This is a genomic window from Paenarthrobacter sp. CC6 (assembly GCF_040560085.1).
Classification (GTDB): Bacteria; Actinomycetota; Actinomycetes; order Actinomycetales; family Micrococcaceae; genus Arthrobacter; species Arthrobacter nicotinovorans.
The window spans coordinates 346030-403700 of record NZ_JARDAN010000005.1; the positions used below are offsets into that span (position 1 = coordinate 346030).

General features: G+C 61.1%; 52 protein-coding genes (2 of these 52 only partly in view). 34 read left to right on the plus strand and 18 right to left on the minus strand.

Going from position 1 to position 57671, the window contains the following annotated elements:
- The 5 genes from PV760_RS04040 to PV760_RS04060 form a co-directional block, all read left to right on the plus strand.
- Positions 1-115, plus strand: partial view of a TIGR03364 family FAD-dependent oxidoreductase gene (locus PV760_RS04040; protein WP_354627191.1) — the end only. It extends 1091 nt beyond the left edge of the window; 115 of the gene's 1206 nt are visible here — the last part of the coding sequence; its start codon lies off the left edge, out of view; the stop codon is at positions 113-115.
- A 41-nt stretch (positions 116-156) separates the two neighbouring features.
- Complete coding sequence (locus PV760_RS04045; RefSeq protein WP_354627192.1) at positions 157-1086, plus strand: phosphate/phosphite/phosphonate ABC transporter substrate-binding protein; 930 nt, start codon at positions 157-159, stop codon at positions 1084-1086.
- On the plus strand, positions 1086-1841 hold the full coding sequence (locus tag PV760_RS04050) for a phosphonate ABC transporter ATP-binding protein (RefSeq protein ID WP_354627193.1): 756 nt from the start codon (positions 1086-1088) through the stop codon (positions 1839-1841). The genes PV760_RS04045 and PV760_RS04050 overlap by 1 nt, the downstream gene beginning before the upstream one ends.
- Positions 1838-2692, plus strand: coding sequence for a phosphonate ABC transporter, permease protein PhnE (phnE, locus tag PV760_RS04055; protein WP_354627194.1), 855 nt, complete (start codon positions 1838-1840; stop codon positions 2690-2692). The genes PV760_RS04050 and phnE overlap by 4 nt, the downstream gene beginning before the upstream one ends.
- Positions 2693-2798: 106 nt before the next feature.
- A complete protein-coding gene (locus PV760_RS04060; protein WP_018777214.1) occupies positions 2799-3908 on the plus strand; it encodes an FAD-dependent oxidoreductase in 1110 nt (369 codons plus the stop codon).
- A gap of 122 nt (positions 3909-4030) precedes the next feature.
- On the opposite strand, the gene PV760_RS04065 is transcribed toward PV760_RS04060, so the two are convergent.
- The gene (locus PV760_RS04065; protein ID WP_354627195.1) at positions 4031-6250 is read right to left on the minus strand and encodes an NADP-dependent isocitrate dehydrogenase; all 2220 of its coding nucleotides are present in this window, start codon (positions 6248-6250) and stop codon (positions 4031-4033) included.
- 321 nt (positions 6251-6571) lie between these two features.
- Here PV760_RS04065 and PV760_RS04070 point away from each other — a divergent pair, with 321 nt between their 5' ends.
- Positions 6572-7573 (plus strand): trypsin-like serine peptidase, encoded by a 1002-nt coding sequence (locus PV760_RS04070; protein WP_018777212.1) that lies wholly within the window; start codon positions 6572-6574, stop codon positions 7571-7573.
- A 131-nt stretch (positions 7574-7704) separates the two neighbouring features.
- On the opposite strand, the gene purH is transcribed toward PV760_RS04070, so the two are convergent.
- Both purH and PV760_RS04080 read right to left on the minus strand, forming a co-directional pair.
- Positions 7705-9375 (minus strand): bifunctional phosphoribosylaminoimidazolecarboxamide formyltransferase/IMP cyclohydrolase, encoded by a 1671-nt coding sequence (gene purH, locus PV760_RS04075; RefSeq protein ID WP_354627196.1) that lies wholly within the window; start codon positions 9373-9375, stop codon positions 7705-7707.
- A gap of 247 nt (positions 9376-9622) precedes the next feature.
- The gene (locus tag PV760_RS04080) at positions 9623-10552 is read right to left on the minus strand and encodes an endonuclease domain-containing protein (protein ID WP_354627197.1); all 930 of its coding nucleotides are present in this window, start codon (positions 10550-10552) and stop codon (positions 9623-9625) included.
- Between the two features lie 172 nt (positions 10553-10724).
- Between PV760_RS04080 and PV760_RS04085 the strand changes: the two genes are divergently transcribed.
- From PV760_RS04085 to PV760_RS04095, 3 genes are read left to right on the plus strand one after another with little or no spacing between them, the layout of a single operon-like run.
- Positions 10725-11672 carry an N-acetylglucosamine kinase gene (locus PV760_RS04085; RefSeq protein ID WP_354627198.1) on the plus strand — a complete coding sequence of 316 codons (948 nt, stop codon included), beginning with the start codon at positions 10725-10727 and terminating at the stop codon, positions 11670-11672.
- The gene (gene murQ, locus PV760_RS04090; protein ID WP_018777208.1) at positions 11647-12597 is read left to right on the plus strand and encodes an N-acetylmuramic acid 6-phosphate etherase; all 951 of its coding nucleotides are present in this window, start codon (positions 11647-11649) and stop codon (positions 12595-12597) included. Before PV760_RS04085 ends, murQ begins: the two co-directional genes overlap by 26 nt.
- 40 nt (positions 12598-12637) lie before the next feature.
- Positions 12638-13990, plus strand: coding sequence for an MFS transporter (locus PV760_RS04095; RefSeq protein ID WP_354627199.1), 1353 nt, complete (start codon positions 12638-12640; stop codon positions 13988-13990).
- 70 nt (positions 13991-14060) lie between these two features.
- Here PV760_RS04095 and purN read toward each other — a convergent pair whose 3' ends face one another.
- Positions 14061-14630, minus strand: a complete 570-nt coding sequence (gene purN, locus PV760_RS04100) for a phosphoribosylglycinamide formyltransferase (RefSeq protein WP_018777206.1) — start codon at positions 14628-14630, stop codon at positions 14061-14063.
- Positions 14631-14641: 11 nt separating this feature from the next.
- Here purN and PV760_RS04105 point away from each other — a divergent pair, with 11 nt between their 5' ends.
- On the plus strand, positions 14642-15091 hold the full coding sequence (locus PV760_RS04105) for a hypothetical protein (protein ID WP_026267087.1): 450 nt from the start codon (positions 14642-14644) through the stop codon (positions 15089-15091).
- A 24-nt stretch (positions 15092-15115) separates the two neighbouring features.
- Here the strand turns inward: PV760_RS04105 and PV760_RS04110 are convergent, their stop codons facing one another.
- The 4 genes from PV760_RS04110 to PV760_RS04125 all read right to left on the minus strand — a co-directional run bounded on the left by PV760_RS04110 (position 15116) and on the right by PV760_RS04125 (position 18547).
- Positions 15116-16450 carry a cell division protein PerM gene (locus PV760_RS04110; protein WP_354627274.1) on the minus strand — a complete coding sequence of 445 codons (1335 nt, stop codon included), beginning with the start codon at positions 16448-16450 and terminating at the stop codon, positions 15116-15118.
- A 674-nt stretch (positions 16451-17124) separates the two neighbouring features.
- Positions 17125-17502: a hypothetical protein gene (locus tag PV760_RS04115; protein WP_018777203.1), complete on the minus strand. Its 378-nt coding sequence runs from the start codon at positions 17500-17502 to the stop codon at positions 17125-17127.
- Entirely contained in the window at positions 17499-17897 is a 399-nt protein-coding gene (locus PV760_RS04120) for a J domain-containing protein (protein ID WP_354627200.1), read from the minus strand. The genes PV760_RS04115 and PV760_RS04120 overlap by 4 nt, the downstream gene beginning before the upstream one ends.
- A gap of 227 nt (positions 17898-18124) precedes the next feature.
- A complete protein-coding gene (locus PV760_RS04125) occupies positions 18125-18547 on the minus strand; it encodes an Hsp20/alpha crystallin family protein (RefSeq protein WP_018777201.1) in 423 nt (140 codons plus the stop codon).
- Positions 18548-18688: 141 nt separating this feature from the next.
- Between PV760_RS04125 and PV760_RS04130 the strand changes: the two genes are divergently transcribed.
- The 3 genes from PV760_RS04130 to PV760_RS04140 all read left to right on the plus strand — a co-directional run bounded on the left by PV760_RS04130 (position 18689) and on the right by PV760_RS04140 (position 21846).
- On the plus strand, positions 18689-19132 hold the full coding sequence (locus tag PV760_RS04130; protein ID WP_354627202.1) for a MerR family transcriptional regulator: 444 nt from the start codon (positions 18689-18691) through the stop codon (positions 19130-19132).
- Positions 19133-19294: 162 nt separating this feature from the next.
- Positions 19295-20464, plus strand: a complete 1170-nt coding sequence (locus PV760_RS04135) for a glycosyltransferase family 4 protein (RefSeq protein WP_354627203.1) — start codon at positions 19295-19297, stop codon at positions 20462-20464.
- The gene (locus PV760_RS04140; protein WP_354627204.1) at positions 20461-21846 is read left to right on the plus strand and encodes a UDP-glucose dehydrogenase family protein; all 1386 of its coding nucleotides are present in this window, start codon (positions 20461-20463) and stop codon (positions 21844-21846) included. The genes PV760_RS04135 and PV760_RS04140 overlap by 4 nt, the downstream gene beginning before the upstream one ends.
- Positions 21847-21854: 8 nt before the next feature.
- Here the strand turns inward: PV760_RS04140 and PV760_RS04145 are convergent, their stop codons facing one another.
- Positions 21855-22550, minus strand: a complete 696-nt coding sequence (locus tag PV760_RS04145; protein ID WP_079581124.1) for a nucleoside/nucleotide kinase family protein — start codon at positions 22548-22550, stop codon at positions 21855-21857.
- Positions 22551-22820: 270 nt separating this feature from the next.
- Between PV760_RS04145 and PV760_RS04150 the strand changes: the two genes are divergently transcribed.
- The 4 genes from PV760_RS04150 to PV760_RS04165 all read left to right on the plus strand — a co-directional run bounded on the left by PV760_RS04150 (position 22821) and on the right by PV760_RS04165 (position 24825).
- Complete coding sequence (locus PV760_RS04150; RefSeq protein ID WP_354627205.1) at positions 22821-23405, plus strand: hypothetical protein; 585 nt, start codon at positions 22821-22823, stop codon at positions 23403-23405.
- A 75-nt stretch (positions 23406-23480) separates the two neighbouring features.
- The gene (locus PV760_RS04155) at positions 23481-23897 is read left to right on the plus strand and encodes an SRPBCC family protein (protein ID WP_079581126.1); all 417 of its coding nucleotides are present in this window, start codon (positions 23481-23483) and stop codon (positions 23895-23897) included.
- The gene (locus PV760_RS04160; protein WP_055974580.1) at positions 23897-24325 is read left to right on the plus strand and encodes a MarR family winged helix-turn-helix transcriptional regulator; all 429 of its coding nucleotides are present in this window, start codon (positions 23897-23899) and stop codon (positions 24323-24325) included. Before PV760_RS04155 ends, PV760_RS04160 begins: the two co-directional genes overlap by 1 nt.
- Before the next feature lie 86 nt (positions 24326-24411).
- Complete coding sequence (locus tag PV760_RS04165) at positions 24412-24825, plus strand: hypothetical protein (protein WP_039240223.1); 414 nt, start codon at positions 24412-24414, stop codon at positions 24823-24825.
- 242 nt (positions 24826-25067) lie between these two features.
- Here the strand turns inward: PV760_RS04165 and PV760_RS04170 are convergent, their stop codons facing one another.
- Together PV760_RS04170 and PV760_RS04175 are read right to left on the minus strand one after the other, a co-directional pair.
- Complete coding sequence (locus tag PV760_RS04170; RefSeq protein WP_416429302.1) at positions 25068-26255, minus strand: APC family permease; 1188 nt, start codon at positions 26253-26255, stop codon at positions 25068-25070.
- Positions 26256-26396: 141 nt separating this feature from the next.
- Positions 26397-28943: a helix-turn-helix transcriptional regulator gene (locus PV760_RS04175; protein WP_354627206.1), complete on the minus strand. Its 2547-nt coding sequence runs from the start codon at positions 28941-28943 to the stop codon at positions 26397-26399.
- A gap of 795 nt (positions 28944-29738) precedes the next feature.
- Here PV760_RS04175 and PV760_RS04180 point away from each other — a divergent pair.
- From PV760_RS04180 to PV760_RS04190, 3 genes are all read left to right on the plus strand, one after another.
- A complete protein-coding gene (locus PV760_RS04180) occupies positions 29739-30056 on the plus strand; it encodes a hypothetical protein (protein ID WP_354627207.1) in 318 nt (105 codons plus the stop codon).
- 61 nt (positions 30057-30117) lie between these two features.
- On the plus strand, positions 30118-30756 hold the full coding sequence (locus PV760_RS04185) for an ABC transporter ATP-binding protein (protein ID WP_079581130.1): 639 nt from the start codon (positions 30118-30120) through the stop codon (positions 30754-30756).
- Positions 30749-31690, plus strand: a complete 942-nt coding sequence (locus tag PV760_RS04190) for a hypothetical protein (protein WP_354627208.1) — start codon at positions 30749-30751, stop codon at positions 31688-31690. The genes PV760_RS04185 and PV760_RS04190 overlap by 8 nt, the downstream gene beginning before the upstream one ends.
- A 71-nt stretch (positions 31691-31761) precedes the next feature.
- Here PV760_RS04190 and cspE read toward each other — a convergent pair whose 3' ends face one another.
- Both cspE and PV760_RS04200 read right to left on the minus strand, forming a co-directional pair.
- Positions 31762-31965, minus strand: coding sequence for a transcription antiterminator/RNA stability regulator CspE (gene cspE / locus PV760_RS04195; RefSeq protein ID WP_011773907.1), 204 nt, complete (start codon positions 31963-31965; stop codon positions 31762-31764).
- A gap of 232 nt (positions 31966-32197) precedes the next feature.
- Positions 32198-32752 (minus strand): hypothetical protein, encoded by a 555-nt coding sequence (locus tag PV760_RS04200; RefSeq protein WP_144401252.1) that lies wholly within the window; start codon positions 32750-32752, stop codon positions 32198-32200.
- 176 nt (positions 32753-32928) lie between these two features.
- Between PV760_RS04200 and PV760_RS04205 the strand changes: the two genes are divergently transcribed.
- From PV760_RS04205 to PV760_RS04225, 5 genes are all read left to right on the plus strand, one after another.
- On the plus strand, positions 32929-33261 hold the full coding sequence (locus PV760_RS04205; protein WP_354627209.1) for a hypothetical protein: 333 nt from the start codon (positions 32929-32931) through the stop codon (positions 33259-33261).
- A 9-nt stretch (positions 33262-33270) separates the two neighbouring features.
- Positions 33271-34515, plus strand: coding sequence for a flavin-containing monooxygenase (locus PV760_RS04210; protein ID WP_354627210.1), 1245 nt, complete (start codon positions 33271-33273; stop codon positions 34513-34515).
- A 337-nt stretch (positions 34516-34852) separates the two neighbouring features.
- Entirely contained in the window at positions 34853-35473 is a 621-nt protein-coding gene (locus PV760_RS04215) for an RNA polymerase sigma factor (protein ID WP_354627211.1), read from the plus strand.
- Positions 35470-36456 carry a CU044_5270 family protein gene (locus PV760_RS04220; protein WP_354627212.1) on the plus strand — a complete coding sequence of 329 codons (987 nt, stop codon included), beginning with the start codon at positions 35470-35472 and terminating at the stop codon, positions 36454-36456. Before PV760_RS04215 ends, PV760_RS04220 begins: the two co-directional genes overlap by 4 nt.
- Positions 36457-36891: 435 nt before the next feature.
- The gene (locus PV760_RS04225) at positions 36892-37161 is read left to right on the plus strand and encodes an HNH endonuclease (protein WP_354627275.1); all 270 of its coding nucleotides are present in this window, start codon (positions 36892-36894) and stop codon (positions 37159-37161) included.
- Between the two features lie 37 nt (positions 37162-37198).
- Here the strand turns inward: PV760_RS04225 and PV760_RS04230 are convergent, their stop codons facing one another.
- The 3 genes from PV760_RS04230 to PV760_RS04240 all read right to left on the minus strand — a co-directional run bounded on the left by PV760_RS04230 (position 37199) and on the right by PV760_RS04240 (position 39582).
- The gene (locus PV760_RS04230; protein WP_354627213.1) at positions 37199-37819 is read right to left on the minus strand and encodes a dihydrofolate reductase family protein; all 621 of its coding nucleotides are present in this window, start codon (positions 37817-37819) and stop codon (positions 37199-37201) included.
- Positions 37820-37922: 103 nt separating this feature from the next.
- Positions 37923-38123, minus strand: coding sequence for a hypothetical protein (locus PV760_RS04235; RefSeq protein ID WP_156524736.1), 201 nt, complete (start codon positions 38121-38123; stop codon positions 37923-37925).
- A gap of 67 nt (positions 38124-38190) precedes the next feature.
- Entirely contained in the window at positions 38191-39582 is a 1392-nt protein-coding gene (locus PV760_RS04240) for an APC family permease (RefSeq protein WP_354627214.1), read from the minus strand.
- Between the two features lie 441 nt (positions 39583-40023).
- Between PV760_RS04240 and PV760_RS04245 the strand changes: the two genes are divergently transcribed.
- From PV760_RS04245 to PV760_RS04265, 5 genes are all read left to right on the plus strand, one after another.
- On the plus strand, positions 40024-44736 hold the full coding sequence (locus PV760_RS04245) for a sacsin N-terminal ATP-binding-like domain-containing protein (RefSeq protein ID WP_354627215.1): 4713 nt from the start codon (positions 40024-40026) through the stop codon (positions 44734-44736).
- Positions 44733-46253, plus strand: coding sequence for an NERD domain-containing protein (locus PV760_RS04250; protein ID WP_354627216.1), 1521 nt, complete (start codon positions 44733-44735; stop codon positions 46251-46253). Before PV760_RS04245 ends, PV760_RS04250 begins: the two co-directional genes overlap by 4 nt.
- Positions 46250-49447 carry a helicase-related protein gene (locus PV760_RS04255; protein ID WP_354627217.1) on the plus strand — a complete coding sequence of 1066 codons (3198 nt, stop codon included), beginning with the start codon at positions 46250-46252 and terminating at the stop codon, positions 49445-49447. The genes PV760_RS04250 and PV760_RS04255 overlap by 4 nt, the downstream gene beginning before the upstream one ends.
- Positions 49428-51227 (plus strand): DrmB family protein, encoded by a 1800-nt coding sequence (gene drmB, locus PV760_RS04260; protein ID WP_354627218.1) that lies wholly within the window; start codon positions 49428-49430, stop codon positions 51225-51227. The genes PV760_RS04255 and drmB overlap by 20 nt, the downstream gene beginning before the upstream one ends.
- Positions 51228-51397: 170 nt before the next feature.
- Complete coding sequence (locus PV760_RS04265; RefSeq protein ID WP_354627219.1) at positions 51398-52927, plus strand: DNA cytosine methyltransferase; 1530 nt, start codon at positions 51398-51400, stop codon at positions 52925-52927.
- A 524-nt stretch (positions 52928-53451) separates the two neighbouring features.
- On the opposite strand, the gene PV760_RS04270 is transcribed toward PV760_RS04265, so the two are convergent.
- The gene (locus PV760_RS04270; RefSeq protein WP_354627220.1) at positions 53452-54657 is read right to left on the minus strand and encodes a serine hydrolase domain-containing protein; all 1206 of its coding nucleotides are present in this window, start codon (positions 54655-54657) and stop codon (positions 53452-53454) included.
- A 195-nt stretch (positions 54658-54852) separates the two neighbouring features.
- Positions 54853-55743, minus strand: coding sequence for an EamA family transporter (locus PV760_RS04275; RefSeq protein WP_354627222.1), 891 nt, complete (start codon positions 55741-55743; stop codon positions 54853-54855).
- A gap of 96 nt (positions 55744-55839) precedes the next feature.
- On the opposite strand from PV760_RS04275, the gene PV760_RS04280 reads away from it, so the two are divergent.
- From PV760_RS04280 to PV760_RS04295, 4 genes are all read left to right on the plus strand, one after another.
- Positions 55840-56343 carry a MarR family winged helix-turn-helix transcriptional regulator gene (locus PV760_RS04280; RefSeq protein WP_354627223.1) on the plus strand — a complete coding sequence of 168 codons (504 nt, stop codon included), beginning with the start codon at positions 55840-55842 and terminating at the stop codon, positions 56341-56343.
- 31 nt (positions 56344-56374) lie between these two features.
- Positions 56375-56965 (plus strand): hypothetical protein, encoded by a 591-nt coding sequence (locus PV760_RS04285; protein ID WP_079581140.1) that lies wholly within the window; start codon positions 56375-56377, stop codon positions 56963-56965.
- A gap of 343 nt (positions 56966-57308) precedes the next feature.
- Entirely contained in the window at positions 57309-57626 is a 318-nt protein-coding gene (locus PV760_RS04290) for an ArsR/SmtB family transcription factor (RefSeq protein ID WP_018777176.1), read from the plus strand.
- A protein-coding gene (locus tag PV760_RS04295; RefSeq protein ID WP_354627224.1) for an SRPBCC family protein crosses the window boundary here: on the plus strand, positions 57619-57671 show its beginning. Its footprint extends 355 nt past the window's final position; only the first 53 of its 408 coding nucleotides appear in the window; it begins with the start codon at positions 57619-57621; its stop codon lies beyond the right edge, outside the window. Before PV760_RS04290 ends, PV760_RS04295 begins: the two co-directional genes overlap by 8 nt.

Consider the following 57671-nt stretch of genomic DNA (forward strand, 5'->3'; position numbering starts at 1 on the left):
CCCGATCCTGGTCCGCAACATCCAACCGGGCGTCACCGTGGTGTCCGTGACCTCCGGCGTCGGCATGACCCTGTCCTTTGGCCTGGCACACCGCAATGTGTCGCGTCTGTCCTGAGTTCCTCCGTTCCCCGCCCCTCCCTTCGCCTAAGGATTCCCATGAAAACCACGCTCTTCACCGGCTCCGCGCTTGCCCTCGCCGCTGCTTTGGCATTGACCGCATGCGGCGGCTCAGTGCAGTCCTCTCCAGACCAGTCCTCCCCCGGGACGGTGTCGGCCACCTGCCCCAACGGCGGGATCAAGTTCGGCATCGAGCCCTACGAGGACCCGGCCAAGCTGAAGCCCGCCTACGACGTCCTGGCCGCTGCCCTTTCCAAAAAGCTCGAATGCCCGGTCACAGTCCAGGTGGTGGAGGACTACGCAGCCGAAGTCCTCGCCATGCGCAACGGCAAGCTGGACCTGGGGCAGTTCGGTCCGCTGGGCTACGTGTTCGCCGACACCAAGGCAGGCGCAGAACCACTGGTTTCATTCGGCACGGCAGAAAAGGAGCTCAGCAGCTACACGGCCGGAATCTGGGTACCCAAGGACAGCCCCATCCAGGCAATCGGCGATCTCAAGGGCAAGTCCCTGGCCCTGGGCAGCGTCGGATCCACCAGCGGCGATGTCCTGCCCCGGTTCGGTCTCCGTGAGGCAGGCATCGCTGACGCCGACCTCACCATGGACTACACCGGCGGCCACCCGGAGGCACTCCTTGCCCTGACCAACGGGAAGGTGGACGCGGCCGAGATCAACTCGCAGACGCTGGCCACGGCGATCGCCGCGGGAACCTTCGCCAAGGACGATTTCCGCCAGGTCTGGACGTCCAACCCCATCCCGAACGATCCCATCACCGTTCGCGGCGACGCCGATCCCGCCTTCAAACAAGCCGTCAAGGAGGCGTTCCTGTCACTGGAGCCCGCCGACGTTGCCAAGGTTGGAGAGTTCCTGGACGTGACCCCTCCAGGCCCGTTACTGGAGGTCACCAAGGACAACTACACGCCTCTGTTCGAGCTCGCCAAGACCATGCACCTCACGGAGAAGGATCTGTAATGCCGCTCTCCGTCCAAGGGCTGGGTAAGTCCTTCAACGGCAGGACCGTCCTTCAGGGTGTCGACTTCTCCGTCGCCCCCGGTGAACTGGTTGCCTTCCTCGGCGCCAACGGCTCGGGCAAGTCCACCACGCTGCGTTGCGTCATGGGCATCACCGCTCCCGATGCCGGAAGCATCAGCATTGACGGCACGGCACTGGACCGTCTCCAGGGCCGCGAACTCCTGCAGGCGCGGCAGCGGATGGCCATGATCTTCCAGAAGATCCACCTGATTCCGCGCCGCACGGCCCTGGATAACGTCTGCGCCGGAGCCCTGGCACGCATCCCCACAGTCCGTTCCCTCACTCCGCTGCTGTTCCCCGCCGAAGTCCAGCGGGAAGCCCTGGACTGTCTGGACCGCGTTGGCATGGCGGACCGTGCCTTCGAGCGAGTTGGCCGGCTTTCCGGCGGACAGCAGCAACGCGTGGCAGTAGCCCGGGCACTATGCCAGCGGGCCGACGTCGTACTCGCTGACGAGCCGGTCTCCGCGCTGGACCCGCACGCCGCTGAACAAGTCATGGCACTGCTGCGCGAACTCGCACACTCCGAAGGCCTTGCCGTCGCGGCTGTGCTGCACCAGCCGGACCTTGCACTGCGTTACGCGGACAGATCCATCGGGCTGCTGCACGGCTCCATGAACTTCGACCTTCCCTCCACGGAAGTCACCGCCGAACACCTCAACACGTTGTATGCCCCGGACAGGAACATCGCAGCATGACACCCCATACCTTGACCCCCGCCGTCGCGCACCGGGACTCGACAAGCAAAAGCCGCGTGGCCCTGGTCCGCCCGAAGAAGCCCCTGCGGTGGATCACGACGGCGGCAGTGGCGGCCGTCGTCGTCGGACTTCACGCCGTGGCCATCCAAGGGACGGGCTTCAAACCCGAACTGCTGGTGGACGGCTGGAAAGGCATGGCGGCGTTCATCGGCGATGCCTTCCCGCCGGACCTGAGCTGGGAACAGACTGTGAAGCCCGGACTGGAAGCGACGCTCGTGACCCTGTGGATCGGCTTGCTCGGCACCACGTTCTCCGTGCCGTTCGCCCTGCTCCTGGCCGCGCTTGCGGCAAGGAACACCAGTCCGCATCCTGCGGTGTACCAAGCTGCCCGGGCTGTGTTGTCCTTCTTCAGGGCGGTTCCGGACATCGTGTTTGCCCTGATCTTTGTCACCGCCGTGGGCCTGGGCCCGTTCGCGGGCGTCCTCGCGCTGATCTGCCACAACACCGGTGTCATGGGAAAGCTGTGGGCCGAGTCCATGGAGGAGATCGACGCCGGGCCGCAGGAGGCACTGCGGACCGCCGGCGCCAACCGGATCCAGCAGTTAGCCAATGCCACGCTGCCCATGGTGATCCCGCAATTCGTGGGCCTGCTGCTGTACCGCTTCGACGTGAACGTGCGGTCCTCGCTGGTCCTTGGCCTGGTGGGCGCCGGTGGCATCGGGTTGCTGATCAACCAGTCCATCAAGTCCTTCCAGTTCGATTCCATGCTCACGCACATCCTGATCGTGCTGGTGCTGATCGTCGTGGTGGACCAGTTCTCCGCGTGGATCCGCCGGCGGTTGGCTGCGTAACCCGCATTCCGGCCCAATCCACGTTCCAACCCAACTGGGGGCAGAATGGGAGGTGGCTCTTCTTGGAGCCACGGTTGGTCTCGCGGACGTTGTGGATGGAGCAGGCATGCAGGTTGATGTTGTAGTTGTTGGCGGAGGAGCCATGGGATCGGCCGCTGCATGGCAGTTGTCCCGCTCCGGACGTTCGGTGGTCCTGCTGGAACAGTTCGAGGCCGGCCACCACATCGGTGCCTCCCACGGAGCAACCCGCAACTTCAACACCGCCTACGCCGAGGCCGACTACCTGGACCTGCTCGCAGAGTCCAAGACCCTCTGGGACGAGCTCGCGGCAGAAAACGGGGCGCCGCTGCTGGACCTCGTGGGCTTGGCCAACCATGGCAACATCCCCAAGCTGGAACTGGTACGGGAAGCACACCAGGAACGCGGCATCGAGAGCTACTTCATGTCCGCCGACGAGGCCGCGGACCGTTGGCGGGGCATGAACTTCTCCACCGATGTCCTCTTTGTGCCAGGATCCGGCCGGATCCGCTCGGCTGACGCCTTGGTGGCGCTGCGGAAATCGGCGGAGTCGCACGGCGCGGTCTTCAAGTATTCGACGCCGGTCCGGGACATCCGGGTGGACGGCGCCGATTCCGTGGTGGTGGTGACGGAGGAAACCGAGTACACCGCCAACCGCGTGGTGGTGACGGCCGGAGCATGGACCCCCAAAGTCCTGAAGGACCTCGTCAAGCTGCCCGCACTGGTGGTCACCCAGGAGCAGCCCGCCCACTTCACCCCGACCGATAACACCTTGGTGTGGCCGAGCTTCAACCACAATCCGGACCCCGACCCGAACAACGAACTCTACGAATACTGGTTCAGCCCGGTCTACGGCATGCTCACCCCTGGAGAGGGCGTCAAGGCCGGCTGGCACGGGGTCGGGCCCGTCATGGACCCTGATGAGCGCACGTTTGAGCCCATCCCCCAGCAGCTCGAAGCCCTGGTGCGGTACGCGGAAGAGTGGCTCCCCGGCGTCGATCCTTCCACTGCGGTTCCCATCAGCTGCACCTACACCACCACCCCCACGGAGGACTTCGTCCTGGACGGTTTCGGCCCGTTGGTGGTGGGCGCCGGATTCTCGGGGCACGGTTTCAAGTTCACGCCGGCCATTGGCCGGGTGCTGAAGGACATCGTCGACGGCGGCGTGGCACCTGACCGGTTCCTGGCCGACCGCTAGGAGTTTTTGTACACCTAATGCCCTTTAGAGGGGCTTTTAAGGACGCTATGTGTACAAAAACTCCAATGGGGGGACGAAAAAGACCCCGCAAGCGTGATGCTCGCGGGGTCTTTTCGCGGTGACTACTTCAGGGTCGCAACGACCTTGTTGAACGTAGCCGACGGGCGCATGATCTCGGCAGCCTTGGCGGCGTCCGGGCGGTAGTAACCGCCAAGGTCGACGGCGGGACCCTGCACGGCTGCCAGCTCACCGACGATGGTCTCCTCGTTGGAGGTCAGGGCTTCGGCGATAGCGGCGAAGTCCTTGGCCAACTCGGCGTCCTCGGTCTGCTTGGCCAGTTCCTGTGCCCAGTACATGGCCAGGTAGAAGTGGCTTCCACGGTTGTCGAGCTCGCCGACGCTGCGGCGCGGGGACTTGTTCTCCAGCAGGAACGTGCCCGTGGCGCGGTCCAGCGTGTCAGCAAGAACCTGTGCCCGCGCGTTGCCGGTGGTGGTGGCCAGGTGCTCGAAGCTCACGGCCAGGGCCAGGAACTCGCCAAGGCTGTCCCAGCGGAGGTGGTTTTCCTTGACCAGCTGCTGGACGTGCTTGGGAGCGGAGCCGCCGGCGCCGGTCTCGAACAGGCCGCCACCGTTGATGAGCGGAACGATGGAGAGCATCTTGGCGCTGGTGCCGAGCTCGAGGATCGGGAACAGGTCCGTGAGGTAGTCGCGGAGGACGTTGCCCGTGACGGAGATGGTGTCTTCGCCCTTGCGGATGCGCTCCAGGGTGAAGGCCGTGGCCTCAACCGGGGAGAGAATCTTGATTTCAAGGCCCTCGGTGTCGTGGTCCTTGAGGTACTCGTTGACCTTGGCGATGAGGTTGGCGTCGTGTGCGCGGCCCTCGTCCAGCCAGAACACTGCCGGGGTCTGGGAAGCGCGTGCACGGGTGACAGCCAGCTTGACCCAGTCGCGGACGGGGATGTCCTTGGTCTGGCAAGCGCGCCAGATGTCACCGGGGAAGACCTGGTGTTCGGTCAGGACGTTGCCCTTGCTGTCCACGAGCTGGACGGTGCCCGCTGCCTGGATCTCGAAGGTCTTGTCGTGGCTGCCATATTCCTCGGCTGCCTGCGCCATGAGGCCCACGTTGGGGACGGTGCCCATGGTGGTGGGGTCGAACGCCCCGTTGGCACGGCAGTCGTCCAGCACAACCTGGTACACGCCGGCGTAGGAGCTGTCCGGGATGACGGCCAGGGTGTCGGCTTCCTTGCCGTCCGGGCCCCACATGTGGCCGGAGGAGCGGATCATGGCCGGCATGGAGGCGTCAACGATGATGTCCGAGGGAACGTGGAGGCTGGTGATGCCCTTGTCGGAATCAACCATTGCCAGCGCGGGACCCTCTTCGAGGCCCTTGGTGATGGCTGCCTTGACGCCTTCGCGGACGTCCTCCGGCAGGTCTTCCAGGCCGCTCAGGATGGCTGCGAGGCCGTTGTTCGGGCTGATGCCGGCGGCTGCGAGCTGCTTGCCGTAGGTGTCGAACAGCTCGGAGAAGTAAGCCTTGACCACGTGGCCGAAGATGATGGGGTCGGAGACCTTCATCATGGTGGCCTTCAGGTGTGCGGAGAAGAGGATGCCCTCTTCCTTGGCGCGGGCAACCTGTGCTTTGAGGAACTCGTCCAGGGCGTCGGCGCGCAGGACGGTGGCGTCAACAACTTCGCCGGCCAGGACCGGGAAGTCCTTCTTGAGGACCTTGGTGGTGCCGTCTTCACGGACCAGCTGGACGCTGAGGGAGTCGGCGGCGTCGAGGACGACGGACTTCTCGTTGGAGCGGAAGTCGTTCTGGCCCATGGTGGCGACGTTGGTCTTGGAGTCAGCGGACCAGGCACCCATGGAGTGCGGATTCTGGCGGGCGTAGTTCTTGACCGACAAGGGTGCGCGGCGGTCGGAGTTGCCTTCGCGCAGCACCGGGTTCACGGCGGAACCCTTGATCTTGTCGTAGCGCGAGCGGATGTCCGTCTCGGTGTCCGAGGAGGGGTTGTCCGGGTAGTCCGGGAGGGCGAAGCCCTGGGCCTGGAGCTCGGCGATGGCAGCCTTGAGCTGCGGCACGGAGGCGCTGATGTTGGGCAGCTTGATGATGTTGGCTTCCGGCTGCTTTGCCAGTTCACCAAGTTCGGCAAGGGCGTTGCCCGTGCGCTGCTCTTCGGTCAGGAAATCGCCGAAGACGGCGATGATGCGGCCGGCCAGCGAAATATCGCGGGTCTCCACCTCTACACCTGCGGTCGAGGCATACGCTTCCACAATCGGCAGGAATGAGTAGGTTGCCAGCATCGGCGCTTCGTCTGTGTGGGTATAGATAATCTTGGCCATTGGCGGGGTTCTCCCTGAAAGTCTGCAGATTTCAACACTCCTAACTTACCCGAGTAGACCGTTTTGGCGGCCCTTCGTGTCCGGGATCACTCTCTGGGTTACCGCCCGGGAAAGCGATTTACCCCCGACGGCGACCTGACCGCCGCAGCTGCCTGCCGCCGTCGTGCACTCCTCCCCACAGCGCGACAAGGAAATGACAGCAAATTATCACAAACTCTGAAACATCTCTTTACAAACTTGTCATACGTTGGGTAGCTTCGATTCCGTCAGTCGGCGGTCGCCATCACTGGCCGCCTCACTCCCTCGATAGGTAGGAACAACGTGACAAAAACCAAGACCCTGGCCACAAGCCTGCTGAGTCTGTCCGCTGCCGCAATCCTGGCGCTGGTAGGAACAACCAGCGCCAACGCAGCACCGTCAAAGGACGCGGACACCAGCGGCGCAGCGGTCAGCAGCCATGCAGTCTCCGACGCCGGCGCTGCAGATTACTGGACACCGGAACGCATGAAGAACGCCAAGTCCGGCGACATCCTGGCCGCAAAGGCACTGGAACGCGGCCGGCTCCTCAACCTGGGCAAAGCGCCCGCCACCGAAGCCCCGGGCGCCATCAGCAGCATCGCCGGCCAGCCTGCGGCCACCGACTCCACCACGATCGACCGGAAGGTCAACCAAAGCGAAACGCCGGTCAAGCACATCGGCAAGATCTTCTTCACCCTCGGCGGCTCCAACTACGTCTGCTCCGGCAACTCCGTGACAGCGGCCAACAAGAGCACAGTGTCCACCGCCGGCCACTGCCTCAACGAAGGTCCGGGCGCCTACGCAACCAACTTCGTCTTCGTGCCCGCCTACCTGAACGGTGCAGCACCCTACGGGAAGTGGACGGCAAAGGCGCTGTACGCCCCCACCCAGTGGGCATCCAACGGCAACATGCAGTACGACACCGCCTTCGCCGTCATGAACACCCTCAACGGCCAGAAGCTCGCCGACGTCGTGGGCTCCTCCGGTGTCCAGTTCAACGCCGCCCGCGGCCTGAGCTACAAGTCCTTCGGCTACCCGGCAGCCTCACCCTTCAACGGCGAATCGCTGAAGAGCTGCTCCGGCACCGCCACCAACGATCCCTACAACCCGCAGTTCGCCACGCAGGGCATCCCCTGCAACATGACCGGTGGTTCCTCGGGCGGTCCGTGGTTCATCGGCAACAGCTCCAGTGGCTACCAGAACTCCGTCAACAGCTACGGCTACGGCAGCAACTCCAGCACCATGTACGGCCCTTACTGGGGCACAGTAATCCAGTCCACCTACAACACCGCTGCGGCTTCGTAACTGATGTAGCAAGTCCCTGTTAACAACGACGGCGGCCGTCCCCTTCCGGGGGCGGCCGCCGTTTCCGTTGTGGGCCCACGCAGCCCGGGTTCCCTGGCCGAAGCGCAGCGAGGTTAGGGCGGCGGTGGGGACTAGTGGAAGAAGTGGCGTGCGCCGGTGAAGTACATCGTGATGCCGGCAGCGTTGGCTGCGGCGATGACTTCCTCGTCGCGGACCGAGCCACCGGGCTGGACGACGGCGCGGACACCGGCGTCGATCAGGATCTGCAGGCCGTCAGCGAACGGGAAGAACGCGTCGGAGGCCGCAACCGCGCCGCGTGCGCGTTCCGGTGCGTTGGCGCCGCTGGCGTTGGACGCGCCGCCGGCACCTTCGACGTCGGACTCCACCTGGACGCCCAGCGTGTTGGCGCGCTCCACGGCAAGGCGGCAGGAGTCCAGGCGGTTGACCTGGCCCATGCCGATGCCCACGGCAGCACCGTGGTTGGCGATCAGGATGGCGTTGGACTTCGCAGCGCGGCAGGCAGTCCAGGCAAATGCGAGGTCCGCGAGGGTGGCGGCATCAGCGGCTTCGCCGGCAGCGAGGGTCCAGTTGGCGGGGTTGTCGCCCTCTGCGTCCACTTTGTCGCTCATCTGGACCAGGACACCACCGGAAACCTGGCGCATCTCGGACGGGTAGCGGCCATAGCCCTCGGGCAGGGCGAGCAGGCGGATGTTCTTCTTCTTGGAGAGGATCTGCACGGCTTCGGGCTCGAAGTCAGGTGCGATGACAACCTCGGTGAAGATGTCGGCAACGGTGCGGGCCATGCCTGCAGTCACGGTGCGGTTGGCAGCGATGACGCCACCGAAAGCGGAGACGGGGTCGCAGGCGTGTGCCTTGGCGTGGGCGTCGGCGATCGGGTCGGCCGCGTCAGCGGACCCGACGGCGACACCGCACGGGTTGGCGTGCTTGACCACTGCAACGGCGGGCTCGGCGAAGTCGAACGCTGCGCGGAGGGCGGCATCGGCGTCGACGAAGTTGTTGTAGCTCATTGCCTTGCCGTGCAGCTGGTCGGCCTGGGCGATGCCCGCCGGAGCGGCCTTGTCCACGTAGAGGGCAGCCTGCTGGTGCGGGTTTTCGCCGTAGCGGAGGACCTCGGAGCGCTCCAAGGCCAAGCCGGCGTAGGCGGGCCAGTCAATGACGCCGTCGCCGTCTTCGTCCAGGAACTGGCTGGCGGTCCAGGAGGCAACAGCGTTGTCGTAGCTGGCCGTGTGCGCGAAGGCCTTGGCAGCCAGGCGGCGACGGGTGTTCAGGTCGAAACCGCCGTGCGCAGCGGCGTCGACAACGGCACCGTAGAAGTTCGGGTCCGTGACGATGGCGACGGCGGCGTGGTTCTTCGCGGCCGAACGCACCATGGCGGGGCCGCCGATGTCGATCTGCTCCACGACGTCATCCTGCGCCGCGCCGGACTTCACGGTCTCGACGAACGGGTACAGGTTCACCACAACGAGGTCGAAGGTTTCGATCTCCATGCCGGCAAGGGTGTCCATGTGCGCCGGAACGCGACGGTCGGCCAGGATGCCGCCGTGCACGCGGGGGTGCAGGGTTTTGACCCGGCCGTCCAGCATTTCCGGGGAGCCGGTGACTTCTTCGACTTCCTTGACCGGGATGCCTGCGGCGGCAATCTTCTTGGCGGTGGAGCCGGTGGAAACAATGGCGACGCCTGCTGCGTGCAGGCCCTTCGCGAGCTCCTCCAGTCCCGTCTTGTCGTAAACCGAGATCAGTGCACGGCGGATGGGAACACGGTCAAGCTGCGTCAAGCTCACAAAAGTCTCCGTCTTAGTTCGCGTAGATGTCGCGGGTGGTGGGGATACGGAGAGTTTATCGTGTTTCGTTGGCACCCCGCTTTTGCGTCTTCGCTCCTGGATTGCGGCACCCCGTTGCGGGGCCTGCTCTGCGCGCCATTCGTCCGGCTTGGGACGCACACCAGGCCCCACAAACTCGGCCACCCCGTTGCGGGGCCTGCTCTGCGCGCCATCCTTCCCACATGGAACGCACACCAGGCCCCACAACTCACGACGGCAGTCGCAGCCACCCGCGCGAACTCAGGGCATCCCTGATCTTCCGCTCGGAATGTGCCCAGCCGGCATTCATCTGGACCTGCGAGAACCTCAGCACGATCCACCCCATGGCCCGGAGCCGGTCATCACGTTCAATGTCCTTACCCCATTGCACCGGGTCACTCCGATGATAGTCACCTTCATATTCGAGAGCAATCTTGTACTCCTCGTACTGCAGGTCGGGCGTGGAAATGTAGATTCCACGCCCGTCGAAGATCGGCCGGGTAACCGCCGGCTCCGGCAGACCGGCGTCGTCGATCATCACGCGCAAGCGGGACTCCTGCGGTGAGTCCACTCCTGGGCGCAACAGCGGCAGGACCTCTCGAGCCATCCGGATTCCCTTAACCTTGGGGCGCCGGTCAATGACTTCCTGGATGGCATCGATCGAAGAAAGCGGGTTCGTCCGCGCCAGCAAGTAGTCGCCGGAGGCTACGAGGGAAGCCCGGCCCATATGTCGCGCGAGATCCACCCACGTCCACTCCGGAGATGTCAGGTTGATGCCCTTGAAGACCCGAACATCCCTGGCCAGGAGTGGAGCCCGATGCCCAACCACTCCCCGACGTTTTACGCGGCCTATCTCCTGGCGTCGAGTGACATGGATCAGGCCGCTGCGGCCTTCCTCTTCCAGATAAAGGGGCAGCGGAATGGACCACAGAAGCGCGGCGGTCACATGGCTCACGGCGCTCCGTGGCGTCACTGCGGAGTGCAACCGGCTCAGCAACTCAAGGTCGGGCTCCCCGGTTCTTGGCACTCGTAGGCCCCTGCTGGGGGTGATGAGGTCGCCGGTCTGAAGGCGCCATCGCGGGACTCCCTCGGCGTAGGCGTCTTTCACGAGGAAGCCACCGGGATCGAGGGAGGTTGGCAAGGGTGTCGGATTTCGCATTCAACCATGCTCCCGAAAAACGATATCCAACATTCAGTTATCCACAGATTCGTCCCTTGGAGCCGGGGCGACCCCTCCTCCACAGGGCATTGTGAGGCCCGGTCTGCGCCTGATATCCGAACAATGGCACGCAAAGCCGGCCCCACAACGACATGCAACATAGGGTTGAGCCATGGAAGCGCCCAACGATGTCGTTCTTGTTGCCGATGTAGGAAAGAGCCGCTGCCGCGTGGAATTGCGCCGCGGAACTGAACTGCTGGGCGCCGCAGACCAACACGGTTTTCCCGGCCTCCACGTGGAGAATGGCCCCACACTGGCGTTCGAGCTGCTCCTTGAAACTGTCGCCCTGCTTCCGCCCGCTCTTCCCCTCGGTGCGGTCACCAGCGTCGGGGCGGCCGTAGCGGGCGTGGCAGCTTCCGAGACGAAGGCCCAGGAACTGGCCACCCTGTTGTCGCAGCGCTTCAGCGTCCCCGCAGCTGTCCTGTCCGATGCCACGGCCGCCCAGCTCGGCGCACTCCAGGGCGCCCCGGGCACTACGTTGATTGTCGGCACGGGCGCCGTTGCCTTCCGCTTTGATGAAGCCGGGGTCCTGCACCGGGCCGACGGTTGGGGACCGTATCTGGGTGACCGCGGCAGCGGCCGCTGGATCGGCCAGCGGGGTCTGCAGGCAGTCCTCGAAGCGCACGACGGCGGTCCCTCCACGTCTTTGTCGGCCGCGGCAGGGGCGCTGGTCGAGTCGCCGGAACTCCTTCCGGGATGGTTGGCCGAACAGGAGAACCCCTACCGGGCGATGGCCCGGTTCGCGCCGCTGGTTCTGCAGGCAGCGGAGGCGGGTGACGCCGTCGCGCATGGCATCGTCGGTGAGGCATGCCGCATCCTGACCCGCACCGTGGAGCTCGCCTCCGGCGGGGACGGCACGTCACGGCGCGTGGCATTGCTGGGCGGAGTGGTGGGATCGGACTTCTTTGCCGCGCTCTTGCGGAAGTCCCTCGCTTCGGCTGGGATTGAGGTGGTGGCGCCGCTCGGCGATGGCTTGGACGGTGCTGCCCTCGCTGCGACGCGCCGCGGGCTCATCCAGGAAAGGTACATCCACCGTGACGGAACAAACTGGCCCGACTGACGCGGACAAACTCGCAGGCCTGCGCTCGGAACTCGCCGGATTGCAGACCGAAGCCGCCGCCGAAGGCCTGGACAACCTGGACATCCTGGGCACCGAAGAACTCGTGGCGGCCATGCTCGCCCACAGCGCGGGAGTACACGCCGCCGTCGCAGCGGCCAGCCCGGCCATTGTGCACACCGTCGACGCCGTTGCGGAGCGGCTCCAGCGCGGAGGCCGCCTTTTGTATGTGGGAGCCGGGACGGCCGGACGTTTGGGTGTGCTCGATGCCAGTGAGTGCCCACCGACATTCGGCACCCCGCCGGGACTCGTCGTCGGGCTGATCGCAGGCGGACCCAAAGCGATCCAGCACCCTGTGGAATACGCCGAGGACAACGCAACGGCCGGCGCACGCGACCTGCACGATATCAACGTGACCGAGGCGGACGCCGTCGTCGGTATCACTGCCTCCGGGCGGACCCCGTACGTGATCGGCGCGCTGGAGGAAGCCCGGAAGCGCGGTGCGTTCACGGCGTCGCTGGCGTGCAACAAGGGCTCGGCCGTGAGCCATGTGGCGGATGCGGCGATCGAGGTGGTGGTGGGTCCGGAGTTCATCGCCGGCTCCACCCGGTTGAACTCCGGCACGGCGCAGAAACTTGTCCTCAACATGATCAGCACGCTGGTGATGGTGAAGCTGGGCAAGACCTACGGAAACCTCATGGTGGACCTGCGTGCGACGAACGAGAAGCTGCAGGCCCGTTCGCAGAGGACCGTCCAGCACGCCACCGGGGTTTCCGCCCAGGAAGCCGCCGCCGCATTGGACTCCGTGGGCGGCTCGGTGAAAGCCGCGATTCTGGTGCTCCTGACGGGCATCGATGCTGGTCAGGCCAAGGGTGCGCTGGAGGAAGCCGGCGGTTTCCTGCGCAGGGCCATCGAGAACCAGAAGTAACGTTGCCCGGCAGCGCATAAAGTTGCATGCAGGAGGCCCAATGAATACATACACAGCCGTGCCCAGCGGCGAACAAGTAGTGCAGGAACTGCCGTGGCGGTGGAAGGTTCAAGGCAGGATTTTCCTGATCGGTGGCCTCGGGTTCATGTTCGATGCCTGGGACGTCACGCTCAACGGCATCCTGATCCCCCTGCTGTCCAAGCACTGGTCGCTGCAGCCGGCCGACGCTGCGTGGATCGGTACCGCCAACTTGATCGGCATGGCAGTGGGGGCGTTCGCCTGGGGCACTATCGCCGACACCATTGGGCGGAAGAAGGCTTTCACCGCCACCCTCCTGATTTTCAGCATCTTCACCGTTCTGGGTGCGTTCTCGCCGGACATCGTGTGGTTCTGCATCTTCCGCTTCATGGCCGGCTTTGGCCTTGGCGGCTGCATCCCCGTGGACTATGCGTTGGTGGGTGAGTTCACGCCGCGCAAGCAACGTGGCCGGGTACTGACAGCCATGGACGGTTGGTGGCCGGTGGGCGCTGCCCTGTGCGGGTTCGTATCGGCCTGGCTGGTTGCGGCTTACGGCGACTGGCGGCTCACCATGCTGATCATGGTGCTCCCCGCGTTGCTGGTTTTCTGGATCCGGCGCAGTGTTCCGGAGTCTCCTCTGTTCCTGATCCGAAAGGGCCGGCGGGCCGAGGCAGCGGCCGTCATTGATGGGCTGGTGGACGCGACCGGCGCTGAGCCGCGCGCGTACAGCCTGCCCGAGCCCCAAGCCGCTCCCCGGCTCTCGGCGGGTTCCGCGTGGACCCAGTTGCTGCGGATCTGGCAGTTCAACTGGAAGATCACGACGGCTGCCTGGGCTTTGTTCTTCAGCATTCTGCTGGTCTACTACTTGTCGCTGACCTGGATGCCGCGCATTCTCATCGGCGCGGGGTTTGAGGAGTACAAGGCGTTCGTGACCACGGCGGGAATGGCCGCCGTCGGGCTTTTGGGCGTCGTGGTGGCCGCAGTCCTGGTGGAGCGTGTGGGACGCAAGTGGATCCTCGCCATCACCGGTCCGCTGTCCGCGTTGACGCTGGCGATTGTGGCGTTCGTGGTGGATGTGCCCTCCGCAGCCGTGTTCTGGCTGCTGGTGTTCGGCTTTGTGGTGCAGGTGGCCATCCCGGTCCTGTACGCCTATGTGTCCGAGCTGTACCCCACGGAGCTGCGTGGCTCCGGCTTCGGCTGGGCTTCTACGTTTTCCCGCATCGGCGCCGGATTCGGCCCGTTGGTGTTTGCTTCCTTCTTCTGGCCGGAGTTCGGGTTGGCGACGTCTTTCGCGCTGGCGGGTGGGCTGGTGCTGCTCTCGGTGCTCTGGATGGCGTTCTTCGCCCCGGAGACCAAGCAGCAGATCCTCGACTAGCCCGTTTAGCCAGCGAGGGGACGGGGGCCCTTGGGGTGGGCGCCCTTGGGGTTCCCGTGGGTGGGCCGGCTCAGTTGGGTGCGGCGGCGAGCTCGGCGAGGGTCTGGACCAGGAGGCGCCGCTCCACTACCTTGATGCGTTCGTGCAGGGTTTCTTCGGTGTCGTCCGGAAGCACTGATACAGCTTCCTGCGCGATGATGGGCCCTGTGTCCACACCGGCGTCGGCCCAGTGGACCGTGCAGCCTGTGACCTTCACGCCGTAGGCCATGGCGTCGCGGACACCGTGGGCGCCGGGGAATGCCGGCAGCAGGGCCGGGTGCGTGTTGACGTACTTACCGCCGAAAGCGTCGATGAAGTCCGCGCTGACAATCCGCATGAATCCTGAGGAGACCACAACATCCGGGCTGTAGGACAGGACCTTGTCCCGCAAGGCAGCATCCCACTCCGCGCGGGTTTCGAACGAGTTGAAGTTCACCACGAACGTCTCAATGCCGGCTTCGTCAGAGCGCTCCACACCGTAGGTATCGGGACGGTCAGCGCCCACAGCGGCGATCTCGACATCCAGTTCACCCGACTTCACGGCGTCGATGACAGCCTGAAGATTGGAACCGGTACCGGAGACAAGGACAACAATGCGCATTGCACTAGCTTATGGGCGGCTCGCGTAGGCTGGAAAACATGAATCCCGACGTCGGCCCCCGGCCGAGCCAGCAACCTCGCTCCGAGGCCGAAAAGTCCGCCCTCGGCGTGACCCAGAACCTCTTCCGCGCTTTCCTTTTGTCGGCTTTGGGCGCGTTCTTTGTGTTCTCCCTGAACGTGAATTACGTGTGGTTGAGTGCCATTCTGACGCTGGCCGCGTTGGTGTTGGGCATCGCGGTTCTGGTGCGGACCGTCAAGTACAAGCACCCGCGGTTGATTCTCTTCGGGACCATTTCAGGCCTGGTGGTGACCGGCGTTATGTGCCTGCTCATCCTGACGTCGGCCCTATTCTTCAAGCAGGTCAGCACGTACCAGGATTGCGCCCGGTCAGCACTGACGGAGTCCGCGAAGACGCAGTGCCTTACGCAACTTGAGAAGTCCATGCCGGGCTCGCTCAGGTAGCCCGGCAACACCGGACCTGCGCGCTCAGGCGTGCTCGTCGTCGTACGCTGCCTCGTCCAGGTTGGCCTCACGCAGCTTCTGGCGGCGTTCCAGCCAGGGCCCGACTGCGTAGCCAATCACGACGCCGATACCCACTTCCGCAGCCAGCCAGACTGCCGTCCACAGCGGGTGGGGCCCGATTTCCGTGAGCCGCCCTATGCCGGCAGAACCGCGCGCGACCCACGCCAGTGCGCCACCAAGCAGGCCCGCGACGGAACCAATGAAAGCGCCCAGGAACAGCGTGGACACGGTGGCCGTGAACCAGCGGGCCTTGATCTTGATGGAAAGCCACTCGTCAAAGTGGTTTTCGCCCTCTCGGAGGAACCACCAGCCGGCCAGGATGCCTGCCACTACCGGCAACGCGAGCGCCATGGCTCCGAAATCCAATTGCCCAGCCGGCAGGCTGCCCAGGATCGGGACCGCCGGAAGTGGTCCCACGGAAGTGCCCAGCGGACCCGCGGTGGAGCCGATGCCCAGTGAGAAGCCGGCTCCCGAGGACCACGACAAAGCGAAGATCACCAGGTTGGGCAGGAAGCCGAGTTGGGCGATCGTGAGCACAGCGCCGCCCAAGGCGCCGGCCTGCAGGCCTTCGTAGACTGCGATGATGTCCGTCCAGTGCCACACAATGGTCACAGCCAACAGCACGGCTGCCAGGCACACGGCGGCCATCGCGGCCACGAAACCGGCCTTCAGTGCTGAGCCGACATACGAGCCTGCCCATCGTGAATGCTGACTGGTCTTGGAGAGCCAGGCGACGGCGTCGACACCGATCAGGCGGCTCCAGGAACTGGCCTCGCGTCGGGCGCCGACGATCATGCCCAGGCCGAACGAGATCAAGGGGATGGACATGGCCAACCACAGATTGATGACTACTTCGGGTGTGCGGCACACAAATCCGGTGGCTGCGCCGAACGCCGCGTACACAACGAAAGCGCCCAGGAACGCCTGCCACAGCTGATCGGTGTAGGAGGCGCGGGCCAAGCGACGGCCGGCACGCCATGCCAGCAGGAACGGGATGAGGGTCAAACCCAGCGGAATCAAAGACAACAGTCCCGACCCCGGCTGCGCAGCCGCGGCGCCAACGTTCACGTGAGCCAGTTCCAGCGGCACCCCGTGGATCAGCAACCAGGCCTGGCCGCCCAGCCGCGCAAGGGTGTCCACGGCGCGGTCCTGGAAACCGTCTGTAGCCCACACTCCGACGAGCGGAAGCACCACAACAATGGCCGAAATGAACGCTGCCTGGGCCGCTTCCAACCCGCCCTGCAGCCAAAGGGGCATAGGGAGGCCACGGTTTCCGGTCTGATCAGCGCGCAGTTTCATCGTGTTCAATCGTGCCACGACGAGCCGCTCTCCCCCGTCAGGCGCCCCTGAAATACCGCGAATTTCAGCGCTTTTTCCTGCTGGTCGCCGTAAGATGGGAGGTGTTCTCCCGGGGCAGACCACCACCCCCTGACTGACATTGAAGCCCGGAAACAAACCGAAGCCGGGAACTAGGAGCGGCCAATGGATAGGTGTCACAACTTTTAACAGAAAGTCGTACTAGCAGCTGGTGCAGCCGCCTTGGAATTCTTTCCCAGGCTGCACCAGCCTTCTTTTGCCCACGCGCTCTTTCGCCGAGGGGTGGGCTCTCGGCACTTTGGGGGCGCACCTTTCGCCGAGGGGTGGGCTCTCGGCACTTTGGGGGGTGCCTTTCGGTCGAAACCTCGCCCCTCGCGGCAACCACGACGGCGGTCCGCCGGGTTGGGGCGGCCACACCTCCTGCCCTGCGCCAACCTTCCCGACCTGTGCCACGCAAACGGATTGATGCCACCCAAATTTGGGTGTCGTCAATGCGTATCCATGGCGGCCATCGGTTTGCGGGTCATAAACGCTCGACGCCGGCCGAGGCGTCGGCACCCACCTCGCCGAGGGGTTGGCTCTCGGCACTTTGCAAGGACACCTTTGGGTCGAGACCTCACCCCTCGCGGCAACCCACAAGACGCTCGAACGCTCACTCACAACTGCGGGCCGTAGATGAACTCCTTGGCATGATTGACGGCCTTCTTGAAGGCGTCGTTGCGAAGTGTCACCTGCTCCTGGTTGGCGCCTCCTTTTGGTTCCACGAACGTGGTGGGTCCGGGGCGCAGCATCCAGATGTCACCTGCCGGCGGCAAATAGAACACCCCGAAGGAGCGATGCTCTGGATCGTCGGTCCAGATGGGGACGACGGCGACCGCGGCACCGGTGTCCGGGTTGATCCACTGCGCCCGGGGAAGGGGTTGTTCGTGGACTTCCGGGTCCAGGAACGGCGCTGTCCCCCTGCCCCAGCGTTGTTCGAACCGCTCGTAGAACGCGGGGATGATGTGGCCGTCATACGGACGCCAAGCACTCATGGATTACTCCTTGGTGTTCTCAGGTTTTTGGACGAAGGTTCCCAACGGGTGGGCCCAAAGGTGAGCGGTGACTGCTCGCCGCTCGTCCCAGGCCGTGGTTCGCGCCTGTGCACCCGGACCTTCACGGGTGTTCCGCCGGCACCAACAATGGATGTACTCCGCCGCGCCCGATCGTATGCCGCCCGCTTTCCTGGGTCCGACAACACGACGTACGCCTGCATGATGGCGTGCAGTTCCCGGAGGTCGGCCGCGGAGGTGGTGTCGCCGTCGTCGACCTTTTGGCGGGTGTCCGGGTGGTGGGTTCGCAGCAGTGCGCGGTAGGCGCGGGTGATTTCACGCGCCGTCGCGTCCGGCGGCACGTGGAGGGTGGCGTAGTAGTCGGGTTGCGTACTCACTGCGGGTTCCGGTTCATGCTGCGGATCAGGCGATGGCCCCCGGCCTGGGCCGGGGGCCATCAATCGGGAGACGACGGGCGGGGGTCGCTTTCATGTGCGCTAAGAAACGCTGTGACGTGGCACGAAGCCTGCGCCCGACTTTTCCGATGCGGCCGCCTCCGTCGTTCCCGGTCGCTGCCCTGCCGGTCGGCCACCCCCGGGTGAGCCTTCCGGCAGGACGGACTGGATTATGCGTTGATCTCCTGCCTCTGCCCATTGGATGTGATTTCAATGCGCCGTGGCTTGGCCTTCTCGGCGACGGGGATGCGGAGTGTGAGTACCCCGGCGTCGTAGCTGGCCTGGACGCCATCGGTGTCCAAAGTGTCACCCAGGATGAGTTGCCGGCTGAAGACTCCCTGCGGGCGCTCGGCGGCAATCATCTCCGTGTTCTCACCCGCGGGCGACTTCCGTTCTGCCTTTACCGTCAGGACGTTCCGTTCGACATCCAACTCCACCGAATCAGGGCTTACGCCAGGCAGATCGAAGGCAACAACGAATTGTCCGTCCTCCTGCCATGCATCCATCGGCATTCCGGCCGGGCGTGCTGTTGTGCCAAAAACCTGTTGGGCGAGCCTGTCGAATTCGCGGAACGGGTCAGTGCGCATCAGCATTGGGTTCTCACTCCTTTGGTTTTGATGCTGATTCTGTTGTAGGTTCCAGCCTGTTCGATCTGTGTTGGCTGGTATAGATTTTTTATAGCACTGGTGAGAGAGTGGTGCAAGTAGCTTTTTGGAGGATTTTCGGAGGTTCTAATGGCGGTTTCGGATCGCGCGACTGCTGCCCAGGAGCACGACGGCGGCCTGCCCACCCCAGCGTCCGACGGCGGCACTGATGGTGGCCGGGACACGCAAGGGGTCTATGCGATCTCAGTTGCCGCGGAACTGGTGGGAACCGGGCAGCAGAACATCCGGCAGTACGAGCGCAAGGGTCTGCTCACCCCCGAGAGGACCGACGGCGGCACGCGCCGCTACAGCGAAAACGACCTGACCACGCTGCGCCGGATCGGGGTGCTCCTGGACGAAGGGTTGAACCTGGCCGGTGTGAAGCGGGTGCTGGAGCTCGAGGAGGAGAACCGCGGGCTGAGCGAGGACAACCGTGGGCTGAGTGAGCACAACGAGGAACTCCGCGCGGACAACCGGGGGCTGCGGAAGGATTTGAAGAGGGCACAGGGTGGGCGACCAACCGAACATCAGTAAGTCGCTTGCGGCTTTCCTACTCCCAGTGCGACTGTCTTCTTCAAAATTGCCCCTGCTTGCTGCGAGTCGGAGACCAGCCCAACCCACCTGTTAACCCACTCTTCCCGCACAGGCCACCCCCGCGCACCCAGTAAGCCACCCGCCGCGACCACCGTGGGAGGCGTGAGGATCGCAATCGTCGCCGAATCATTCCTGCCACTGATGAATGGGGTCACCCATTCGATACTGCGGGTGCTGGAGCATCTGCAGGAGCGCGGGGATGAGGTGATGGTGATCGCGCCGTCGACCTCGGACACTGATGTTTCGAGCGTCGAGAAGGGCGCGTATGTGCACCGGCTTCCCTCGGTGCCGCTGGCCGGTTACACGAATGTGCGGGTGGCGTTGGGTGGTGTGAATCGGGTCAAGCGAATCCTTGCCGATTTCGCGCCCGACGTCGTTCACCTCGCCTCCCCTTTCGTCCTCGGCTGGCGCGCCGTGCAGGCCGCCCACCAACTCGGCATCGCTACGGTCGCGATCTACCAAACTGAAGTCCCCAGCTACGCGGGCCGTTATGGCGTGCCGTTCCTGGAGAACTGGGCCTGGAACCGCGTGGACAACATCCACCTCCTGGCCACCCGGACCCTGGTGCCGTCCACTTTCGCGCTGAACCAGTTGCGCGGACGCGGCATCCTTCGCGTGGACATGTGGCGGCGCGGTGTGGATACCGCGCGCTTCAATCCCGCGAAACGTTCGACGGCGTGGCGCAGCAAAGTAGCGCCTGACGGTCAGCGCATCATCGGCTACGTCGGCCGGCTCGCCGTCGAGAAGCAGGTGGAGGATCTCGCCGTGCTGGCGGATGTGCCGAACACCAAGCTGGTCATCGTCGGCGATGGCCCGCAGCGCGAAGCTCTCCAAGCCGCGCTTCCCAACGCCCATTTCGCCGGTTTCCTCGGCGGCGAAGCCCTGGCGGAGGCCGTCGCCGGTTTCGACCTTTTCGTCCACCCCGGCGAGTTCGAGACGTTCTGCCAAACCATCCAGGAAGCCATGGCGTCGGGCGTTCCGGTGGTGGCCACGGGTCGCGGCGGCCCCTTGGACCTGGTGGAAAACTCCCGCACCGGCTGGCTGTACGAGCCCGGAAACCTCACCCAGCTCCGCGCTTACGTCCAGGACCTGATGGGCGACGACGCCAAGCGCCGCGCGTTCGCAACGGCAGCTGCCGCTTCGGTCCAGGGCCGGACGTGGCCGGTGCTCAGCGCCGAGCTGGTCCGTCATTACAACGAAGTCATCTCCGGCGTGCCCAGCGAAACAACCGGCCCCTCGGAACTCACCTCAAGCAAAGGACCCTCCTCATGAAGATCTCCGTGATCGGCTGCGGCTACCTCGGGGCAGTCCACGCTGCAACTCTGGCGTCCATGGGCCACACCGTGGTGGGCATCGACGTTGATGCCGCCAAAGTGGAGCAGCTCAACAAGGCGCTGGCCCCGTTCCATGAACCGGGTCTGGATGAGCTCCTGAAGGATGGCCGCACCACAGGCCGGCTCGTGTTCACCACGGATTTCGCGGCTGCAGCGGACGCGCAGGTGCACTTTCTCTGCGTGGGTACCCCGCAGTCCAAGACCTCGGACACCGCGGACCTCTCGTACCTGATGGGCGCCACGAAGAGCCTCCTGCCGCACTTGGCGAAGGGCGCCGCCGTCGTCGGTAAATCGACTGTGCCGGTAGGCACGGTGGAAACGCTTCGCGCGGTGCTGGCCCGACGCTATGACGTCCTGCTCGGCTGGAATCCGGAGTTCCTGCGGCAAGGCACCGCGGTGAAGGACTCGCTGGTGCCCGATCGGCTGGTGTATGGGGTTCCGGGTGGCAAGGGCGCCGCTGCCGGCGTCCCAGTTACCGCCGCGTTGGATGCCGTGTACGAGCCGCTGATCTGCGCCGGCATCCCGCGTCTGGTCTGCAACTTCACGACGGCGGAGCTGATCAAGTCGGCGTCGAACGCGTTCCTGGCCACGAAGGTCAGCTTCATCAACGCGATGGCCCAGCTGTGCGACGCGTCGGGCGCGGACGTGAGTGAGTTGAGTGAGGCGATGGGCCTGGATCCTCGTATCGGCAACCGCTACCTGCACGCCGGGCTCGGCTTCGGTGGCGGCTGCCTGCCCAAGGACATCCGTTCCTTCCGGGCCCAGGCGCGTGAATTGGACGTACCGTCCGTGGATGAGTGGATGGCCCTGGTTGATTCGGTAAACCTGGACCAGCGCTCCCGCGCCGTGGAGGTGGCCCGCGAAATGTGCCGCGGTTTCCTCTCCGGCCGCACCGTCACGATCCTCGGCGCCGCCTTCAAACCGGACACGGACGACATCCGCGACTCCCCCGCCCTGGACGTCGCCCAGCAACTCGCCGACGCCGGCGCCCACGTCACCGTCACCGACCCCAAAGCCATCAACAACGCGTGGATCCGCTACCCGCAGATCCGTTTCGAGGCCTCCACCAAACGCGCCCTCGATGGCGCCGAACTGGTGCTGCTGCTCACCGAATGGGACGAGTACGTCGCGTTGTCGCCCTCTGTTGCCGGTTCACTGGTACGACGCCGGATGGTGCTGGACGCTCGAAACGTACTGGACGCGGAGGCCTGGCGGAGCGCCGGGTGGACGGTGCGCGGCTTGGGTACGGGCGCGTCAGTGGTTGTCGACGAGGAAGGCACCACCGGCGGTGCCGACAGGAAGCGGCACGCGCGGGCGTAGCTCGCTGATCAGCGCTGCCGCTGTGCGGCCTCTGTTGCAGACAGCAGCCTTGGCTGTTCGGGAAGAGTGTTGTCGACAACCCGTGAGGCGCGCGTCCATGGCCGGCTCTCTTCAAAGTAGAGCCGCTGCCCGCCAACGTAGCGGCGCATAGAGGGGTGTTCAGGGTCCGGGTTGCTGCCATCCCTGACGGACATGCGCCTGGCCGTTTCCGCGAAGGGAACATCGAGGAAAACGGAGTAGTCCCAGTGGCCGGCCATCCGGTCGCGGTGGAGGAACATTCCCTCCACCAGGATGATCGCATCGGACGGCGCCTTCCGGGGTTCGGGGCGTAGCGGCACATCCTTTCGGACATCCGCAGCTGCCGGACGATACACGCTGTCGCCGCCCTTCCCGAGCGGGGTGAGGACGTACTTTTCGAGCGCGTCGTAGTCATATGTGTCCAGCCAGAATCCCTCGGGCGATGCCCGGCCCCGGCGGTGTCGGACTTCCTGAAGATTGAGGAAATCGTCGACGTGAATAATCAGGACCGGGCGGGCCTGGGACAACGTAAGCGCTTCCGACAACCCCTCGGCGAAGGTTGATTTGCCACTGCCATCCACGCCGTCGATGCCAACGAGCTGCCGTCCAGCCCCGAGTGCCTGCAAGTCCGCTGCCAAGAGACGGAAAAGCCCAGCCTTTCCCGTGGTCTCGTTCTCCCCAAGCATCCACCCATGGTTGCACAGGCCAGACTCAGCCATGTGGCACGTAATATGCGACTTTTTCGCTCTCGCCCTTAAGGCGGGTGTTATGGTCGCAGCACGCGCCATCGCATCGGCGCACTAAAAGGGGGCATTACTTTGCAAAAACAATTTTCGCGCGCCGAAAAACAGTCAGCATCCAGCCGGAGTACTCGGCCCAAAGCACTTGGCATCGCGGCCATGGGATCACTGTTCATTCTGTTGACGGCCTGCGCACCGATTGGAACTGCCAGCTCAGTGAGCAGCTCCAGCGGGTCGCCGGCCACCACTTCATCACCAAAGCCCACGCCAACACCCAGCAAGATCTCGGGAACGTCCTGTTCTGCGGAGACAAAGACCCAGGTTTTGGCAGGCGAGACGTACGTGTGCGCCGTTGATCAGACCGGGAAACTGACGTGGTTGGATTCAGCCACAGCACAGGCACTGAATGACCAGCGTGCCGCGTCGGCCAAGGCAGTGGCGGATAAGGCAGCTGCAGACAAGGCGGCAGCTGACCAAGCCGCAGCGGCAAAGGCGGCAGCGGACAAGGCGGCCGCAGACAAGGCGGCTGCCGACCAGGCAGCTGCAGCGAAGGACGCGGCCGACAAAGCTGCAGCCGACCAAGCAGCCGCGAACGCGGCACCCAAGGCGGTTCCCGTCGCGCCGGCACAAAGCCAATGCGACCCGAACTATGCCGGTGCCTGCGTGCCGATTGACTCCGACGTCGACTGCGCTGGCGGCAAAGGCAACGGTCCCTCATACGTCCGAGGCCCTGTGACTGTGATCGGTTCGGACATCTACGGCCTGGACAACGACCACGATGGCATCGGCTGCGAAAAGTAAATCCTCGCGCTCCATGGACAAGATGATCTATGCACAGATAGTCTGTGCATAGATCATCTTCCAGAGGAGGCAGCCATGTGGGACTACGAACACAGCGTTGAGACCGGCGCGGCACAACAGGACATCTGGCGCCTGTGGGCCGACGTCGAAAGTTGGGGCGGCTGGAACGCCGAGATCGAGCGGATCGAGATCGACGGCCCCTTCGCTGAGGGCGCGACCATCCTGATGACACCTCCGGGCGAGGACCCCATCGCGCTGCAGCTCGCCGAGGTGGTGCCGGGTGAGCTCTTCGTTGACGAAGCGCGATTCGACGGCTTGCTGCTGCGGACCACCCACCGCATCGAAAAGCTCGACGGCGGCCGCGTCCGGGTTACCTACCGGATGGAGATCTCCGGCGCCGGGGCAGACGATATCGGGCCCGGCATTGGACCTGGTATCACGGCAGATTGGCCCGAGACCATGGCTTCCCTCGTCGAACACGCACAGCTCTGATGCCGCTCAGCCCCGGCGAAAGTCCAGGATTCCTGCTGTGGCACGCGACTCTTCGCTGGCAACGTGAGGTCGCGGCGGCCCTGGCCCCGCACGGCATCACCCACGTGCAGTTCGTCCTGTTGGCGTGCACCTGGTGGCTCAACAAAGAGGGCGGCCATCCCAATCAGCTGGCCGTAGCCCGTCAGGCTGGCACCGACGTGAAGATGGCGTCGCAGGTTCTGCGCACATTGGAACAGAAGGGCCTCATCGAGCGCGAAGTGGACCCTGCGGACACACGGTCCAAGCGGCTGCGAGTCACACCGGCGGGGGCAGAGCTGGCCCCGCTTGCCATTGCCGCCGTTGAACTCGCCGATGCCCACTTCTTCGGACCTGCTTCCGCCGGTGACCTGGTCCCCCTGTTGAAGCGGTTGGCGCATCCGGAGGATTAGCCGGCGGTATTTCGCGTCATAGGTCCTCAGTTCGTCGCACTACCCCTATGCCGGGGGTAGGGCCGACGAACGACGAGGATTTTCCAGTGATTACGCACTTCTACCCTGCAGCCCTTCGAATACTCACGAGCATCGTTGCTGTCTGTTCTGCGGTGTCGGCTACCCTCCTGGGAATGGCTCCACCCCCGGAAGGCCTGAAGGTACTTGATCCCGCGGACCTGCGGGCTACCGCGGTTGTGCTCACCATGGCATTGGGTGTGGTGGCGCCGGTAGCCGCATTGGTAATGGACCCGTTGAGGTGTTTGCTGCTGAAAGCGGGAGTGTTTGCGGCGTCCGGATTCGGCAACGCCATGATGCTCAGTCCGTTGCTGGTTGTTCCCTTCCAGGAGACTCCCGCCGTGCTGGCGGTGATGTGTTCCCTTGCCATGACCCTCGCCAGCATCGTCACGTTCATGGAATCCGTTGAGCGTAGGAATGCCCGACGACGTGCCAACACCTAGATCGGCCGCACCCAACACCTAATTTCATGCTCTTTGCGAACTAAACCGCGCCCAGGACCACCTAGTTTCGGGACTTCGATACCTAGGGCCGGAAATCCGGCCATATGGTTCTTTTGTGCCTCCGGAGCAGGGATCCCGGTGTCCGGCGGGTAACCCCACCTGCTCCAGACGTAGGCGGCACTACGGCACGGCTCCACCCCACTACCCCCGGTGGAGTCGTGCCCAGCCGGACCTCATTACACTTAGGTCCGGTTTCGGCGGAGCCGCAAAAGGCGGTAGGTGATCCCCGCCGCGAACATCAGCACACCAAGCCCCACGGAGAGCGGCGGCAACGTCATCACCAGACCCACGCAGGCCACAGCGCCAGCCACCTGAAGGAACTTGGGATATCGGCGGTCTTCCTGCGGTTGGGTGTACGCGGCCACGTTGGCCACCAGGTAGTAGAGCAGCACACCGAAGGACGAGAAGCCAATGGCGCCCCGGAGGTCCGCCACTGCGATCACGAGGCACACCACAACGGCCAAGGCCGTTTCTGCCCGATGCGGGACCTTGTACTTGGGGTGCACGGCAGCCAGCCATGGTGGTAGGTCACGTTCCCGGGCCATCGCCAGGCTGGTGCGTCCGAGGCCCGCAATCAAGGCCAGCAGCGCCCCCAACGAGGCCACGGCCGCGCCGACTCGAACCACCGGAGCCGCCCACGCCATCGAGCCTGTCGCTACGGCGTCGGCCAGTGGCGTCGGTGTCTCCGCTACCCCTTGCGGACCGAGCACTCCGAGCAAGGTAATCGCAATGACGGCGTAGATGACAATGGTGATTCCCAGCGCGATGGTAATTGCCCTGGGGATGGTCCGCCGGGGGTCACGTACTTCCTCGCCCATGGTTGCGATTCTGGCGTAGCCGGCAAACGCAAAGAACAGCAGGCCGGCCGATTGGAGGACGCCGTACCAGCCGTGTGCCAGGAGCCCCTCGCCCACAATGTTCCCGAAGTCCGGGCCGGAACCACCCCAGACTGCTGCAATAGCGATCGCCAAGGCACCCAGCACGGCAACCACGAGCACCCGGGTAAGGCCCGCGGTTCGGGTCACGCCGTGATAGTTCACGGCGGTCAGAAGTACGACGGCGGCGATCGCCACCGGCCGCTCCCAGCCCTGCGGTGCGGCGTAGGCGGCGAAGGTCATTGCCATCGCGGCGGCACTGGCCGTTTTGCCGATGACGAACCCCCATCCGGCAAGGAACCCGGGCCATTGGCCGAGCCGTTCACGACCGTAAATGTAGGTGCCCCCGGAAGTGGGGTACCTCGCCGCGAGCTGCGCAGAGGAGGTGGCGTTGCAGAAGGCCACGAATGCCGCCATCACCAGCCCGATCAACAAGCCTGATCCGGCTGCTGCGGCTGCGGGGGTGAAGGCCGCGAAGACGCCGGCTCCGATCATGGATCCCAAGCCGATAAGGGAAGCGTCGAAGGTACCTAGGCGTCGGGCCAACGTGGGTGGCTGGTTCACAAGAGCCCTTTCAGCAGCTGCCACGGCACTTATGTAAGTGCCATGGGAGGGACGCTGACAGCATATCCAGTGTCACTCGGGCGGCAGTGAATTTCTGGCCAGGATGAAGAGACGATTGCGCGAAGTTGCGCCGGTCTTTCGCAGAGCGTTGGAAATGTGGTTCTCCACGGTCCTGGCACTGATTCCAAGTTGTTCAGCAATCTCCACATTCGAGCGGTACCCGGCCAGCAAGGCTATTTCGGTTTCCCTGTCCGTGAGGAGCATTGACTTCACCGCAATGAAGGAGACCGGTTCGAAGGCTGCCGGGAATCGGGCCGCGAACAGTGATGACTCCCCCGCGAGGACTTCCGCAGTGTCTGAGTCGCCGTCCAGAACATGACGTTTGAGGCCGCCCTGGAGCAACATGCCAACCTGGTAGAGGTCGATGTCCGGTTCGTAGTGCTTCAACAAACTGCTGAGCGTCTTGTGGTCTCCCTCCACCACAGCAGTTGCGATGGCCAGGAACTGTTCATGAACGGTGATGTTGCTTTCCCTGAGGATCCTTTTCAGCAGGTCCAGCACCGGGCGACCCGGACTCAGGCAGGTGCACAGCAGCGCCGTCATCATTCCTTCCAGTACGTAACCGCTCTTCAGCTGCCGGTTGATCAGTTGTAAGGCGCGGCGGTCAAATCCCGCCGGCCGAGTGTTGCTGCCGGCGACCAGTGCGTAAGTCCCCTTACCCACACCAGGCAACGGACCGACGTCGGGCACTTCCGTCCGCGCCTGAGTGGCGATGGATAGTTCCGGCGCCGCCGAAGACGTGGCGTGCCGCAGGCCCGCAAGGCGCAGCATGGCGTCGTAAAGTACGTCCACCACAAAGCCCGGCCGGCCCATCGCAAACACGCTGCTCATCAGGTACTCGGCTTCCTCGAAGTAGCCGCGGTAGAGCAGCCCGTGGACCGCGATGTAACTGCTGCTAACCACTCCGAACTGGTCGAGGTTCTTACGGGCTTCGGCACGCCAGTCCAGTGCGAACACCAGCGATTCGTCGATCTTGCCACTGGCAAAGAGGGAGAAGCCGGTGATGAATGGCCGTAGGTGCGGGAAGGTCTCGTCGTCTTTTGTGTCCTTGATGACTTCCAGGGCCATGGTCGGATTGAGGCGGTAAAGATGCATAAGGCCCTCGATCAGCTTGCCGATCCCCGGCACCTGGCCTGTTCCCGACTCAAGCCGGGCCATGGGGACGCGGCTGTGGGATCCGCTGAAAAATAGAATGGCGGCGTCCGCACCAAATTTTAGTCCTGGATGTGTTTCACCCAAGTTCTTCAGGATCCCAACGGCCGAGTTCAATCCCCTGCCCGTGTTGATGGCGAGGAGGGCCTTGGAGATGGTGAACAGCAGCAGGTCCGAAGGGTCGGCGTCGTGGGTTGATGTTTCCGTGCAGACGCGCTGGGCGCGCTTCACATCCACAGGTGCGCCCCAATAGATGCGCAACAGCGCAGCCGCATTGGCGACAGACTTTTCGGCTTCCCACCGTTCAAAGCGGGCGCGCTCACGGACCGTGCTGTGTTCATGAAAGTGCCTGGCCGTAACGGCGTCGTCGCTGCTGCGCTCTCGGCGGAGTGAGGCGAGCACACGGGAGAGGCAGTCTGCGGTGGTGAAGGTGTCGGCAGCCGCTGGCGTTGACTCCAGCACACCAGCGATTCTGCTCCGCAGCAGGTGCCTGTCCCGTAGGGACTTCTGTCCGTTGAAGTAGTCTGCGACCACAGGCGGGCTGACCGCCGCCGTGGCGCCGTTGTGGTGATCGTCCATGACGGACAGCAGGCCCTTGCGCTCGAGCGCATCCAGCACGTCGGGGTGCACGATCTTCTGAAGGACATCGATACGGGCCGTACCCAGAATGGCCATGGCGTTCAACCCCGTAAACTCGTCCGCGGTGAGCTCCGCCAACAACCCCTCGATGGTTCCGCGGAGATGATCGCTCCAAAGCGTCTCACCGGTCATGCGCCACAACCCACCACGCCTGACCAACAGATCGCTCAGTGAGGCGGTCTCTGCGATCTTCACGATGAGGCGAGGGTTGCCGGCCGCCTTGGTCAGAATCCGCGCTGTCGTGTCAGCATCGGCTGATCCGCCCAGCACTTGGGAGAGCAGGGTGTGGACTTGCTCGTAGTGAAGAGGGTCCAGCTGGAGGACGGCTTCCCGCCCGTGGTTGAGGACAGCCAGTTGGCTCTCGGAGAAGGTGACGTTCTCGGGTGCCGTGGCAATCAACGGGCTGCTCGAACGGCCGCGGACAGCTTCAAGAACAGCCAAGGATTCGTCGTCAACGAAATGGATGTCATCCAGGATCAGGACATGTTTGCCACTCATGGCCAGGTGACTTGAAAGGACATCAGCCAGATCCAACACCCCGCTGCGGCCTGGCCGCAGATCGAGTCCGAGGCTCTTGATGGCCGAGAAGGGGATGTTCCTGTGTGTACGGAGACCTTCGATGACATGGACCATCGCTCCGGATTTCTCCAGGCTTGCGATGACGTTGCGCACCACCGTGCTTTTGCCGCTGCCGGGTACCCCAACGATGCGCACACCAATGCCGTGCGCTACATAGTCCAGGACACGCTGGACCTCTACATCGAACACCCGATCCAACCTTCTGCTTCTGTGCATGACCGACATTCGGCTCACCTCGCAGGTTAGATCTTGAACAGCGGACTAGGTGTTGAAAATGGCTTGCACAGGCGAGATCTGCCAAATCTAGGTGATGATTTGGGTCCATTCGGGTGGTGAGCGGCATCAACTAGGTGGTGGCGGCAGAGTTCGCGCTGGTGTTTGGTGTTCGGGCAGATCATCGGTACCCCTTGCGTCGTGGTCTCTTGCTACCGACGCTACGGTCTGCGTTGGACGAATTACATTGGTGTAATTCGCTATGTGGATATGTATTCGAATTCACTCTCCATCGGTAGTAGACATCTTCTACCCGGGGAGCGACAAAAGGAGGATACGTCCCTGACCGGCAGGGCTCAATGCCTACGGGACGCCTCATGGAGGGAGCCGCAGGCCGCTGGTGTGATCGCGGAGTAGGGGGCGGAGTCGACCCGACCTACGAACCTAGGCGGGCTACACCGTGAAACGCGGACTAGGTGGCAAAACCGTCATGCACAGACTCATATGCGGCTTTCTAGGTGGCGAAAAGAGCAAATTTAGGTGCTGAATATTGTCACCTAAGTGGTGCCGACAATTGGGAAACTCTTACCTCATAACCCTCAAATAAAAATGCTTGACAAACTGCCGCTCCCGGCTGAGAGTATTGACAATCACCCGTGCAGTCTGCGGCGCAACGAGCCGCCAACAGCGAGAGTGATTTCTCATGCATCTGCGAGCAAATGAAACACATTTCTGCGCACAATTCCCATTTCCATTGGGGGAAACACGATCATGAAACCACGCTCCAGCATTGCCGCCGTATTTCTATCCGCAATCATTGCCACGACGGCGGTTCCCGCTCATGCCGCCAACGATCCTGACAGCACACAGACGCTCAAAGACATGACCACCCCTAGATCTACATCAAACAATGGCAACACGATGCAGCCAACCCTCAAGAAGGGAGAACCAACTTTCTCAACCACTGCACTGACCGACGCGGGGATAGGCACTCCTACCCCGTGGGGCAACGTCAACATTTATCACACAACCGTCGTCCAGAGTGCAAATGTTTACGGCGATGGCGCTTGGTACGCGTGGCAGGACTAGGCAAATAACCCGCAGTCTTGGGGCCGGCCGTCAACGGCCGGCCCTCCAATGATGAGGACTCATGCTACGCATATTAGATCTTTCCAAACGCTATGGGCGTAAGGACGTATTGCTCAATGTATCATTGACTCTTCCTTCGATAGGAATACATCTACTTCGCGGAGATAATGGAAACGGTAAGACCACTCTCCTAAAGTGCTTGGCTGGACTGGAGAGGTACCAGGGAAGCATTCTTTGGCATAATGGTTCATTGGCGAATAACGTTGCCGCAGCTTTCGATGACTCCACAGTACATGGGAGTCTCACAGGTGCACAGAACTTGGGAGCCTTACTGGACGCATCGCCTAGGGCGGTTCTGGAGGAGCCTTCGGTGAAGGCATTTTTCAACCATGATCTACTTGCAAAGCGATCGGCAACCTACTCCCTCGGTCAAAAGAAAAGGATTAAACTAGCGGCCGCTTTTGCATCAGGGAGACCTTGTATCTTGCTGGACGAACCGCTATCCGGCCTGGATAACACGGGCCGCACCGCCTTACTAGAGCTATTGAAGCACGCTTCAGATAGGAGCTGTGTGCTCATCTCTGATCATGAATCCTCCTTCTATCGGGACGTCGCCTCCTCTGAGTTCTCAATACGATGCGGAAAGATTCAGCGAAATGCAGGCGAACCACCAATCCAGGTCGACGACTTTGATGAGTAACCTTCTCCGTTCCATACGAACCGAACTGAGGTATCAGTACTGGGGCAGAATGCTGCTGCTGCCCATAGCCGGACTATCGCTGTCTCTAGTGTTCGCATTCACTGGGAGTGTCAGCAACGTAGATGCCAGCATGACTCGTCTCCAGGCGACGGAGGCCCAGGCATCCGCTAATGGGGTTTCCCTGGCACAGGCAATGGAGCAACCCGTAAGGTTGGCGGTCCAGGACGGTCAGAAGCTGGTGGACAATCCGCTACGTTACGACTACGAACGAGCCTATTTCGCTTTCCAAGCTCTTGAAGGGACGAACGCAGTCGGTACCGGGCTTGAGATGATCACGTTCTTGGTCATCCCACTACTTTTCTTCATATACGGATGCGGAGTGGCGGCTGGTGACGCTCGTCGTCGGATCCTGAAGGATAGGGTGGTGATGCAAGGCGCCAGGCCATACGTCGTGGCGAAGGCGTTTACTGTCGTAATCGTTTCCCCGGCTGCCGTGTTGATTGCAGCCACGTTGAGTCTGGTTGCGGCGCCTGTCCTCAGGGCTGCGTTTCTGCCCTCGGCCGGTGGGAGCTTTCCTTACCCTGTAGCTGAAGCCTCAGCTGGAAGCCCTGCAGTCCAGATTGCATTCAGCGCGTCAACGGCGATCCTGTTCGGGCTACTTGGTCTATTTGTCGGGTTGGTGACCAGAAGCATGCTGATACCATGCTTGGCCGCCGGCGGGCTGCTTATGGTGGCGCCCTTCGCAGGGCCCTACGATCCGCGAAATATCCTTACGGCCGCCGGAGAGGGCATCTTCAACTATTGGGGTGGATTCAGTCCACGCCCGCCATTCCCTGTTCAGGTAGAAGTCGGATTGGCCCTCATGGCGGGGGGCTTGGTTTTGGCTGGCCTGATGTCCATAGTTATCTGGTCGCGCATGACGAAGTTTGTCTAACGATGGGTTGAGGGCGACAAAAAAAGCAGGGCCGGTCAGTGACCGGCCCTGCTTTTTGCGTTATCCGAAGACTAGATAGCCTGGATGTTTACTGCCTGGGGACCCTTGGGGCCCTGCTCGACGTCGAAGGAAACCTTCTGGTTCTCTTCGAGGGAGCGGTAACCCGAGGAGTTGATCGCAGAGTAGTGAGCGAAAACGTCCTGGCTGCCATCTTCAGGAGAGATGAAGCCGAAGCCCTTTTCGGAGTTGAACCATTTCACGGTACCTGTAGCCATTTTTTCAGTCCTTACTGAAGGTGGAGATTCTCCCGACTTTCGGGTCTCCGGTGTGGGGTGTTCTCCACCGTTACTTCAGAAGGTCACGATCCAGATGGATCATGGGGACTGCCTGAACTACCAAATGCCAAACACAACAACACCATCAAGTCTACAGAGTTCTGAGCAGATAGCTAGTGCTGGGAAATGTTTTATCCATCGGATGTGCCGGATTGGCCTGGAATCGGCTGATTTATGGTCCCTGAGGTGCCTGTGCAGCGGCGGATTCCGGAGCTTCCTGCTGAAGTTTCCCGTCGGTGCCCCGGGCCCAGTGACGTCCGTCGCTGTCCATGAACGTCACGTTGCCCATGTAGTCGACATTCCCCGGAAGGGGTTCGCAGACATGGCTCGCGTCGATGTACGTTGGCCAGCGATCCTGATGGCTGAAGAAGTAGCGACCCGGAGGGAGAATCTTGGCGGTCGCCTTGATCGCCGGGATCGGGACGCCTTTCCGGGTGACGCCTTCGGGCCGCTCAAGGGTCAGCCGGAAGATCGGTGCCTCACTGGAGTTGACCAGCTCAATGCCCCACTGCTCTTTGCCTTGGTACTTCTTGCTGACGGGCCAGAAGGCAATCCGCCCGGCCTGGCGCCGCTCCGCCGTCGTTATTGCTCTTTCGTCCCGTTCTGCCTCCAAGCGGCGCATCCGCTGGGACTCCTCCACCGTCTGCCGCGAATGGCGTGCTGCCTTGGCGACGAAGAACAGCGCCGTAGCTGTAGCCAGCGCCCCAATAATCTGTGCTATATCCACCCAATAATCCATGCCCAGCCTTTCCGAGATCCGCCTTCACGTGCCCTTCCTCTGATACAAGGCACCTCTTGTATGTGATCCGAGCCGGCCGGATATGACGGCGTTCGCGTCACGACCCGGCCTCAGCCCGCACTTCTCCTAAAGGAACACTGCGAGCGCCCAGGGGGCCAGTCACATTGAGTACCACCGAGATCCCGCCTGGCGGATCGTCGTCCGATCACGCGCATCCCAAGAGTCCTTGGAGCAGTCATTTGCTGCGGAACTTCGACCTCGAGGTCATCATTGAGATCTCTGGATGCGAGCGCAGCGCCTCACGCCTGCTGCGCGGGGAGCCGTTGTCCGGAGTCGACGTCGGACCTCTCGCCATGGCGAATCATGCCGCCCGGCACATGGGCTACCTGCCGCTTTTCGAGCTGGGCGGCAAGGCGCCGTCCGTTGCTCCCGGTGTGGAGGATGTGCTCCGCAAAGTTCTCCCCAACGCACTGTTCCCAAGGGGTGGCCGGGCGTAAAGTCCACCCATGGGACGCATCCCGGATACCGTCGTTATCGGCGCAGGCCAAGCCGGCCTCACGACGAGTTACTGGCTCACGCAATTCGGCGTGGAGCATCAACTCCTGGAGCGGCGCGACACTTTGGGTGGCGCCTTTCAGGATCGTTGGGACGGCTTCTACATGAACACGCCCATCCTTTCGCTGGACCTTCCCGGGATGCCGTTCGACGACGGCGACCGTGACGCCTTCATCCCCCGCGACGCCGCAGTGAACCTTTTCAGGCGATACGCGGAGCTGATTGCGGCACCAGTGCACACGGGCGTTGACGTGACCCGGTTGTCCGTTTCTCCGGAGGGCGGGTTCCTGATCGAGTCCTCCCTAGGGAGCCTGAGAGCCCGGAACGTCGTCCTGGCCACGGGCGCGTATCAGGTGCCCAAGGTTCCTGCCCCGGCCGTCAAACTCCCCGCCGGCGTGACCCAGCTGCACACCCACGATTACCGTAATCCGGAGCAGCTGCCCGATGGCGCCGTGTTGATCGTAGGGACCGGCCAGTCGGGCGGGCAGGTCGCCGAGGAGCTGCACGACGCCGGCCGCGACGTCCACCTAGCCATCTCCGTCGTTCCCGAAGCCCCTCGCCGCTACCGTGGCCAGGACCTCATCTACTGGATGCTCGAGACCGGCAAACACGGACCTGACTACGGCGTCAACGCCCTCACCCGTGAGGCACTGCCCTCCCCCGCGTTGCGGTTTGCGCCCAATCCCCTGCTCTCGGGCACCGACGGCGGCCACAGCATCCACCTCCGCGAGCTTGGCCGACGCGGCATGCACCTGCACGGCCACCTCGAATCAGTCGACGACGGCGTCATCACCTTCAGCGACGACCTCCCCGAACGCCTCGCCGCCGTCGAGTCCGCTTTTGGACAACGGTCACGCAAGGCGATTGATGCGTATATTGCGGCAGCGGGGATCGATGCTCCGGAGCAGGCGGCTGCGGAGGCGGATGACTGGCTGCCTGCGGAGCTTTCACGGGTGAGCCTTGCGGAGGCGGGCATCACTTCCGTGTTGTGGGCTTCCGGATACAAGCTGGACTTTGGGTTTGTGGACCTGCCGCTGGTGGATGAGTGGGGCTACCCGAAGCATTCGCGCGGGGTGACGGAGATTCCTGGGCTGTATGTGGTCGGGTTGCCGTGGCTGACGCGACACTATTCGTCGATCGTTGGGGGCGTGGGGCTGGACGCGGAGTATGTGGCGGGGCGGGTTGCGGCGGACTGACGGCCCTACGGCTGATCCATCTCCGCCATATTTCCCACGCCACAATTTTCCGTCTTCCACGCAATAAGCCAAGTCAGTTGGAGAACTTTCTAATGCAACATCAGCTGGGTCTGCCGGTCACTTTTTATTGTGTCAACTTGGTCGGAGCCCACCAGAACGGCCAGAACGTACCCACCCGAACACTCCGGTTGCAATTGGTTTCAGAAATGCTCCTGGCCACGTTGGCGATGGCGGACATTCCTACGGGATTGGTCCGCCGTTGAGGGATATTCCTTCGCGGGCTCAAGAAGGCTGCGGCGGGCGGGAACCCTTTCCGGCCCTGCGGACACTACAAGGCATGAGGCTAGAGGGGGAAACTGACGAAGACCTGTGGCATGAGTGCATCACGGGCAACACTGACGCATTCGGTGTCCTTTTCGACAGGCATGCGGATGCGGTGTTCCGGTACTGCCTTACCCGATGTGGATCTTGGCACGATGCAGAAGAACTCGTGTCGATCACCTTTCTGGAGGCGTGGCGACAACGGAAAAGACTCAAACTGGAGCGGGCCAGTGTCTTGCCTTGGCTTCTGGGGGTTGCGACAAACGCCAACCGCAACCGCGCTCGGGCAGCCAAACGGCATGCCGCGTTCCTTGCCAGGTTGCCGTTCTCTGATCCACGCCACGGCGGGCATGAAGCCGATCACGCGGAAGCGATCGCCACGAGGCTCGACGCCGAACGCTCTGTTCGGGAGTTACTGGATACGACGGCCGGACTAAATGACGGCGAATACGACGTGGTGATCTTGTGTCTCATGAACGGCGTCAGCCAGGAAGAGGCGGCCATAACTCTCGGCATCCGGCCCGGGACAGTGAAATCAAGGCTTCACCGCGCCCGAACCAAGCTGACAGCAATGGACCGGCCAATCGAGGTCACAGAACAACCCGGCACGAAGATCCTTGAAACGAGACTGTCATGAATCTTTCTGAAGTGACTTACCCGAAGGACACGAAAAACCGCGTCCAGAACCTGCTCGTGCAGGAAGCGAACCGCACATCTAGGCCCGCTGCTCAGCAGCACGAACCTCAATCATCGAGGCCCCGGCCCCTCGTCCGGCGCACTGTTCTCCTCGCCCCTGCGGCGGCCGTTCTCGCTGGCGGACTGGTCGCTACTGATGCCGTGAACCTCCTTTGGCGTCCACCGGCAACCGCCGAGGCGGTGGAAGCCCTCGAAGGTGCCGCGCAGCAAACCATAAACACCTCCGACCCAGTACTGCGCCCGGGTCAGTTCCTGAGAGTCGACACCAGGGCCGTATACACCGATCAGGGCGATGGCGGCGCTGGCCGCTTGTATTGGCTCGAATCACAGGACCGTCAGCTTTACGTCCCAGCCGACAAAAAGGCCCACTGGGTCATGAAGTTCGAGGAATCGCGGCCTATCTCCTTCTTTGGTGAAGCTACCGCGGCCTCAGTGCTTGAAATTGAAGGACGGACACCCAAAGGCCGTAACGAACGCGGCGGTCTGCGGCAGGTCGACGCGCCCTGGTCTGAGGAAGAACTCGCCGCCCTACCTTTGGAACCGAGCAAACTTCTCGAGACCATCCGTGACCAAGGAAACTCCGCCGATGACCAAGCCTTCACTTGGATTTCCGACCGATTAAGGACAGGAGTGATTACAGCGCAACTCAGGGCATCCCTCTACCGCGCCGCGGCGCTGATACCGGGAGTAACACTGGTTGAACGCCGGGCGGCTCTGGACGGGAGAAGCGGTGTCGCCATCGGACTGGTAGACCGCAGTGACAACACCCGTCGAGAGATGATTGTGGATCCAAACAACGGTCAGTTCATCGGCGAAAGAGTCGTGGATCTGGACGGTTACGATGCAATCCCACCAGGAACGGCAACTGCATGGACGGCAGTCAAGACCTCGGTAGTCGACACCGCACCCGTAACTGCGCAGTAACTAAAAGTGCGCAGTCAGAAGAAACCAAGCGTTCCGACGCGGCCGCCGAGCACCAGATCGAACAATCAGGAGATGAAACACGGTGAACCACATTGCTGCTAACGTCACGGCATGACAGAGGGCCAGTCATTTCGATCTGAATTGCGGCGCATCTATTGGACCCGCCAATCCCTTCGGCTGCTCGTCCTTGTCTCCGGGGTCTGGCTGTTTGCGGCTGCTTACCTGTCCTTTACAACCCCGCGGGCCCTCGGCAACTTCGGTAGTGGCTCACTCGAAAACGTCCTACTGGAAGTCTTTGGCGGGCTATGGATCGCCATCGGAATGCCTGCTGCATTCATTGTGATGTTGCTGGTTGTGGCTATCATGCTGCGGACGACCGACGTTCTTCGTCGTGATCCGCAACGTCGGTTCACGCGGTACCTGCGTCGCGAAGGAATGCTGCGGGCTGGCGGAATATGTGAACTGGAATCGGGTTACGGGAGGCGCTGCAGCCGAGCTGCGGAACACGGAGATCATTTCTATCCGTGGTCCAAAGGTGGAGCGACATCGCTCCGGAACTTCGTTGCCGCATGCGCTCACTGCAATGGGCGTAAGCGCGCCCGCATCCCACGCCCTTGGATGTTGACGCGCCTCGAACGACGGCGTGCGTCAGGGACTGGCATGGCGGTTCCTGTCGGCGAAAGACGAAGGCTTCGATCGGCGTGACTTGGGCACCACGTCTGGCTGTCCGCCTTCGCGGCCCCTACGCCTGATCGATCTCCGCCATGTTTCCCACTGCCGGCGTCCCCTCAACCAGTGCGTAGCGTTGCATCACTGCGCCCATCGGCGAGGCCACCACTGGCTCGATAAGGCGGAGGTTAGTTGGCACCACCCCATCGGCGAACACCTTCTTCCCGTGGCCCAGGAGGATCGGATAAACCCACAGATTGAGCTGATTGAACATGCGCTCAGCGAAAAGAGTCTGGACGAAATCGAGGCTGCCGATGACGTGGACGTTCTGGTGCTTCTCGCGGAGCTCCCGCAACTCAGCCACTGTGTCCGGGCCTAGGAGTGTGGATCCTTCCCACTCAAGCTCCGGCGACTGACGCGAGGCTACGTACTTAGGAATTCGGTTGAACAGCTCCGCGATTTTGCCATCCTGGTGCGGCCAATACGAAGCGAAGATGTCATAGGTCCGCCGGCCCAACAACAGCGCGTCCATCCCCGCCATTCCGGAATCGATCTGCTCGCCGACAACCTCGTCGATGAGCGGCGCCTGCCAGCCGCCGAACGCAAAGTCGTTGGCAATGTCCTCTTCCGGCCCGCCCGGCGCCTGCGCGACCCCATCGAGGGTGGTGAACAGGTCAATGTGGATCAGTCCCATGTCGGGTTCCTTCCCTGCTGCCTGCCGTCACCCTGCGACAGGATCAAGTCGAGAGTTCCACAGGAGGGACTGTCAGGCAATGGCCGCCGGAAGATCGGCAGACCTACGCGCCGTCCCTCATCTTCTCCGCGCCCTGGCGCCGCTCAAGGATCACCCAGGCCACCGTCGTCGGGGCCCCTATAAGCACCAGGAGCGTCATGCTCCAGAACCCGTCGATCACTTTGGTGGACTGCAGAGTCAAAACAGCTAACAGCAGGACTGTGGCTGCAATGTTCAAAATGCGGAGCTTACGTGCCGTAGTCATTTTCAGAATCGTCCCCCTACGATGTCGTCCAAGAAGCCTAACGTCATCCGCAGAAAGCAATGACTTTCTAGGCTTCCTTCAAGTCCAGCTGAGGTGCCGGTCGGCGGAACCCGCGGGTCAAGTACGCGAGCCAGACCAAACCAACTGCAGCCCATGCCAGACCGAAGCCGATGGACAACCCGCTCAAACTCGTCCACAACCAGACCGTCAGCGCGAACCCAATAGCGGGCAGCACTAGGTTGTGAACGACTCCCCTGGCTCCGCGGGCCTTCTCATCAATGAAGTAGTGCTTGATCACGGCGAGGTTTACCACGGAGAACGCAACCAGGGCGCCGAAGCTGATGAGCGAAGAGATGGTCAGAAGGTCCAAAACGAAGGCCAGAAGTGAAACAGCCGACGTCAGAAGGATCGGCAGTACGGGAGTGCGGAATCGTTCCTGCAAGCGACCCAAAGCTGCCGGGAAGACCCCGCTACGACCCATTGAATGAATGATGCGCGACACCGAGGCCTGGGAAGTAAGAGCCGAACCAAGGCTGCCTGCGATGTAGGCGGCAGTGAAGAAGGCGACCAACAGGTTCCCACCGGCCGCGCCAATCACTTCAATCGCGGCAGCGTCGACGTCGTTAAAGGCGCTGACCGGGAGAACAAGGTGACTGATGTACGCGAGCCCAAGGAAGATCACGCCGGCCAGGACGGTGGTGATCATGATGGCACGGGGCAGGTTTCGCTTCGGGTCCTTGGTCTCTTCGGCAAATGTCGAGACGGCGTCGAACCCCAGGTAGGAGAGGCACAGAATCGCGGAGCCGGCGAAGATCGGCGAGAGGCCGTCGGCGCTGTCGACACCGGTGAAGGGCGCCAACAAGTCGACGGTGCCCGCGCCGGTGATGGACGAGAGTCCCAGGGCGACAAACAGCACGATGAACAGCCCCTGCAGTCCGACGACAACGAAGTTTGCCTTGGCGATCGCCGTGATGCCGAGAATGTTCAGCACCGTCACCGCCGCGATGGAGACGATCATGAATACCCAAGCTGGGATGGCCGGGAAGGCAGCTTCCATGTAGATGCCGATGAGCAGGTAGTTGATCATCGGGAGCAACAGATAGTCGAGGAGGAGCGACCAGCCGGCCATGAAGCCCAGCCGGGCTCCGAAAGATCGCGTTGCGTACGTGTACGCGGATCCCCCGAACGGGAAAGCTTGCGACATCCGGCCGTAGGAGCGGGCGGTGAACAGCATGACTACCAGGGTCACCGCGTACGCGGCGGAAAGGCGTCCTCCGGTCAACTCGACGACGATGCCGTACGTGCTGACGATCGTCAGCGGGACCATGTAAACCAAGCCCAGCAGGACCAGCGACGGAACCCCTAGGACGCGGCGCCAGCCTTGGGTGGTTGGCTGGTCGGACGTCGGCCCCACAGGCTTCTCGCCTGCTGGTGTGTCTGTTTCAAACGTGGGGGTCATGGGAATCCTAAGTCGTGATGCTGGTGTGAGCTTGGAAGCTGCGGCGCTGCAGACTTCGTAGCGGCTACCGGATCTGCGGGGTTACCGGGATCCTGAAGTGCTGGGGTGGCTTGTGAGATCTGGATGGAAGTCACAGGCCATGAGAACGGGAAATGAATAGCGTTCATTTATTGTGACGGTGAGCCGGGTCACAGTCAATATGTGGCGCAGGTCCTCTCACCACTCGGGCCTAATGGAGCCGCCGGCGCGAGTCCAGCTCGCCGCCCCCGCCATCGCAAGCCCCTTCATAGGGACGACAAGAGACCTGGCCCCACAGACGCACACTCAATCCAGAAAGTCGTACGACTTGTACGTCGGTAACACGCCTTGTAAACGCAGGATTTGTTCTTATGCAGGTTCCATGGTTTTCTAGCCTCAGTGATCGCATGAATGGGGAAATGGATGTCAAGGTCGACCATCAGATGGGTATCTGACGAGACTTTAGTTAAGGAGCTCAACGAGCAGTTCTCCAGCGCGTTGGCCGCGTACACGGCGAAACCCACACTTTTAGCCGAGCATGCGAATCACGAAGAATCTATAAGAACCGGAGGTTATGCGAACCGGACTCTTCTCGAACTCGTTCAAAATGCGGCCGATGCGATGACCGGCTCTAGCGACACTGGAGCAGAAGACGTCGGGCGTGTTGAGATTGTGCTGGATCCCGATTCCAGGACCTTGTACTGCGCCAACTCGGGGCGGCCCTTTTCCAAGTCCGGCTTAATTGCAATTACGCACGCACATCTCAGCGGTAAACGCGGCGACGAGATCGGACGTTTCGGCCTCGGGTTCAAATCGGTTCTCGCCGTGACTGATTCACCCCAGGTTCTCAGCCGATCTATATCATTCGAGTTCGGCTCATCACGTGCGAAAAGCCAACTCATCAAGCTGGCGGTCGGTGCGCGTCTACCTACGTTACGAACAGCAACACTGATCGACCCGGTACGTGAGTTTGAGCAAGACCCACTCCTTGCGGAGCTAGGGGAATGGGCCTCGACGATTATTAGACTGCCGGGTGCCTCCAACCTGGAGCGGTTACGTCAAGAGATCGAAAATTTCAGTTCCGAGTTTCTGTTGTTCGTTGGCGCTGTGCGCCAAGTGAAACTGCGCATTCTGGGCTCCAACTCGTTTGAGACGACGCACGTTTCGCGGGATCTCGGGAACGGCCTGTTCCGGATCGAGGGACCTCATGGGGAGGGAGACGATTGGATCGTCGAAAACAGGATGCATTCGCCGTCAGTCGACGCTCGACACCAAGTTGGCGAGGCAGTGTCTCGCGCCGAGGTAAAAGTGACCGTGGCTATGCCGGTACAACAGAATCGCCTGAGAATCGGTCAATTTTGGTCCTACTTCCGCCTGCACGACTCTACGTCGGCATCAGCTTTATTCAACGCACCGTGGAGCGTTAACGATGACCGCACAAATCTTCTTAGAAACGACTACAACCGAGAGATGCTGGGCACACTAGCGGAAGCTTTCGCCTCAATCCTGCCTCGCGTCAGTAACGGAGCCGATCCTGCCGCACATCTCGACTACATGCCAGCGCGAGGTCGTGGACAGGAAAGTCACGGATTTGGTGACGAAAACCTAGCGACGCACATCCTGAAACTCACAGGTAGAGGTGCATACATCCCGGACGCCAATGCTGTACTTCGCAACGGAGCTGCCTTACGGCCACTCGACCCAGCAATACGACTCGATGCGCCTGTTCATCAAGGGTGGGCATTGTCCCCAAATACGGGGGATGACGTTCCGCACTGGCGTTGCTATTCTAATCCGACTCGCGTTACGCGCCTGCGTGATCTACTGATCGCTGGAGTTGATGACGAATTCGACCCAAGTGCTAGGGACACGCGACTGGCGCTCGATCGAATGCCAAAAAGAGGACTTCTGACTTGGCTACGCGAATGGGCGGAAGGATGCGACTCGATTTCCTCGGCCAACGCATTACGAACAGTCGTAAGGAACCTCAGCCTTGAAGGCATTGACAGGGCAAAAGTGATCCCGACTTCAGCGGGTATGAGGTCTCTTGCGGAAAAGGATGTCGTATTCCTCCATCGCGAGGCTGACCTTGAGATTGAAGGTGCTGTCTTTGTTGACTCAAAATTTCTTTTAGAGGAGGGCGTAGAACGTATACTCCGTGACCGCGGGTTTAGGGATCTTGACCCGGAAGCCATCCTTAATGCGCGTTTGGCGACTCTCCCTATTGAACCTGGCGACGACGCGCTAACAAGGCTATGGGACGCAGTACTGTCCCTTCCCTCGCCGACGGCAGCCAAGGTAATGAGCAAGTCGACAGCGTCCGTCAAGGTACCAACACGAGACGGTGGTTGGGCTTGGCCTCAACAAGTCTTCGACCTAGATGTAAGTCTTTCCGACACAGAGAATGCAAGGCTCCTCGATCGACGGCGGTGTGTACCGGACGTGGCACACAGCCTGGGGGTAGTGCAACAACCCACGAAGGCCTTTGCGCTCGAAGATGAGCCGGCCTATGAGCGTTATGTCGAGGCCAAACTTTCCGAAATCAACGCAGAACGGGGTCCCGGCGAACGGCCGATCCGCTCAGTAGAATTCACCCCCGGCACAGGCCCGGGACCCTTTTCTGTGCTCTTCATGCTCCGTGACGCAGGAGCACCATCCCAGATTCGCGAGAACTGGACGAGCTCCCTTCTCGCGCTCGGTGATAGCGAGTGGATCCTCGAGGATTTAGAAACAGGCCGCGCATACGGTGTAGGATCGCCAGTCCGATGGGCGGTCGAACAAGCTGGTCTGTTTGCCACGACAAGGGGGTATCGCCCGCTACGCGATGTGGTAGCGCCCTCGCTAGTTCGTTTCGCTGGCTTACTTCCTCTTTACAAGGGACCCCACTTCGCACCCGATTTCCTTGACCTTCCGGAGGAACTTGAGCAGGTACCAGCGCACGTACTGCGTGAAATGCTTGAGGGGGATATTTTTCCCCACGTAGCAGACGATATTTTGGTCGCATTCATTAGAACGGCCTGCCGATTTGGCTTAGCTGGAAGGCGGCCTTCGACAATACCTGCACGTGTTAAGCAAACACTCGAAGCGCACACGCCTGCGAGCGTCTATCTGGCAACTACTGACGAAGAAGAGGAATTTCTTCGCGGCCGCCAGCGCCCCTACCTCCGGGTCGAAGTAGACCAGGTCGATGACATAGTTGAAACCGTGGGATGCCGTCGGTTCGAAGACAGCTTCTCGTTTTCGCTCGTTGTAGAGGGACAGCAGGATAGTCAGCGGATCCTGGATCTGTACACGGGGCTTCGAGACGAGTTTGGTTCTAAACTGGGCTCCGCCAAAGTATCACGAGCTCTCCTGATAGCGAAGCGGGTCACTACGGAAGAGGGGGTCGAGGACCAACCGCTGCGCTGGCACCTGGACGGCTCAGAACTGATAGTTAGCAGCGATGCCGATGAGCGACAAATCCTTCACTTCATCAGCGAAGCCTTTGCCTTGGGGCTCAACGCTATAGGGCATTCAAGTATCCTCCAGGCCAGCCTCGACCACAGACTAGAGCTGCTGCGTCAGCAGGCGTGTGCAATTGAATCTGACACTGAGCGATTGGATCTCTACATTGGTCCCGACGACCTACGCGATGCGCTGCCGATTGGTCTTTGGTCAGCTCTCGAAGCGCAGGGACTTGTAGACGATACAACTTCCGTCGCTGACCTATTTCTCACTGTCTATGGCTCCGACTCGCTGAGAATGCTCGCCGATCGATTCAGGGAAGAGGGTTTCTCCGACGTCCCCACAACGTGGGCAGGTACTCCGGCGGCGATAACCTGGGTGCGCAAGATGGGCTTCGGCGCAGAGTTCGCTGGACAACGAAACCAGGCTCGGCCGGAGGAGTTCATAGTCCCGGGCGCGGTCCGTCTAAACAAATTTCATAGCTACCAGAAGAGGCTAAGTGAAGATCTTCGGACTGTTCTAACGCAACCGTCTGCGCATGGCCCCGGACAAAAAGCGATGCTAGAGCTACCCACAGGATCGGGGAAGACTCGGGTAGCCACGGAAACCGTCTTGAAGCTGTTTGTAGATGAGGTTCTATCGGGCACTATCCTCTGGGTGGCCCAGTCTGCCGAGTTATGCGAGCAGGCGGTTCAGACGTTTCAAACGGTGTGGAGGTTCCTCGGCGACGAACGTCCGCTAACAATCGGTCGGCTTTGGGACACAAATGTGGTTAACAAACCCGACACGGAGCTAAGTGTTGTTGTAGCAACCGACGCCAAGATCGAAGCGATCATGACAAAACCGGAATACGACTGGCTCAGCACGCCGACCGTCGTATTTATAGACGAAGCCCACCGCGCGGGAGGTTCTACTCGCTACACAAGTATTCTGCGTTGGCTTGGCATTGACGGAAGAAATTGGGAGCGCCCGCTCGTTGGATTATCCGCTACTCCATTCAAAGGTAGAGCGGGTGATCAAAGCGGAACGAAAGAGTTAGTTGCCCGGTTCGGAACGAAAAGGCTTACGGCTTTTGAGTCTGATGCCTATCGAGAACTCGTTAAGCTTGGGGTGCTCGCGAGTGTCCGTCATGAGATCCTTCCCTCAGGCGTAAGCATTGAACTGACAAAGAATGAAAGAGACTCACTCGAATCTAATCGGCTAATTGATCGAAACATCTACGAGCGGATTGGCCGTAATGAGCAACGCATGCGAGTTCTAACGGAGCATATTCTGAAACAAGATCCAGAATGGCCAATTCTCGTTTTCACACCTAGCGTCCTTTCTGCCCAGGTACTGGCTGCCTCCTTGCGTTACCGAGGGCTGAAGGCAGCATCAGTCAGTGGTCAAACAGGACGTCAGGTGCGCCGGAGCGTTATCCAGCAATTTCAGGATGGCGACATCAAAGTTCTCGCCAACTGCGACTTACTAGTCCAAGGATTTGATGCACCTGGCGTACGAGCTCTCTATATCGCTCGTCCTACGTTCAGTCCCGGTGCTTACATTCAGATGGCGGGCCGTGGACTCCGGGGTAAAGAAAATGGCGGCAAGGAAGAATGCTTAATTGTAGATGTCGCTGATAACTGGGGGGCAATGAACGATTTCCTCGGCTACCACGACTACGAAGAACTATGGCAGGAGCAACGCAGATGATCATCGTGCCTACGCTTAACGATGTTGAAGAGCGTTCTGCCAGCACTGGAGAGAAAAGATTCGCTCGGCTGCTGAAAGATATTGACGCCGATCCTGAGGCTGCTGCCTTCTTTTCGGTAGACCTTCGCTCACATGCATACAAGCAACAGGCCGAGGCCGATTTCGTAATTTTGTGGCGCGGCGTCGTGATCGTGGTGGAAGTCAAGGGCGGAGGAGTCCGCAAGCACGATGGCTCGTGGTATTCAGTCGACCGCCATGGCGACTGGAACAAACTCACGACGTCGCCCATGGAGCAGGCGCGCTCTGCGGCGTACGCCCTAAGAGACATCCTGAGCCAGCAAGGGATTGGATGGTTTGCGCATGAGGCCATCGTTGTGACGCCGGACGTCGACTCGCCACCAGATGCGGTCGGCTGGCTCCCGACTCATTGGCTTGGTCGGGACCAAATGACCGTCGCAGAACTTACAGCAGCTCTTGATGCGGTCGCTGCATGTGCTAGGACGGGGCCGAGTGGGCAAAAGCTCGCGAGGTTGAACGACTTACGAGTGAGTCTTTTCGGTGAGTTCACCAGGCTGCCGGTAATCGATGCGCAACGTGGGGCGGTGATTGACGAGCAGAATCGTGCGACCGCTGGACAAGCTCGGGTCTTGGCGGCGTTGGCGAGAAACGACCGGGTACTCGTTTATGGCGGCGCCGGAACCGGTAAGTCCCTCGTCTTGGTTGAAGCCGCCAAGATTGAAGCGCAGCAAGGCCGCTCCGTACTCGTCACCTTTCGGTCTCCAGCGCTTTCCAGGTATTTTCAGCCATATCTTAATTCCCATCCTGTCGACGTTCTAGCATTTGCCGAGCTTCGCGAAGCGGATCGTTATGACGTCGTTCTCGTGGACGAAGCGCAGGACATGATGACAGCCGCAGCCATGGACCAGATAGACGCGGTCATCTCGGGAGGGCGAGCGAACGGGCGATGGCGAATGTTTCTTGATCCCAATAATCAGGCGCATGTTGATGGGGCATATGACGAAGACGTCGCCACTCTTGTTGCTGAGGAAGCTGTGTCCGTTGACCTGGACCTCAACGTTCGAAACACTCGTGCGATCGTCCACGTTGTGCAGGAATACCTCGGGGCTGATGTCGGCGACCCTGGGATCGTAAATGGAGAAAAAGTCTTCTGGCATACCACTAATGGTCGTGCCACAGTTTTGGATGGCATCTCGATAGCGGAGCATCTCGTGGCCGATGGACTTCATCGTAAGGACATTTGGATTATTGACCCAAGTTCGTCCCAGCCTCCGGAGCATGGAGCAGGGGGCTTCTTTGTGACAAGTCCAAGATACGCCAAAGGGCTTGAGGCTGAGCACGTCGTGGTGTGCGGACTGCCCGACGCATTCGACGACGCTGGCATGGCCGCCTACTACGTGGCCGTTACTCGCGCTCGAGTCTCTCTCCACATCGTCGTTTCGAAGGAAGAACGACGGCGTTTGCAAAAACTCGTCCAACAACGGATGGTGACCGAATGACCTTGACCGCAGCTCAGCGTCTGATTCTTGACCATCTCCGGTCAGCATACGTCGGGCCCGACGGAGGCGACGACGAAGTTATCGAGAATCCGCCTAACCGGCAGTACTCTGTCGGAATGCTATTTCCAAGGGACGCATCTGACGGCCTTGCCGAAGACGGTGCGTCCTCCTCCGAAACGGCCGAAGTTGATGTAGACGGCGCACTCGCTTCCACCGATGAAGTGGAAGAACCAGGTGCTGGTGTCCCTTTAGCGGAAGACTGGCGGCCTTCGTCGATAGCCATCTCCTTCATTACAAACGGCTTAGTAATTTCGTGTGACCTTAGCGGTGCGACGTACACGAAGGTGGGCGGCGACGGTCCGCCCCGGTGGCGCCGGCTCCCCTTCGAATTCAAGAATGTTGAGCTAGGGCGGGATAAACCTCACCGTCAGGACAATGCAGGTGGAGTACCTATCCAGATCGGCTCTCGGTGGAGGAATTTTGGAGCTGCTTTTCTCGTAACCGTCCATGTCAGGGTGCTGTCTGAGTCCACCGGTGACACCCGATTGGACGCACTCAGCATGCTGTACCAGGTGGCACTTTCAGTGTCCCCAGTGGGCCCTGCTTCATTCCTTGAATATGACACAACCCGAGCCTTCGACCTTGACGAGGAGTCCGCCGAACTCCGGCTACGTTACAGAGATCGACGGATTTTTGCCGTGGGACATGGAATGGCCGCTGACTGGGAATTTGACGAGGACGGGCGTTGCATCCTCGTCCAACTTAATCCAGTTCCGGCCTTCGTCGTTCCCGCCGTCGAGACCACAACATTCGATGCGTCGACTGCAGAGGCGCAGTCCCTACGGCTCGATAATCTCGCAAAGCTCGATACATCGCCAACTAAAGTCCTTGCATCCCTCGAGGCATTCGTGAATTCCTACCGGGGATGGGTTGAATCGGAGGTGGCCCGAGTCACGAGCTATGGTAGCGATGCTCCTATAGCCGCGAGAATTGTCCATCGTTCTGAAGTTGCTGTCGCTCGGATGCGCGAAGCTTTGGCCTTGCTAGGGCACTCCGAACACTCAGATTTGAGGCGGGCTTTCGCCCTCGGTATGGCTGCGATGCGACTCCAGATGCTACAGACCGCGGCAAATCGGGCGGAAGAATCTTCAGAACCTCAGTGGCGTCCGTTCCAACTCGGTTTCTTGCTCGTTGCACTTGCCTCGACAGTGGACCTCGACCACGCTGATCGTGAGGTTGTGGACCTCATCTGGTTCCCAACTGGCGGCGGCAAAACTGAGGCGTATCTGGGCCTGGCAGCAATCGAGATCTTCCGACGACGGATCGTCGACGGTCCATCGGGCGGAGGAACTGCCGTCATTACACGTTATACACTCCGGCTCCTAACATCTCAGCAATTTCAGCGGGCTGCGTCACTAATTTGTGCGATGGAGATGTTACGCCGTTCGGACCGCATCGGTGACCCGCGGCTTACGGGGATGGCGGCATTCACTATTGGTCTATGGGTCGGTAATGACGTTACGCCGGGGACGCGACGGGCTGCGAAGGGTGCTCTAGAGCGTCTGCTCAAAGCGTCCCGGCCTGAGGAAGCCAATCAGTTCCAAATCGAGAGTTGCCCTTGGTGCGCAGCAGCCTTGCTGCCAGGTATGCGTTCAACACCAGCCGACTACGGCATCAAGCTGGTAGGCAAAGACACGGTCGTGCACTGCACGAACAAAGACTGTGGATTTCACGACGAGCTGCCGATTTTGGTCGTCGACGAAGTGCTTTACGAGAATCCACCGACTATATTGCTGGCAACCGTCGATAAGTTCGCCCGTCTCCAGTTTCGGCCCGAGGCAGGCCGACTGCTAGGCATGAATAGTCCATTCCGTCAGCCCTCGATGATTATTCAGGATGAGCTCCACCTGCTTTCTGGCCCCTTAGGAACGACAGTTGCCGTCTTTGATGCAGTTATCCAAAGCATGCTCTCCGCTCATGGGGAGACTCCGAAGATAATTGCTTCTACGGCAACCATTAGAGCCTCGAATTTGCAAGTCCAGGGTCTTTACGGTCGTGACGTAGCTTTATACCCACCTTCGGGACTCGACGATGACCGCACTTTTTTTTCAAGGCCCGTCCGAAGCGGCGAAGGACGCCTCTACCTGGGACTCATGCCCCAAGCACTTTCGCAGATGTCTGCAACGGTCTCCGCTGCCTCGCCCCTTATTGAGATTCCTTCGATGCTCGAACAGAAGTCCGGTCCGGGACTCTCTCGCGACGAGTTCTGGACGGCAGTCATCTACCACAACAGCTTACGTGAGCTGGGCCGTACCGGCACCCTAATAGTCGACGACGTAAACGCTCGGCTCGAACCTCGAGCTGAGCGCCTCGGCTTCAGGCTCCGGACAGTAAAGGCCGCCAGGGTTCTGGAGCTTACGAGCCGTCGAGGGCCAGAAGAGCTCCCGAATGACCTTCGCGAACTCAAGACCAGTGCCGATGACTCTGACGAGGCCATGGACGTGGTCCTTTCCTCGAACATGCTATCTGTGGGGATAGACATTCCTCGCCTAGCACTGATGCTAATGGTCGGGCAGCCCAAGACGACATCCGAATATATTCAGGCCACAAGTCGAGTAGGCCGCGGAAAAACTAATGGCGTTGTCACAACGTTGTTCCGCTCCAACCGGGCTCGCGACCGCTCACAATTCGAGTCGTTCCGCGGGTACCACGAGGCCCTATACCGCAGCGTCGAACCAACAAGTGTCACACCATGGTCCGTGGCGTCGCGCAATCGTTCACTCGCAGGCGCTCTAGTTGCCCTTGTACGTCAGCTGATTCCAAACCTAGGTGCAAATGACGCCGCGGGCGCACTCAATCTGGACAACGAAAGTCAACACGCATCACTAGATCGCATCGTCACCAATTTCCTGCAACGTGTTCAGCATGCTGATCGTGAAGAGCTTCACGATACCAAGGAGCAACTACGGATGCTCCTGAACGACTGGGACCGCCGTGCGCGAAAGGCCCGCGAGTCGGGCGAAACCTTGCTGTACGAACGTCGCACACCGGGCGATGCTGCATTACTAAGGCGCTTTGCGCAGCCAGGCGAGGGGTGGCTAGTTGCTGATTCGATGCGCTCCGTTGAACCCAACGTAGCCGTAGAGGTGCGCGAACCATTTGAGGAGGGACAGAGTGGAACGAATCAAGCATGACCTTCGGCTGTCAGAAACAGTTTCGCCGTTTGGTGTTGGGGCCATCGTCGATATACGTGGCGAATCCTTGATTGCTCCTGACACTTCCTGGTGGGACAAACGGTTCGCACCCGAAATACACTGTGCACGCCTTGTGGAGCGGCTAGGACCAAGCGTCCTACGAGAGGCTCCAACTCATTCAGACCGCGCTGGAAAAGACACAGTTGGCCTCCTTTACTGGAGGTTTCCGACATGGAGGTTCTGCGAGCGCTGTTCGCGATTGTCGCAACAAACCAGCAGGAACAAGGGAAAATGGGCGAATACCTGTGCCTGTAATGGTGCCCTTGTTCCGATGCGGTACGTGGCGGTCTGTGACAAGGGCAGCCACATTCAAGACATCCCTTGGTTCATGTGGGCACATCGCGGCCACGACGCGGGCGTAACACAAGCCGTTCGAGTGTGCCGGGACTATAAGCAGCTCAGGTTCTCTCGCTCAGCCAAGCAAGGTGAGGGCCTGAATTCACTGCGCATCGAATGCGGGGGTTGTAAGAGGTCACGGCCCCTGACTGAGCTCGTCACCAAAGAGTCGCTTGTCCGGGACGGTATCCGCTGCAAGGGAGTCCAGCCCTGGCAAGAGCCACTGCAAGGCACGCCCTGTGAACACTCCCTAGTCGCGGTGCAGCGTGGAGCAACGGGAAACTACATTGCCGAGAGAATTAGTGCCCTCGACATTCCGGAGGAGGGTCCACGGAGTATCCAAACAGCTGAGGCCATTCGCGGCCACATGTTCTTTGAAAAAGTGGTCGCTGACAACGGCGGTCCACAGTCGGAGTTGGTTGCCGGGTGGATTGCCGATGAGCTCGGCGTGACGCCGGGAGACGTCCTCGAAGCTGCCCGCAGCGCAGATGAACCGGTAGACGATGTTTTGCTCGATCTAAAGGATGGCGAATGGGCCGCGTTTTTGAAGAAACTCCATAAACCCGGGCGGGACCGGAGCGAAGGCGACTTCATCGTAGACGCGTGGAAAACACCGAATGAGCAGGCCGTTCCTGCAGCATTGGCGTCTCGACTCACTGCAGTCGGGCAGGTCCGAAGGGTGCGCGAGGTTCGAGCACTCAAAGGTTTTCGCCGGCACTCGGCCGAAGCAGAGATGATCAAGTCCGACCTGTCATTGGACGGCAAAAGGCGCCCTGTTTTCCCAGCAATCGAGATGTACGGCGAAGGAATATTTCTTCAATTTGACGAGGAACACGTCAGCGCTTGGGAGCAACAGGCTGCGGTGCAGGCGCGTGCAGAAATTCTCATCGACAGGCGTCAAACCCTTCCCTGGGCGCAACGATTGGACCGCCCAGAGCCACGCTTCATTGCGCTGCACACGATTGCTCACTTGGTGATTCGTCGTCTGGCATATGCGAGCGGATACTCCTCAGCATCGCTCCAAGAACGGGTATATGCCCACTCGGATAGGACAGATCGCACCGCCGGCATTCTTATCTATACGGCAGCCGGGGATTCACAAGGAACCCTCGGAGGCCTTGTCAGACTGGGAGAACCCGACCAGCTGGTTCCCCTGCTCTTGGGGTCGTTAGATGACGCAGATGTTTGTTCCAATGACCCCGTCTGCATCGAGAGCGACCGGCAAGGTACGTCTAGTCTGAATCTTTCTGCATGTCACGGGTGTTCACTCGTTAGCGAAACATCTTGTGAGACTGCGAATCGACTCCTCGACCGACAGCTGGTTCTCGGAGGAAGCAGTGTTCCGGGGCTTCTGGAGGGTGTGCTCGAGGAGATACGACGATAGTATTCGTGAACCGTGACTCAAGACATGTCCCGGGCCCTCGTAGGAGCTCGCAGGCATAGGGTACCGGACAAAATGGATAGAACGACTCAGTTCGTTATGCACTTGACCGTACCGGATGACTCTCAATTTACGATTCACAAAGCGTTCCGAGTACAGGATATGATGTGGCAATGGCACCACCGAACAAGGTCGAGGCGCCGATCACGGTCCTCGACTTGTTCTCGGGCTGTGGCGGGCTGTCCGAAGGTTTTCATCAATTTCGTCCCGAGACGACCACGAAACCCGTTTTTCGCACAATCGGCGCAGTCGAGTGGGAACCCGCGGCCGCAGCGTCCTACGCGATGAATTTCGGTGCAGAATCTAGTTGGAAACATCCTTTCGACCCACCTGAAGTTTTCTGTGGCGACATCACCGATTGGGAGCCCAAGTGGCAACCTGGGGAAGTAGACGTAATCGTTGGCGGTCCGCCATGTCAGGGCTTTTCCGGACTTAACCGGGATAAGGTTCGCGCCGAGCGCAATCAGTTGTGGCAGGAGTTCATTCGCGTTGTGGTTGCGCTACAACCGAAAGTATTCGTAATCGAAAACGTAGACCGATTTGTGCGATCAGTCGAGTTCACTGATTTGCAAGAGCGTATCGGCAGCCGAGACCTCACGAACTACCGCCTATCCGAGCCGCCAGGAGCAAAGGCCGGTGAATCCGACTGGGACCGTGCCGGGCGCTATGTACTTAATGCAGCCGATTACGGCGCTCGCCAGGCACGCAGGCGGGCAATTGTGGTTGGCGTTAGGACCGACATCAACGAGTCTCTCGTTGACATGGAATATCCCAAACCTACGCACTCCCGTCCTTCTCGGATCAAGGGCCCCACGAATGGGAAACGAACGGATTTGAACGGACGGTTCCCCTGGCAAACAGTCGACAAAGTTTTTGCTGTGACCGCCTCCAAGGAGCTGCACACGACCGAGCTGCCCAGCGGCCGCATAACCTCGATAAAGGGGGTTACTAAAGCAATCGCGGGGCCCTACCTGACGAGCGAACTACATATTGCCAGACGCCCGGAGCCAGTTTCTCTTGCCCGTTACAGTGCGATCCCAGAAAATGGAAACCGCAAGCATCTACGCGGGCGCTACTTGTGCCGTCTTGAGAACGGCGCTGAGTTTATCATAGAAAAGGCTGGTATAGCCAGGAATGAAGAAGGAAAGCTCAATCCGCTTGGAATCCATAATATTGTCAGGAACGGTGTCCCGAGTTCCAAAACTATATTCATCCAATCCTATTGCGAAAGTGGGAATGGACCTGTAGGTAGCAAGTCGAGAATTGGGCAAGTAATATTTGATGTTGAGATAAGGAATTACAACTCGGTTTGCCGCGCTACCGTCGAATACTTATCCACAAGGGCTTGGGATGATCACGATGCCGGTGCGGGCGACGTAATGGGACGAGTTAGGCTCGGCGAGCCTTCAGTCACGATTCGAACGGAATTCTTCAAACCTGAAAAGGGACGATATTTGCACCCGACAGAAGACCGACCTATTACTCACTACGAAGCAGCAAAGTTACAGGGATTTCCGGATAATTTCCGCTGGTGTGGATCTAAAACCGACATTGCCAAACAGATAGGAAACGCAGTACCTATTCCGCTCGGTAGGCACATCGCTAGTTCAGTTTACGCTTACCTACGGCCCCGTCGTGACTAGTCTTGGGTTGTAAGTATCCGTCGAGCAAGCGAACTCACTGCGAAACGAAAACGCTAATGGCCCACTTGGCAGAAATTCACGAAAGGTACAGATCCCGGCGTCCGCAGAACTGAACGATTCCTTGGGTATACTCAATCCCGGCTCAGTGTAATCCTCAATTGACAAAGTCGCATGGAGCACACGTCGGGACTGACCTCACACCAGCGACAGAGACACAGACTGTCAGAACGAGCGCTGTATTCCGGGGCCGTCACGAAGGTTCAGTTTTTAATGTCATCGACATTAAAACCGAAATTCTTGGCGCATTCGTCGCCCTCTCCTCCGACCATAGCGGCTGGCTGGCAGCTGCTCTTCTTCCTGCAATCCACCGCAAATAAAACCTGACTGGCTCCTTCCGGCTGAGCGGTGTCACCAAACCGCCAAGCACAACTTAAACCGTGAGAGGCCAGCGCGCATGCAGCCCGTAGCTGTTGGGAGACGCCTGATCAGGTACGCCGTTGCCCACCATGCGTATTTCTCCACCCCTACCCGCACAACCGATCCTGCACCTCCATCAGAGCCGACAGCATCTGACTGCTCATCAGGTCACGCTCGTCCACCAAGTCCTCACCCGCCCGCAATGACGGCTCCGGAGCAGGAGACACGGCCATTGACGCTTGGTACCGCCCGTCGTCGGAACTGAGCGCGACGGTCCGGAAGTCGAGGAAACCGCCTTTCGTGAAGAAACGCGGTGCGCCGCTGCAGTCCGGGGACCATTTGACCAGCCCCAACGCAAAGGGTCCGATCACCACCTTCTTCATCTCCGTCAAGGAACTGGCGGACAAGATCCGGCCAGCAAACAGGGCAGCCATAAAGTCATTGACGTCGGCCATGCTTGAGACCACGACTGGCAGCGGGGAACCCAGCTGTTCCAGGACCGGGCCACCGGTGACGCGCTTGCCTCGGACGCTCACGTAGCCCTTGACCAAGTCAGGAGCGTCCGGCTCGTCCTCGTCGATAGTCGTATGGGTCAGCCCGAGCGGGCTGATGATGTCGTCGCGAAGAATCTGCGGATACGACTCGCCACGGAACTTTTCCAGGATCAGTCCCAATGCCAGGTTGTTCGAGTCGGAGTACTGGAATAGCCCGACAGTTCGTGCTTCCCAAGGCAACGTGCCGGCGAGCCGAAGAGCCTGCGGGGTGGTCAGCCCCTGAGAGGAAGCAGACACAAAGTCCTCCAAGCTCCGGATCATCACGTCTCGGTAATCTGGCATTCCCGAGGTCTGGGAGAGCAATTGCCTCAGAGTGATCGGGACGGGAGGTTTGAGGCCAACCCCAAAGCTCTCCAAAAGCCCGTTGACGGGATCATCAAGAGCGATCAGTCCATCGTCAACGAGTTTCAGCACAGAAACCGCCGTCATGGTCTTGGTAACGCTTGAAACGGGGACTCGATCCTGCGGCCTGGCCGGCTGCCTCGTGTCCAGGTCGCGCACTCCGTAAGCCTTCGACCATTCACCACCCGGCCACCGCAGCTGGGCGAGGACAGCCACAGCGTCTTGGTCCGTGAAGGTCTGCATCGCGTACTCCAGGGAGCTGATGGCCTCAGCGTCGCTGAACGACGGCGACGGCGAGGCCGAAGGCGATGGAGACGGCGCCGGGCCCGGTGATGTGCAGCCGGCAAGCACCGATCCGGCCAGCACCGACGCGACCAACCCTGCAGTCAGTCGAACGAGCCAGCCATGGCGGTTCATCAACGCACCAACTTGAACGCGAAGTAAGACCTCGGGGCCAGCGCCTGTCCGGCTTACGTCTAGCCGATGAGCACTGCCTCCTGGATACGGCTCGGAGCCGCGACGACACAACACCGCGAGCGCATTCCAGCGCTACGGCTAATTTGATCGTCCTCTCGCCACCCCTGCGGGACAAGCATCAAAACTCCACTCCCGTCAGCTAAGCACTTTCACCTTTGCCGGCACCGGCCGCCCCGCCGCCGCCCCAGCCCGCTGCACCAAATACACCGACCCCAGCACCAACACCGCGCCCACAATCTGCCAGCCCGACAACGCCTCCCCCAGGAACGCGAACCCCATCACGGTCGCCACGAGCGGGCTCAGGAATCCCAGGAACGAGACCACCATCGTGGGCAGCCGCTGAATCCCCCGGAACCACACGGCGTAAGCCACCAACGCACCAATGACGCTGAGGTACGCAAAGCCCGCAAGATTGGGGAAGGTAACCGACGTCGGCAACCCTTCGACCAGCAGCGTTACCGGCAGCAGCATCACCCCACCCATCGCCAACTGAAGGCCGGTAAACCCAAGCAGCCCCACGCCGTCGGGCCTTCCCCAACGTTTCGTCAGGACAATGCCGGCCGCCATGCTGAGCGCACCCGCCATCCCGGCAAGCACACCAATGACCGTCAGCGACGCGTCGGAGCGCAGGACCAGCAAACCGACCCCGGCAGCTCCCACGGCGCACGCCACGATGTGCGCGAGGCGGATCCTCTCCCCCAGCAGCAACGCACCCAGGAAGAGCACGAACAGGGGCTGGATCGACCCGACCAACGCCGCCAACCCACCCGGCAACTGGTATGCGGTGAAGAACAGCAGGAAGAAGAACAGCCCGATGTTCAGTGCGCCCAGTGCCGCTGCTTTGAACCACCAGGTTCCCCGCGGCCATGTCCGGGTGACGAGCATCAGCACGACGCCGGCAGGCAGGGCCCGCACGGTTGCGGCAAGGAGCGGCCTGTCGGCGGGAAGGAATTGAGTTGTCACCAGATAGGTGGAACCCCAGACCATCGGTGCGAGCGCTGTGATGAAGAGGTCGCGGGGAGACATCCGAGCCATTATTCACTTCCATACATTTCGATGTCGAACTATTTGATGTATGACAATGTAGGTGTTGTACTGTTTGAGGTCAAGCATGGGAGGGCAATGGACCGCGACGCAGTGGACACGATTCTTGACCAATGGAACCGGGAGCGCCCCGATCTGAATGTCAGCTCCATGGGTATTTTGGGCCGACTCGCAAGGGCGAACCGTTTGGCGTCACTCGATGTGCAGAGATTCATGAACCAGTTCGGGCTGGAGCCTTGGGAGTTCGACGTCCTGGCAACCCTTCGGCGGTCGGCAGCCGAGGCGCCGCTCACGCCCGGGCAGCTCGCCAGCCTGACCATGATCGGCTCCGCAGCCATGACCAACCGCGTCGACCGCTTGGTGAACCGCGGCCTGATCCACCGCGAAACCAACCCCGGGAACCGCCGTCAGCTACTGGTCAGCCTGACGCCCGAGGGACTTGCCCTGGTTGACGAGGTGGTGGAACATCACGTGGAGAATCAGCAGAAGATGCTCGACGGCCTCTCCAAGACCGAACGCGAACAGTTGGCGAACCTCCTGCGGAAGTTCCTCCTGGCAAACAACGACGGCGGCCCCGCCTAAGCAGCCAGCCTCACCCATGCAAGGATGAGGCGTGGACACTTCCTCTGAGCAGCTGGCGATCGCAATCGGCAAGGCCATGGTGGGTGGTGACGGCACTTCCTACGATGCAATCTCACTATGCCAAGCTGGTGGGCACACTGAGCGGTACGCCATCTCAGTGCTTCCAAGAGGCTTCATATGGTCCGCGACGCGGCTATTGGACGGAACCACCCAGAGCTTTGACCCTCACACCATGACTGTTCAGGTTGACGGCGCAGCCCAGCATTCCCTCTCCATAGAGCGCGTCCCCCGCGCCTTTCCTGAGTCCGTTCAGTTGGCCTTCCCACTCTCCCTCCCCATATGGGGCCGGAGCATGGACAGCTACCATCCGGCGGCCGTGGAGATAAATGGCACAGACACAACACTGCTGCTAAGGCACCGCTCCGACCCAACAATCTTTGGATCCTTCACGTTCGAAACGGAAAGCGGAGTCGCGAAAAGCTACTTCACGCCCAGCGAGGTACGGAAGCTGGAGCGCGAGTCAAAACCGGACGACGGCGGAATAGACTTCGGCTTCGTAGCGGGCATTGGGGAGAGCCTGCCACCAGGGATGCAGTATCCCACGAAATCTACGCAGACATAGAGGTGGCATCCAGTCCATCACTACCGGATCACTCAGACTCGCCAGGCCCCCGGGGTGCAGCCTTCTGCTTGGCTTTCCGCAGGACATAAACTCCGTAGCACCCGAATCCCAGCATTAGCACTGCTCCCGCGGCCCGCCACCAGACCAACGGTGGCCACGTCGCAAAGATGATCGCCAAGGCAAAGAACATCACTACTTGCAATGGGCTCGGTGCGTTCTTCACAGGTCTTCCCCCCGAACTGGCGAAATCTTCCTTGAACTGTGAGTCTACGAAACAACCCGAATGTCACAGCGTAAGACGACTAACTTTTCATTTCGGAATTTTCCGACATATCATCAACCCGTGCCCTCCGACGTCTTCGGCGCCCTCGCGAATCCCTCGCGGCGGACCATCCTCGACACCCTCCTCGCCGGTCCCCTGACCGCGGGCGAACTGACGGGTCGACTGGAGCTCAGCCGCTCATCGGCGTCGGAACACCTGGCCGTCCTCAAGGAGGCAGGCCTGATCCGCGAGGAACGGCAAGGCCGGCACAGGATCTACCACCTCCAGCCGCAAGGACTGCGTGAAGTCAGCGGTTGGCTGCAGCACTACGAGCATTACTGGAACCAGAGGCTCGATGCCCTGGCCGGTCTTCTGGATGAGGAGAATACCCATGACTGAAAACGCCATCCGCCTCGAGCGCACCTTCCCCCACCCCAAAGAATC

What these genes read in the sequence shown, in the direction of transcription:
- PV760_RS04045 (WP_354627192.1), top strand. Translation starts at nt 157, where the DNA reads ATGAAAACCACGCTCTTCACCGGCTCCGCGCTTGCCCTCGCCGCTGCT.
- PV760_RS04050 (WP_354627193.1), top strand. Translation starts at nt 1,086, where the DNA reads ATGCCGCTCTCCGTCCAAGGGCTGGGTAAGTCCTTCAACGGCAGGACC.
- phnE (WP_354627194.1), top strand. Translation starts at nt 1,838, where the DNA reads ATGACACCCCATACCTTGACCCCCGCCGTCGCGCACCGGGACTCGACA.
- PV760_RS04060 (WP_018777214.1), top strand. Translation starts at nt 2,799, where the DNA reads ATGCAGGTTGATGTTGTAGTTGTTGGCGGAGGAGCCATGGGATCGGCC.
- PV760_RS04065 (WP_354627195.1), bottom strand. Translation starts at nt 6,250, where the DNA reads ATGGCCAAGATTATCTATACCCACACAGACGAAGCGCCGATGCTGGCA.
- PV760_RS04080 (WP_354627197.1), bottom strand. Translation starts at nt 10,552, where the DNA reads ATGCGAAATCCGACACCCTTGCCAACCTCCCTCGATCCCGGTGGCTTC.
- PV760_RS04085 (WP_354627198.1), top strand. Translation starts at nt 10,725, where the DNA reads ATGGAAGCGCCCAACGATGTCGTTCTTGTTGCCGATGTAGGAAAGAGC.
- PV760_RS04095 (WP_354627199.1), top strand. Translation starts at nt 12,638, where the DNA reads ATGAATACATACACAGCCGTGCCCAGCGGCGAACAAGTAGTGCAGGAA.
- purN (WP_018777206.1), bottom strand. Translation starts at nt 14,630, where the DNA reads ATGCGCATTGTTGTCCTTGTCTCCGGTACCGGTTCCAATCTTCAGGCT.
- PV760_RS04105 (WP_026267087.1), top strand. Translation starts at nt 14,642, where the DNA reads ATGGGCGGCTCGCGTAGGCTGGAAAACATGAATCCCGACGTCGGCCCC.
- PV760_RS04110 (WP_354627274.1), bottom strand. Translation starts at nt 16,450, where the DNA reads ATGAAACTGCGCGCTGATCAGACCGGAAACCGTGGCCTCCCTATGCCC.
- PV760_RS04115 (WP_018777203.1), bottom strand. Translation starts at nt 17,502, where the DNA reads ATGAGTGCTTGGCGTCCGTATGACGGCCACATCATCCCCGCGTTCTAC.
- PV760_RS04125 (WP_018777201.1), bottom strand. Translation starts at nt 18,547, where the DNA reads ATGCTGATGCGCACTGACCCGTTCCGCGAATTCGACAGGCTCGCCCAA.
- PV760_RS04130 (WP_354627202.1), top strand. Translation starts at nt 18,689, where the DNA reads ATGGCGGTTTCGGATCGCGCGACTGCTGCCCAGGAGCACGACGGCGGC.
- PV760_RS04140 (WP_354627204.1), top strand. Translation starts at nt 20,461, where the DNA reads ATGAAGATCTCCGTGATCGGCTGCGGCTACCTCGGGGCAGTCCACGCT.
- PV760_RS04145 (WP_079581124.1), bottom strand. Translation starts at nt 22,550, where the DNA reads ATGCTTGGGGAGAACGAGACCACGGGAAAGGCTGGGCTTTTCCGTCTC.
- PV760_RS04155 (WP_079581126.1), top strand. Translation starts at nt 23,481, where the DNA reads ATGTGGGACTACGAACACAGCGTTGAGACCGGCGCGGCACAACAGGAC.
- PV760_RS04160 (WP_055974580.1), top strand. Translation starts at nt 23,897, where the DNA reads ATGCCGCTCAGCCCCGGCGAAAGTCCAGGATTCCTGCTGTGGCACGCG.
- PV760_RS04170 (WP_416429302.1), bottom strand. Translation starts at nt 26,255, where the DNA reads ATGATCGGAGCCGGCGTCTTCGCGGCCTTCACCCCCGCAGCCGCAGCA.
- PV760_RS04180 (WP_354627207.1), top strand. Translation starts at nt 29,739, where the DNA reads ATGAAACCACGCTCCAGCATTGCCGCCGTATTTCTATCCGCAATCATT.
- PV760_RS04185 (WP_079581130.1), top strand. Translation starts at nt 30,118, where the DNA reads ATGCTACGCATATTAGATCTTTCCAAACGCTATGGGCGTAAGGACGTA.
- PV760_RS04190 (WP_354627208.1), top strand. Translation starts at nt 30,749, where the DNA reads ATGAGTAACCTTCTCCGTTCCATACGAACCGAACTGAGGTATCAGTAC.
- cspE (WP_011773907.1), bottom strand. Translation starts at nt 31,965, where the DNA reads ATGGCTACAGGTACCGTGAAATGGTTCAACTCCGAAAAGGGCTTCGGC.
- PV760_RS04210 (WP_354627210.1), top strand. Translation starts at nt 33,271, where the DNA reads ATGGGACGCATCCCGGATACCGTCGTTATCGGCGCAGGCCAAGCCGGC.
- PV760_RS04215 (WP_354627211.1), top strand. Translation starts at nt 34,853, where the DNA reads ATGAGGCTAGAGGGGGAAACTGACGAAGACCTGTGGCATGAGTGCATC.
- PV760_RS04220 (WP_354627212.1), top strand. Translation starts at nt 35,470, where the DNA reads ATGAATCTTTCTGAAGTGACTTACCCGAAGGACACGAAAAACCGCGTC.
- PV760_RS04225 (WP_354627275.1), top strand. Translation starts at nt 36,892, where the DNA reads ATGCTGCGGGCTGGCGGAATATGTGAACTGGAATCGGGTTACGGGAGG.
- PV760_RS04230 (WP_354627213.1), bottom strand. Translation starts at nt 37,819, where the DNA reads ATGGGACTGATCCACATTGACCTGTTCACCACCCTCGATGGGGTCGCG.
- PV760_RS04235 (WP_156524736.1), bottom strand. Translation starts at nt 38,123, where the DNA reads ATGACTACGGCACGTAAGCTCCGCATTTTGAACATTGCAGCCACAGTC.
- PV760_RS04240 (WP_354627214.1), bottom strand. Translation starts at nt 39,582, where the DNA reads ATGACCCCCACGTTTGAAACAGACACACCAGCAGGCGAGAAGCCTGTG.
- PV760_RS04245 (WP_354627215.1), top strand. Translation starts at nt 40,024, where the DNA reads ATGTCAAGGTCGACCATCAGATGGGTATCTGACGAGACTTTAGTTAAG.
- PV760_RS04250 (WP_354627216.1), top strand. Translation starts at nt 44,733, where the DNA reads ATGATCATCGTGCCTACGCTTAACGATGTTGAAGAGCGTTCTGCCAGC.
- PV760_RS04255 (WP_354627217.1), top strand. Translation starts at nt 46,250, where the DNA reads ATGACCTTGACCGCAGCTCAGCGTCTGATTCTTGACCATCTCCGGTCA.
- PV760_RS04265 (WP_354627219.1), top strand. Translation starts at nt 51,398, where the DNA reads ATGGCACCACCGAACAAGGTCGAGGCGCCGATCACGGTCCTCGACTTG.
- PV760_RS04270 (WP_354627220.1), bottom strand. Translation starts at nt 54,657, where the DNA reads ATGAACCGCCATGGCTGGCTCGTTCGACTGACTGCAGGGTTGGTCGCG.
- PV760_RS04275 (WP_354627222.1), bottom strand. Translation starts at nt 55,743, where the DNA reads ATGTCTCCCCGCGACCTCTTCATCACAGCGCTCGCACCGATGGTCTGG.
- PV760_RS04280 (WP_354627223.1), top strand. Translation starts at nt 55,840, where the DNA reads ATGGACCGCGACGCAGTGGACACGATTCTTGACCAATGGAACCGGGAG.